Origin of the sequence: Micromonospora sp. NPDC002296 (assembly GCF_040296145.1) — a bacterium.
In the GTDB taxonomy this organism is placed as follows: Bacteria; Actinomycetota; Actinomycetes; order Mycobacteriales; family Micromonosporaceae; genus Micromonospora.
In genome coordinates this window covers 114763-159131 of the sequence record NZ_JBEOWQ010000013.1, presented here as the reverse complement: position 1 = coordinate 159131, position 44369 = coordinate 114763, and the positions used below count along the sequence as shown (strand labels likewise).

General features: G+C 72.7%; 36 protein-coding genes and 1 pseudogene (1 of these 37 running past the window's edge). 14 read left to right on the top strand and 23 right to left on the bottom strand.

The genetic code is table 11. From position 1 onward, the window contains the following. Positions 1-113 precede the first annotated feature (113 nt). From ABT023_RS13785 to rsgA, 3 genes are all read right to left on the bottom strand, one after another. The gene (locus ABT023_RS13785; protein WP_350885133.1) at positions 114-602 is read right to left on the bottom strand and encodes a Rieske (2Fe-2S) protein; all 489 of its coding nucleotides are present in this window, start codon (positions 600-602) and stop codon (positions 114-116) included. A gap of 221 nt (positions 603-823) precedes the next feature. Beyond that, a complete protein-coding gene (gene uvrA, locus ABT023_RS13780) occupies positions 824-3769 on the bottom strand; it encodes an excinuclease ABC subunit UvrA (protein ID WP_350885131.1) in 2946 nt (981 codons plus the stop codon). Positions 3770-4107: 338 nt separating this feature from the next. Further along, positions 4108-5160 carry a ribosome small subunit-dependent GTPase A gene (gene rsgA, locus ABT023_RS13775; protein WP_350885129.1) on the bottom strand — a complete coding sequence of 351 codons (1053 nt, stop codon included), beginning with the start codon at positions 5158-5160 and terminating at the stop codon, positions 4108-4110. Between the two features lie 178 nt (positions 5161-5338). Here rsgA and ABT023_RS13770 point away from each other — a divergent pair, with 178 nt between their 5' ends. Continuing rightward, positions 5339-6055: a maleylpyruvate isomerase family mycothiol-dependent enzyme gene (locus tag ABT023_RS13770; protein WP_350885127.1), complete on the top strand. Its 717-nt coding sequence runs from the start codon at positions 5339-5341 to the stop codon at positions 6053-6055. Positions 6056-6060: 5 nt separating this feature from the next. Then, the gene (locus tag ABT023_RS13765; protein WP_350885126.1) at positions 6061-6714 is read left to right on the top strand and encodes an MBL fold metallo-hydrolase; all 654 of its coding nucleotides are present in this window, start codon (positions 6061-6063) and stop codon (positions 6712-6714) included. Between the two features lie 88 nt (positions 6715-6802). Here ABT023_RS13765 and ABT023_RS13760 read toward each other — a convergent pair whose 3' ends face one another. After that, positions 6803-7486, bottom strand: coding sequence for a class I SAM-dependent methyltransferase (locus ABT023_RS13760; protein WP_350885124.1), 684 nt, complete (start codon positions 7484-7486; stop codon positions 6803-6805). Between the two features lie 192 nt (positions 7487-7678). Between ABT023_RS13760 and ABT023_RS13755 the strand changes: the two genes are divergently transcribed. Beyond that, complete coding sequence (locus tag ABT023_RS13755; protein WP_161690055.1) at positions 7679-7882, top strand: cold-shock protein; 204 nt, start codon at positions 7679-7681, stop codon at positions 7880-7882. An 88-nt stretch (positions 7883-7970) separates the two neighbouring features. Here the strand turns inward: ABT023_RS13755 and ABT023_RS13750 are convergent, their stop codons facing one another. Further along, a complete protein-coding gene (locus tag ABT023_RS13750; protein ID WP_350885122.1) occupies positions 7971-8840 on the bottom strand; it encodes a hypothetical protein in 870 nt (289 codons plus the stop codon). Between the two features lie 274 nt (positions 8841-9114). Next, positions 9115-9630 (bottom strand): MarR family winged helix-turn-helix transcriptional regulator, encoded by a 516-nt coding sequence (locus tag ABT023_RS13745; protein ID WP_350885153.1) that lies wholly within the window; start codon positions 9628-9630, stop codon positions 9115-9117. Between the two features lie 173 nt (positions 9631-9803). On the opposite strand from ABT023_RS13745, the gene ABT023_RS13740 reads away from it, so the two are divergent. After that, positions 9804-11942: an MMPL family transporter gene (locus ABT023_RS13740; protein ID WP_350885120.1), complete on the top strand. Its 2139-nt coding sequence runs from the start codon at positions 9804-9806 to the stop codon at positions 11940-11942. Between the two features lie 24 nt (positions 11943-11966). On the opposite strand, the gene ABT023_RS13735 is transcribed toward ABT023_RS13740, so the two are convergent. Further along, positions 11967-13427, bottom strand: coding sequence for a DedA family protein (locus tag ABT023_RS13735; protein WP_350885118.1), 1461 nt, complete (start codon positions 13425-13427; stop codon positions 11967-11969). A 134-nt stretch (positions 13428-13561) separates the two neighbouring features. On the opposite strand from ABT023_RS13735, the gene typA reads away from it, so the two are divergent. Then, complete coding sequence (typA, locus tag ABT023_RS13730; RefSeq protein ID WP_350885116.1) at positions 13562-15430, top strand: translational GTPase TypA; 1869 nt, start codon at positions 13562-13564, stop codon at positions 15428-15430. Between the two features lie 109 nt (positions 15431-15539). Next, entirely contained in the window at positions 15540-16412 is an 873-nt protein-coding gene (locus ABT023_RS13725) for a serine hydrolase (protein WP_350885115.1), read from the top strand. A gap of 149 nt (positions 16413-16561) precedes the next feature. Here ABT023_RS13725 and ABT023_RS13720 read toward each other — a convergent pair whose 3' ends face one another. After that, positions 16562-17359, bottom strand: a complete 798-nt coding sequence (locus ABT023_RS13720; protein ID WP_350885113.1) for a tyrosine-protein phosphatase — start codon at positions 17357-17359, stop codon at positions 16562-16564. Between the two features lie 44 nt (positions 17360-17403). Between ABT023_RS13720 and ABT023_RS13715 the strand changes: the two genes are divergently transcribed. Both ABT023_RS13715 and ABT023_RS13710 read left to right on the top strand, forming a co-directional pair. Continuing rightward, complete coding sequence (locus tag ABT023_RS13715; protein WP_350885111.1) at positions 17404-18501, top strand: mandelate racemase/muconate lactonizing enzyme family protein; 1098 nt, start codon at positions 17404-17406, stop codon at positions 18499-18501. 56 nt (positions 18502-18557) lie between these two features. Continuing rightward, positions 18558-19484, top strand: a complete 927-nt coding sequence (locus ABT023_RS13710; protein WP_350885110.1) for a C40 family peptidase — start codon at positions 18558-18560, stop codon at positions 19482-19484. A 244-nt stretch (positions 19485-19728) separates the two neighbouring features. Here ABT023_RS13710 and ABT023_RS13705 read toward each other — a convergent pair whose 3' ends face one another. Next, positions 19729-20727 (bottom strand): TerC family protein, encoded by a 999-nt coding sequence (locus ABT023_RS13705; protein ID WP_350885108.1) that lies wholly within the window; start codon positions 20725-20727, stop codon positions 19729-19731. A gap of 590 nt (positions 20728-21317) precedes the next feature. On the opposite strand from ABT023_RS13705, the gene ABT023_RS13700 reads away from it, so the two are divergent. Further along, a complete protein-coding gene (locus ABT023_RS13700) occupies positions 21318-21611 on the top strand; it encodes an antibiotic biosynthesis monooxygenase family protein (RefSeq protein ID WP_350885106.1) in 294 nt (97 codons plus the stop codon). Positions 21612-21783: 172 nt separating this feature from the next. On the opposite strand, the gene ABT023_RS13695 is transcribed toward ABT023_RS13700, so the two are convergent. After that, a complete protein-coding gene (locus ABT023_RS13695; protein ID WP_350885104.1) occupies positions 21784-22743 on the bottom strand; it encodes a helix-turn-helix domain-containing protein in 960 nt (319 codons plus the stop codon). Positions 22744-22847: 104 nt separating this feature from the next. Next, positions 22848-24956: an excinuclease ABC subunit UvrB gene (uvrB, locus tag ABT023_RS13690; protein WP_350885102.1), complete on the bottom strand. Its 2109-nt coding sequence runs from the start codon at positions 24954-24956 to the stop codon at positions 22848-22850. A gap of 313 nt (positions 24957-25269) precedes the next feature. Between uvrB and ABT023_RS13685 the strand changes: the two genes are divergently transcribed. Next, entirely contained in the window at positions 25270-26982 is a 1713-nt protein-coding gene (locus ABT023_RS13685) for a hypothetical protein (protein ID WP_350885100.1), read from the top strand. 45 nt (positions 26983-27027) lie between these two features. Here ABT023_RS13685 and coaE read toward each other — a convergent pair whose 3' ends face one another. Both coaE and rpsA read right to left on the bottom strand, forming a co-directional pair. After that, positions 27028-28206, bottom strand: coding sequence for a dephospho-CoA kinase (coaE, locus tag ABT023_RS13680; RefSeq protein WP_350885098.1), 1179 nt, complete (start codon positions 28204-28206; stop codon positions 27028-27030). A gap of 247 nt (positions 28207-28453) precedes the next feature. Further along, on the bottom strand, positions 28454-29950 hold the full coding sequence (rpsA, locus tag ABT023_RS13675) for a 30S ribosomal protein S1 (RefSeq protein ID WP_350885097.1): 1497 nt from the start codon (positions 29948-29950) through the stop codon (positions 28454-28456). Between the two features lie 373 nt (positions 29951-30323). Here rpsA and ABT023_RS13670 point away from each other — a divergent pair, with 373 nt between their 5' ends. The 4 genes and pseudogenes from ABT023_RS13670 to ABT023_RS13655 form a co-directional block, all read left to right on the top strand. Further along, the gene (locus tag ABT023_RS13670) at positions 30324-31160 is read left to right on the top strand and encodes a class I SAM-dependent methyltransferase (protein ID WP_350885095.1); all 837 of its coding nucleotides are present in this window, start codon (positions 30324-30326) and stop codon (positions 31158-31160) included. A gap of 57 nt (positions 31161-31217) precedes the next feature. After that, a complete protein-coding gene (locus ABT023_RS13665) occupies positions 31218-31820 on the top strand; it encodes a Uma2 family endonuclease (RefSeq protein WP_350885093.1) in 603 nt (200 codons plus the stop codon). Positions 31821-31861: 41 nt separating this feature from the next. After that, a complete protein-coding gene (locus ABT023_RS13660; RefSeq protein WP_350885091.1) occupies positions 31862-32080 on the top strand; it encodes a hypervirulence associated TUDOR domain-containing protein in 219 nt (72 codons plus the stop codon). Next, positions 32067-32411 (top strand): annotated as a pseudogene (locus tag ABT023_RS13655) (DUF3140 domain-containing protein); the annotation flags it as partial. The gene ABT023_RS13660 and the pseudogene ABT023_RS13655, both read left to right, overlap by 14 nt. Positions 32412-32485: 74 nt before the next feature. On the opposite strand, the gene polA reads toward ABT023_RS13655, so the two are convergent. The 10 genes from polA to ABT023_RS13605 form a co-directional block, all read right to left on the bottom strand. Then, positions 32486-35194: a DNA polymerase I gene (gene polA / locus ABT023_RS13650; RefSeq protein WP_350885089.1), complete on the bottom strand. Its 2709-nt coding sequence runs from the start codon at positions 35192-35194 to the stop codon at positions 32486-32488. Positions 35195-35278: 84 nt separating this feature from the next. Then, positions 35279-36031, bottom strand: coding sequence for an amino acid ABC transporter ATP-binding protein (locus ABT023_RS13645; protein ID WP_350885151.1), 753 nt, complete (start codon positions 36029-36031; stop codon positions 35279-35281). A gap of 53 nt (positions 36032-36084) precedes the next feature. Beyond that, the gene (locus ABT023_RS13640) at positions 36085-37065 is read right to left on the bottom strand and encodes an amino acid ABC transporter permease (protein WP_350885087.1); all 981 of its coding nucleotides are present in this window, start codon (positions 37063-37065) and stop codon (positions 36085-36087) included. A gap of 6 nt (positions 37066-37071) precedes the next feature. Further along, positions 37072-37977: an ABC transporter substrate-binding protein gene (locus ABT023_RS13635; RefSeq protein ID WP_350885085.1), complete on the bottom strand. Its 906-nt coding sequence runs from the start codon at positions 37975-37977 to the stop codon at positions 37072-37074. Between the two features lie 33 nt (positions 37978-38010). Beyond that, complete coding sequence (locus ABT023_RS13630) at positions 38011-38721, bottom strand: ABC transporter ATP-binding protein (RefSeq protein ID WP_350885083.1); 711 nt, start codon at positions 38719-38721, stop codon at positions 38011-38013. Continuing rightward, positions 38711-39556: an ABC transporter ATP-binding protein gene (locus ABT023_RS13625; RefSeq protein WP_502890665.1), complete on the bottom strand. Its 846-nt coding sequence runs from the start codon at positions 39554-39556 to the stop codon at positions 38711-38713. The genes ABT023_RS13630 and ABT023_RS13625 overlap by 11 nt, the downstream gene beginning before the upstream one ends. Continuing rightward, positions 39549-40658, bottom strand: a complete 1110-nt coding sequence (locus ABT023_RS13620) for a branched-chain amino acid ABC transporter permease (RefSeq protein ID WP_350885081.1) — start codon at positions 40656-40658, stop codon at positions 39549-39551. The genes ABT023_RS13625 and ABT023_RS13620 overlap by 8 nt, the downstream gene beginning before the upstream one ends. Continuing rightward, a complete protein-coding gene (locus tag ABT023_RS13615) occupies positions 40655-41605 on the bottom strand; it encodes a branched-chain amino acid ABC transporter permease (protein WP_350885079.1) in 951 nt (316 codons plus the stop codon). The genes ABT023_RS13620 and ABT023_RS13615 overlap by 4 nt, the downstream gene beginning before the upstream one ends. Before the next feature lie 105 nt (positions 41606-41710). Further along, entirely contained in the window at positions 41711-42871 is a 1161-nt protein-coding gene (locus ABT023_RS13610) for a branched-chain amino acid ABC transporter substrate-binding protein (RefSeq protein WP_350885077.1), read from the bottom strand. A 259-nt stretch (positions 42872-43130) separates the two neighbouring features. Beyond that, positions 43131-44369: the 3' portion of a hypothetical protein gene (locus tag ABT023_RS13605; RefSeq protein ID WP_350885075.1), read on the bottom strand. It continues 24 nt past the right edge of the window; 1239 of the gene's 1263 nt are visible here — the last part of the coding sequence; its start codon lies beyond the right edge, outside the window; the stop codon is at positions 43131-43133.

Sequence of the window (44369 nt, the reverse complement as noted above, 5' to 3'; positions counted from 1 at the left end):
TGCGGCCCCCCCGGGGCCCCCGTGTCGGTCGGCGGGGGGGGGTTTTTGGGGGTCCCCCCCCCCCCCCCCCCGGGGGGGCGCCCGCCCCGAAAAACCGGGCCCCCCCGCCGCCGTCAGGCGAGGGTGATCTGGTCGCCGTCGACCTTGATCTCCTTGGCCGCCAGCGGCTTCGTCGCCGGGCCCTGCTTCACCGAGCCGTCGGTGATGGAGAACTTGCTGTTGTGACAGGTGCAGTTGATGGTGCCGCCGTCGACGTTCGACACCGGGCAGCCCTGGTGGGTGCAGATCGGGTCGAAGCCCTTGAACGTGCCGGCCTCGGGCTGGGTGATCACCACGCCCTTGCTGGCGTACACCGCGCCGCCGCCGACCGGGATGTCGGCGGTGCGGGCCAGCGGCGCGGACGTGTCCCGGTTGCCGCCCTCGGCGTCGCCCGCGCCGGTCGCGCCCGGGCCGCCGCTGGTCGGGGCGGAGCCGCCGGCGGTGTCATCGTCGTCGCTCCCGCAGGCCGACAGGACGACCGCCGCGCCCACCACACCGGCACCGGCGAGGAGGGCGCGGCGTGTCTGCGTGCCCGAAGGAGTCTGCGCCTGCTCGTCACTCATGTCTGGCCTCTCTCTCGACTGCCGCCGTCACGATCCGCGGCCGTACCCGCTGTCCACGAATCACGGCGCCTGACGGTTCAACGAATCGACCATCGTGATCGCTCCGGGTCGGTGACCGCCGGCGGACCCGACGGGAACGCCGCCGGTCGCGCCCGACCCGGCGACGGCGGTCCCCGCCGCCGGGAGACCGCCGCGTCGCCGGCCCGGAGCCGGTCCAGGGGTCAGCGCGCCCCGGCCGTGGCCTTGCGGCCGGACCGGGCGCGGGTGGTGCCGTTGGCCTTCGCGGCCCGACCCGTGGCCGCCTTGGCGCCCTTGGCCTCGCCGTCGAGCCTGAGCACCTGGCGCAGGAACTGGCCGGTGTGGCTCTCGGGCACCTCGGCGACCTCCTCCGGGGTGCCGGTGGCCAGCACGCTGCCGCCCCGGTGGCCGCCCTCCGGCCCCATGTCGATCAGCCAGTCGGCCGTCTTGATCACGTCGAGGTTGTGCTCGATGGTGATGACGGTGTTGCCCTTCTCGACCAGGCCCTCCAGCACCATCAGCAACTTGCGGATGTCCTCGAAGTGCAGGCCGGTGGTCGGCTCGTCGAGCACGTACACCGTCCGGCCGGTGGAGCGTTTCTGCAGCTCGGAGGCGAGCTTGACCCGCTGCGCCTCGCCGCCGGACAGCGTCGGCGCGGGCTGGCCCAGCCGGACGTAGCCCAGGCCCACGTCGACCAGCGTCTTGAGGTGCCGGTGGATGGCCGGGATGGCGGAGAAGAACTCCGCCGCCTCCTCGATCGGCATCTCCAGCACGTCGGAGACGGTCCTGCCCTTGTAGTGCACCTCCAGGGTCTCCCGGTTGTACCGGGCGCCCTTGCAGACCTCGCACGGGACGTACACGTCGGGCAGGAAGTTCATCTCGATCTTGATCGTGCCGTCACCGGAGCACGCCTCGCACCGGCCGCCCTTGACGTTGAACGAGAACCGGCCCGGCCCGTACCCCCGGACCTTGGCCTCCGTGGTCTCGGCGAACAGCTTGCGGACGTGGTCCCAGACCCCGGTGTAGGTGGCCGGGTTGGAGCGTGGGGTGCGGCCGATCGGCGACTGGTCGACGCCGACGACCTTGTCCACGTGCTCCAGGCCGGTGATCCGGGTGTGCCGGCCCGGCACGTGCCGGGCCCCGTTGATCTGGTTGGCCAGCACGGCGTGCAGGATGTCGTTGACCAGCGTCGACTTGCCCGAGCCGCTGACCCCGGTGACCGCGATGAGCTGGCCCAGCGGGAACGAGACGGTCAGGTTTCGCAGGTTGTGCTCGCGGGCGCCGTGCACCACCAGCTCCCGCTCCGGCGTCTGCGGCCGGCGCCGGCTCGGCGTCGGGATCTCCCGGCGCCCCGACAGGTACGCCCCGGTGACCGACTCCGGGTTCTCCAGCAGGGCGGGCACCGAGCCGGAGTGCACGATCGCGCCGCCGTGCTCGCCCGCGCCCGGGCCGATGTCGACGATCCAGTCGGCGGCGCGGATGGTGTCCTCGTCGTGCTCGACCACGATCAGCGTGTTGCCCAGGCCGCGCAGCCGGATCAGGGTCTCGATCAGCCGGTGGTTGTCCCGCTGGTGCAGGCCGATGGACGGCTCGTCGAGCACGTAGAGCACGCCGACCAGGCCGGAACCGATCTGGGTGGCCAGCCGGATGCGCTGCGCCTCGCCGCCGGAGAGGGTGCCGGCCGGGCGGTCCAGGGAGAGGTAGTCCAGCCCGACGTCGAGCAGGAACTTCAGCCGGGCGTTGATCTCCTTGAGCACCCTTTCGGCGATCATCTTCTGCCGGTCGGTCAGCTCGATGCCGGCCAGCAGCTCGGCGCACTCGCCCACCGACAGGTTGCAGACCTCGGCGATGCTCTTGCCGGCCAGGGTGACCGCGAGCACCTCCGGCTTGAGCCGGGCCCCACCGCAGGCCGCGCAGGGCACGTCGCGCATGTAACCCTCGTACTTCTCCCGCGACCACTCCGACTCGGTGTCGGTGTGCCGGCGCTCGATCCACTGCACCACGCCCTCGAAGCCGGTGTAGTAGGAACGCTCACGGCCGAACTTGTTGCGGTAGCGCACGTGCACCTGGTCGCCGGAGCCGTGCAGGATGGTCTTCTGCGCCCGCGCCGGCAGGGCCCGCCACGGCGTGTCGACGTCGAAGTGCTCGGCCTCGCCGAGGGCCTCCAGCAGGCGCAGGAAGTACTCCAGGTTGTGCCCGGTGGACCAGGGCTGGATCGCGCCCTCGCGCAGGCTGCGCTCCGGGTCGGGGACGACCAGCTCCGGGTCGATCTCCTTCCTGGTGCCCAGGCCGGTGCACTCGGGGCAGGCGCCGTACGGGGCGTTGAAGGAGAAGACCCGGGGCTCCAGGTCCTCGATCGCCAGGGGGTGGTCGTTGGGGCAGGCCAGGTGCTCGGAGTAGCGGCGCTCGCGGTCGGGGTCGTCCTCGGCGAGGTCGACGAAGTCGAGCAGCACCAGGCCGCCGGAGAGGCCGAGCGCGGCCTCCACCGAGTCGGTCAGCCGCCGCTGGGCGCTGGGCTTGACGGTGAGCCGGTCGATCACCACCTCGATGGTGTGCTTCTCCTGCTTCTTGAGCTTCGGCGGCTCGGTCAGCGGGTGCACCACGCCGTCGATCCGGGCCCGGGCGTACCCCTTGCCCTGGAGCTCGGCGAACAGGTCGACGTACTCGCCCTTGCGGCCCCGCACGACCGGGGCGAGCACCATGAACTTGGTGCCCTCGGCCATCGCGAGCACCCGGTCGACGATCTGCTGCGGGCTCTGCCTGGAGATCCGCTCGCCGCAGACCGGGCAGTGCGGCACGCCGACCCGGGCGAAGAGCAGGCGCAGGTAGTCGTAGACCTCGGTGATGGTGCCGACGGTCGAGCGCGGGTTGCGCGAGGTGGACTTCTGGTCGATGGACACGGCGGGGCTGAGCCCCTCGATGAAGTCGACGTCCGGCTTGTCCATCTGGCCGAGGAACTGCCGGGCGTACGAGGAGAGCGACTCCACGTACCGGCGCTGCCCCTCGGCGAAGATCGTGTCGAAGGCCAGGCTCGACTTGCCGGAGCCGGAGAGCCCGGTGAAGACGATCAGGGCGTCCCGGGGCAGGTCGAGACTGACGTCACGCAGGTTGTGCTCGCGCGCGCCACGGATGATCAGTCGGTCGGCCACGGTCCGTGTACTCCCGGGAGAAGAAGGCGAGGAGGATCTGTCCGCTCCGGGGCGGTCCGGGGGCTTCCGGGACGGCCCTGAGCGGTTGTGCGGGCGCAGAAGAAGCGCCTCGGCAACTCTAGCCCCGAGGTACGACAACTTCCCGCGCCCGCACATTCCCCCAGCTCATGCCGGTCGCGCCGGACCGTCGCCCCGCCCTGCGGGCAGCCACCGGCGGCGGCGTGACCCGGCCACGGCGACGCCCGGGCAGCCCGGCCCACCCGAGCGCGCGGGGCGACGCCACGGCAACCGTGCGTCACGACACCCGCGAGGGAGGAGCGGCGGTGCGGACACCCGCGTCACGGTCGGCCCGTCCGGCGGCGCCCGCCGCGCCAGCCGCCCCGGCGCTCGGCGGCCAGCCGGGTCTCCCGCCGCCGGGTCTCGAAGGCCACCTCCCGTTGCAGCTTGCGCCAGCTGTCGTACCGGCGGGCGGTCAGCTCCCCGGCGGCGAGGGCGTCGCGGACCGCGCAGCCCGGCTCAGCGTCGTGCGCGCAGTCGGCGTACCGGCAGTCGGTGGCCAGCTCGGCGATGTCGGCGAAGGCCCGGTCCAGCCCGACCGCGGCGTCGAGCAGGCCGACCGCCCGCACCCCCGGGGTGTCCAGCACCGCGCCGCCGCCGGGGACCGGGACCAGGGCCCGCCAGGTGGTGGTGTGCCGGCCCTTGCCGTCGACCCGGCGGATCGCCTGGGTCGGCATCACCACCGCCCCGGCCAGGGCGTTGACCAGGCTCGACTTGCCGGCCCCGGACGGCCCGAGCAGGGCCAGGGTGCGGCCCGGGGCCACGTGGGCACGCAGCGGGTCGAGGCCGACGCCCCGCTCGGCGCTGACCGGCAGCACCGGCACCCCGGGCGCCACCCCGGCGAACTGCCGGGCGATCGCCGCCGGGTCGGCGGCGAGGTCGGCCTTGGTGAGCACCACCAGCGGGGTGGCCCCCGAGAGGTGGGCCAGGGCGAGCAGCCGCTCGACGCGGGCGACGTCCGGCTCCGGGTGCACCGGCTCGACGACGGCGGCGGCGTCCAGGTTGGCGGCGAGCACCTGCCCGCTGGCGTCCTTGCCGGCGGTGCGGCGCACCAGCGCGGTGCGCCGGGGCAGCACGGCCTCGATGGTGACCGGCCCGTCCGGCCAGGTGTGCAGGAGCACCCAGTCCCCCGCGCAGGGCAGCCGGGTCAGGTCACGGGCGGCGGCGGCCAGCACCGCCGCGCCCAGGGTGGCGCGGACCGGGCCGTCGGCGCCGAGCACGGTGCACACGCCGCGGTCGACCCGGGCCACCCGGCCCGGCCGCTGGCGGGTGCGATCACGTACGTGGGCCGCCCACTCGGCGTCCCAGCCGAGGGCGATCAGGTCGATGGTCATCGGAACCTCTCCGGTGTCGGGGTGAACAGTGGCGCGACTCGCGTGCTACGACCGGCATGGGCACCACCTCCTCCGACGTCCCGGGTGCCGCGTACGACGCCGACGGTAGGGGGCGGGCCGACGCGCCGAAAGCGATTTCCACGGCGACGCGGGGGGAACCGACCGCTAGGGTCGGGTCGTGACCGCGGATCCGCTGCTGCTGACCGGTGACCTCGACGACGCCACGGCCCGCCTGCTACGCACTGCGGCCGCCCTCGACGACGCAGGCGTCGCCGGGCCGTCCCTGCTGCCCGGTTGGACCCGGGGGCACGTGCTGACCCACCTGGCCCGCAACGCCGACGGGTTCGTCAACCTGCTCACCGCCGCCCGCACCGGCGAGCACATCCCGATGTACGCCAGCACCGCGGCCCGCGCCGCCGACATCTCCGCCGGCGCGTCCCGGCCGCCCACCGCCCACCTGGACGACCTGCGCCGCTCGGCGGAGCGGTTCGACGAGGCGGTCGCGGCCATGCCGGTCGAGGCGTGGGCGGCCACGGTGCAGACGCGACGCGGCCCGTGGCCGGCCGCCATGCTGGTCTGGGGGCGGCTGCGCGAGATCGAGGTGCACCACGTGGACCTGGCCACCGGGTACCGCCCGGCCGACTGGTCGGAGGCGTTCGCCCAGCGGCTGCTGCACGAGGTCGCGACCGGCCTGTCCGGCCGGCCCGACGCGCCGGCGATGGTGCTGCGCCTCGACGGCAGCCACCACGAGCTAACCGTCGGCGACCGGGGGGCGGCGCCCACGATCACCGGCCCCGCCCCCGAGCTCGCCGCCTGGCTGACCGGCCGCGGTGCCGGCGAGACGCTCGCCGTCACCCCCGACGGCCCCCTGCCGAACCCACCGGAATGGATGTAGAAACCATGACCTACAGCGGAGACGTCAGCCCCGGCGGCGCGCCGGCCGTACGCGAACTCGACGGGCTCACCATCACCAAGGTGTCGGTGGGGCCGATGGACAACAACGCCTACCTGCTGCGGTGCACGGGCACCGGCGAGCAGTTGTTGATCGACGCCGCCAACGAGGCCCCCCGGCTGCTGGAGCTGGTCGGCGACGCCGGCCTGGCCACCGTGGTCACCACCCACCAGCACATGGACCACTGGGTGGCCCTGGAGGAGGTGGTCGCCAAGACCGGCGCCCGGCCGCTGGTGCACGCCGACGACGCCGCCGGCCTGCCCATCGAGGCGGACACCCTCGCCGACGGGGACACCGTGACCGTCGGCGACCGCGAGCTGGAGGTCATCCACCTGCGGGGGCACACCCCGGGCTCGATCGCCCTGCTCTACCGCGACCCGGCCGGGACCCCGCACCTGTTCACCGGGGACTCGCTCTTCCCCGGTGGGGTGGGCAACACGGACAAGGACCCGGAGCGCTTCGGTCAGCTCGTCGACGACGTGGAGCACCGCCTGTTCGACCGGCTGCCGGACGAGACGTGGTTCTACCCGGGTCACGGCGGGGACAGCACCCTCGGCGCGGAACGCCCGTCGCTGCCCCAGTGGCGTGCACGCGGCTGGTGACCCCGGCTGCGGCGCGCCGCACCCGCGCCGGCTCGCCGCAGCCCACCGCGTCCTGATCCCTTCTCGGGTGCTCCCCTGAGCCGGGGCGTCAGCGGGGGCGGAGCACCTCGACGCGGCGCACCGGGGTGTCGACGGCTGGTTCGGTGGTGGGCACCTGGTAGCTGGCCACCAGGTCCAGCCGGTCGCGGGGCAGGTGGCCGCGGCCGGGGTCGCCGACCAGCACGTGGCTGCCCCGGGCGGCTGCGCGGCGCAGGAACGGCAGCATCCGCCCGGCCAGTTCCCCGTCGTAGAAGACGTCCCCGGCGACCAGCAGGTCCACGTCGTCGGGGTCGGAACCGAGCAGGTCCTCGCCGGTGGCGGCGACGGTGACCCGGTTGGCCCCCGAGTTGAGCGTGACGGCGGCGACGGCGTACGGGTCGATGTCGTTGGCCACGACCCGGGACGCGCCGGCCAGCGCGGCGGCGATCGCCACCAGGCCCGAGCCGGCGGCCAGGTCCAGCACGCGGCGGCCGGCGACGAGCTCGGGGTGGTCCAGCAGGTGCCGGGCGAGGGCCTGCCCGCCGGCCCAGACCGACGCCCAGTACGGCGCGGGCAGGGCGTGCCCGGAGGCTGCCTCCATCCGGGCCCACCAGACGATGGCGTCCTCGGCGAGGTACAGCCGCACCTCGGGGACGAAGGGGGTGGCGACCAGCCGGAGCCGGTCCAGCCCGTCCCCGGGCGCGCTGACCTCGCGTTCCAGCTCAGACAGCGCGTCGGCTACGGGTCCTTTCACCGGGCAAGCATGCCCGAGCGGCCCGATCTCCGGGCGGCTTTCCCCCCGGCGTGGCCGGTGTGAGTTTTTTTTACCGGCCTTCCTGCGGCACTTCGACCAGCGGATCGGGGTTTTGCCGGTTACTGTCAGGGAGGTACAGGGCGATCATCGGCCGGCGGTCGGTGGTCTCCCGCTTTGAACAGGGAGAAATGCATGGCTACCGGCACGGTCAAGTGGTTCAACTCGGAAAAGGGCTTCGGCTTCATCGAGCAGGACGGCGGGGGTCCGGACGTGTTCGTCCACTACTCGGCCATCGCGTCCAGCGGTTACCGGGAACTCAATGAGGGCCAGAAGGTCGAGTTCGACGTGACCCAGGGGCAGAAGGGCCCGCAGGCGGACAACGTCCGTCCGATCTAGCTTCGTGCCGGTGGCGGCGGTCGGGTGAACCCGGCCGCCGTCACAGCGCGCGCCGGCCCGGGATCGTCCACCCCGCCGCCGGCCAACCTCAGGCCGCCAGCCGCCGGGCGATCTCGTCGGCCACCTGCCGCGCCAGGCTGGGCGGCAGGGCGGCGGCGATCTTCTCCGGGGTCAGCGAGGCCAGGACGCCGGCCACGATCGCGGGTTCGTCCGTGAAGTCCCTGTCGGACAGGACGGCGAGCTGCGCGATCGCCGCGTCGAGGCGGTACATGGTGTAGTCCAGCTTGGCCACGACGCTGTTGGACTCCGTGCCGGGGCCCGGGCCGTCCGGGTCGACCCGGCGTCCCATGCTTGACCCGCCGTTGAACACGGCGTTGAAGATGCTGTTGATCTGGTTCTCGGCCTGTGCGCTCATGTCGTCCTCCTCAAGGAGACCGATGGTGGTCAGGTAGCGACGGAACAGCGGGGTCTGGTCCCGGCCCGCCTTGGTCGAGTCGCGGAAGAAGCTGAGGTGGGTGTGCCACAGGTGGCTCGCATCGCCGGTGCTGCGCCGCCCGAGCCGGTCCCACCGCCGGACCGTGATCCCGTCCGGGGAGTAAATGATCTCGCGGATGTCCCGGGTGTCGTCCGCCCCCGCGACGCACTGCGCGACGCACCAGGCGGAGAAGGAACGCAGGTTGTGGACGTCTCCGCCCGAGGTGACCGAGAATCGACCGATGTCCAGCGCGGAGGCGTCGAGGGTGAGCCCCGCGGCGTCCCGGGGCGACTCGACCACCGAGTAGTCGCCGGCGACGACTCGGTCGGAGCCGCAGTGGTAGCCCCCGACGTGGTCGGCATCGCCGACGATGCCGACCTCGGCCGGCTCCAGGTCCTCGGGTCGTGCGGCGGCGGGGTCGAGGTCGAGATGGGTCAGCAGGAGACTTCGGACTGCCAACAGGTTCGTCGGGGCCCGGGTCATGGCGCCCCCCTTCCAGTAGCGGGGAGGCCGGGCGGTGGTGACCCGTGATCCTGGGTCGAAGCGGAGCCCGGCCGGGGTGCACGGCGTCGGGCAGGTGACTCGAAAGTAGCCGGACCATCTGGCGTTTTGCCAGGTCAGAGGTCTGTTTTTCGAATAGGGCAACGATCCGCCAACCGGGCGGAGATGTCGCGGCGGGGTCGCCCCGGTGGCGACCGGCGCGGCCAACCCGTGCGCGGTCGGTCAGGCGGTGCGCGGTCGGTTAAGCGGTGCGCGGTCAGCCGGCCGGGCCGCGGGGCGGGGCGGGGCGGGCGGCCCGCACGGTGTCGCGGTGCTCCCGCATCGCGGTGACCATCGTCGCCATGAAGCGGTGCACGATCTCCAGCTCGGCGTCGCCGAAGTCGGCCATCACGTGGTCGGTGCGCCGGCCCAGCGGCTGGAAGAACTCCATGGCCAGCGCAGCGCCCCGGTCGGCGTAGTGCAGGAACACCTTGCGCCGGTCGGCGGTGTCCCGGTCCCGGCGGATGTGGCCGGCCCGCTCCAGCCGGTCGACCAGCGCGGTGACCGAGCCGGAGGAGAGGTTGAGCTGCTCACCCAGCCGTCCCGGGGTGATCGGCGTGCCGAGCAGCTCGGCGTCCATGACGGCGATGAGGGCATGCAGGTCGGTGGGGTTGAGCCCGTGCAACCCGGCGAAGGCGTGCCCGATGTGCTGGGCGTCGACGGAGTACCGGCGCAGGTCGTTGGTGATCTCGGCGACGAGCTGGTCGCGCCGGCTGTCGCGCCGCCGATACATGCCGTGCCGTGTCACGCGTCGCTTCCCCTGCCGTTGCGGTCCCGCTTGCAGCATAGATGAGCGGCGGATAATCTCGCCTGTCAAGATACTCGACAGGCGTGCTAAATCGCACGGCCGGGTCGCACCGCACCGCCGTACCCGGGCCCCAGTCCCGGCAACCCAGAGGGAACTCGATGTCTGTGTTCACCCGCGTCGCCCGGGGGCGGCTCGCCGCCTGGCTCACCGTGGCCGTCGCGATCGTCCTCGGCGCGGCCGTCTTCGGGTTCCCGGAGCCGGACAACCCCGCCCCCGTCTCGTCCACCGGGCTGTCGGTGCAGTGGCAGTCGACCCAGGTCGAACGGCTCCAGGAGCAACTGCCCGCCAGCGACGTCGAGCCGGCGATCGTCGTCGTCAGCCGCGCCGACGACGGGCCGCTCACCGAGCCGGACCGCGCCGCGGCCACCGGCATCTCGGGCGAGCTGGGTCGGTTCGCCGTCGGCGGACGGGTCGCCCCGCCCCAGATCTCCCCGGACCGCACCGTGGCGCTCATCGCCGTCCCGCTGTCCACCACCGGCGGCCAGGAGGCCGTCGCCACGACGGTGGCCGACCTCCGCGCGGCCCTCGACGGCCTGCCCGACGGGCTCACCGCCGAGGTGACCGGCGCGCCGGCGTTCTCCGCGGACCTCACGAAGGTCTTCGACGGCGCGGACATCACGCTGCTCGCCGTCACCGCCGGCGTCGTCGCCCTGCTGCTGCTCATCACCTACCGCAGCCCGTTCCTGTGGATCGTGCCGCTCGTCGTCGTGGCGGCCACCGAGCAGCTCACCCTGCGGGCCGTGGACACCATCGTCCCGGCCTTCGGCATCAACCTCCAGGAAGGCCAGGTCACCGGCATCGCCAGCGTCCTGGTCTTCGGCGCCGCCACGGACTACGCCCTGCTGCTCATCGCCCGGTACCGGGAGGAACTGCGCCGCGAGGAGGACCGCTTCGCCGCCATGCGCGCCGCACTGCGACGCACCGCCGAACCCATCCTGGCCAGCGGCGGGACCGTGGTCCTCGGCGTGCTCACCCTGCTGCTGTCGGAGCAGGAGACCAACCGGGCCCTCGCCGTGGCCTGCGCCACCGGTGTGGTGTTCGCCATGCTGTCGGCGCTGTTCCTCCTCCCCGCCGTGCTGGTGATCTTCGGCCGAGGGCTGTTCTGGCCGTTCGTGCCCCGGGTCGGCGGCCCCGCCCGCGAGGGCCGGCTCTGGGGCCGGCTCGGCGCCGCCGTCGTCCGCCGGCCCGTGCCGGTCGCGGCCCTCGCGACGCTGCTGCTCGCCGGCCTCGCCCTCGGCGGGCTCGGCATCCGCACCGGGCTGTCGGAGACCGAGCAGTTCCGGGTCAAGCCCGAGGCGGTGACCGGCGCGGAGACCCTCGCGAAGGCCTTCCCCGCCGGCACGACCCAGCCGGTTGCCGTGCTCACCACCCCCGCCGCCGTGGCGGCCGTCACCGACGCCGCCGCGAGCGTCCCCGGCGTGGCCACGGCCCGGCCGGGGGACGCGGGCACGAGCGTCGCCCAGGTCGACGTGGTGCTGGAGGCCGAGCCGGGCACCGCCGCCTCGGACCGGGTGGTCGAGGCGCTGCGGGACGCCGTCGCCGCGGTCCCCGGCTCCGCGCCGCCGGCCGTCGAGGGCGCCGACCCGTTCAGCGGGGCCGTGGTCGGCGGCACGGTGGCCGCCACCTACGACTCCGACAAGGCCGACGCCAAGGACCTGTGGCTGATCCTGCCGATCATCCTGCTGCTCGTCGGCGCGGTGCTCGTGCTGCTGCTGCGCGGCCTGGTCGCGCCGCTGCTGCTGGTGCTCACCGTCATCGCGTCGTTCTTCGCCAGCCTCGGCGCGGCGTGGCTGCTGTTCGACCACGTCCTCGGCTTCCCCGCGCTGGACAGCGGCGTCCTGCTGCTCGCCTTCGTGTTCCTGGTCGCCCTGGGCGTCGACTACAACATCTTCCTGGTCACCCGGGCCCGCGAGGACGCCCGGCGCACCGGCACCCGGGACGGCATGCTGTCGGCGCTGCGTGTCACCGGCGGCGTGATCACCAGCGCCGGCATCCTGCTCGCCGCGGTCTTCGCCGTCCTCGGCGTCCTACCGCTGATCACGCTGACCCAGATCGGGATCATCGTGTGCATCGGGGTGCTGCTCGACACCCTGCTGGTACGCACGGTGCTGGTCCCGGCGCTCGCGTTCGTACTCGGCGAACGCTTCTGGTGGCCCGGGCGGATCGACCGGACGTCCGAAGACGCCCCGGCGGACCGGGGCCGCGGGCCCGCCGCACCGACCGCCACCCGCGACTGACCGCCCGCACCTCCGGTCCCGGTCCTACCCCGTGCCGGGCCGCTGCACCCTACCGGCGCAGCGGCCCGGCCGCGCCCCGCCGTCGACCGCCGGCGGCGGGCCCTGCGCGGGGATCACCTCGGGCGCTCCCCCGGCGCCACCCGCAGCCCGGTCCCGGGTGGCCCAGGCGACCATGAACAGCGCGGTCCAGGCCGATCCGAGCAGCACCGAGGTGACGGTGCCGCTGGCCGTGCTCAGCCCGAGGTAGAGCCGGGCGCCGCCGATCGCCGACACCCCGGCCGCGGCCACCGTCCAGGCGGCCACCGCCACCGGCCAGCGCGCGCCCCGGGACAGCAGCCAGGCCAGCGTGCACAGGCTCGCCGCGACGACGGCGTTCTGCGTCGGGAACAGCGCGCTCTCCTCCCCCGACACGGCCCGCCCCGGCGCGGTCAGGTCGGTGACCACGGCGAGGACCACCAGCGGCAGGAACGCCCCGACCGAGCCCACCACGCTGAGCAGGTCGGCCCGCCACGGCCGCTGCCGCCAGGCCGACCCGGCGGCCACCACCGCGACCAGCCCGATCAGCACCGAGCCGCGCAACACCCAGACCAGGGAGAACGCGACGTCGGCCGCGCCGGGGGTGCGCCGGTCGGTGAACCAGCCGGCGATCGCGTCGTCGACCGCGGCCAGTCCGCTCCACCGCATCGCCGCCCCGAGCAGCCAGGCGATGGCGAAACCGGCGGCGAACAGGAGCACGAGCCCCGCCAGAAGGTTGATCAACAGTGTCCAGGCCGGGCCGATCCGTACGGCCAGCAGGAAGAACAGCACGCCGTACCGGGCGGAGAGCCAGCGCACCGGCGGCAGCGCCGCCACCCGGGCCAGCAGCGCCCGGGCCGGGTCGGGGTGACGGCCCAACCAGCGGCCGACCAGCAGCACGGCGAGGAGCCCGCCGAGCAGCACCAGCACCGCCCCGGTGGCCCGCCCGAGCAGTCGGGACACCGTCCCGTACGACTCCCCGGCCACGTTGCCCAGCAGCACCGACCCGCCCACCCAGGTCGTCGCCCCGGCGAGGTTCCACGGCGCGAACCGGCGGTACGGCATGCCGGCGGCCCCGGCCAGCCGGGGCGCCAGGGTCCGGGCGAAGGCGATCCAGCGGGCGGCGAGGACCCCCCGCCCGCCGAGCCGCTCCAGCAGTTCGTCCGCCCGCCGCCAGCGGCCGGGTCCCACCCGGGCGCCCAGCCCCGAGGCCCGCAGCCGAGGCCCGTACCGGCGACCCGCACGGAATGCCACCGCGTCGCCGGTCACCGCTGCGACAATCATCACCAGCAGCGCCGGGCCCAACCGGAGGGCACCGGTGTACGTGAGGAAGCCGACCAGCAGCAGGGTCGCCTCCCCGGGCACCAGCAGCCCGACGATCACGGCGGTCTCGCCGGCCACGATCGCCGCGGCGGCCAGGTAGACCAGCAGGGGCGGCAGGTCCCGCACCGAGTTCAACAGATCGTGCACGACAGCCCGGGGGTCACGGCGGCCAGCATGCCAGCCGGGACGAGCAGGGCGACAGCGGTTTCGGCACAGATCGGGGAAGCGCCGGGGTGACCCCGACGCGGCCCCTGATCCGCACAGGCTGGAGGATGGAACCCATGCAGCTTCGCACCGACCTCCGTAACGTCGCCATCATCGCTCACGTCGACCACGGCAAGACCACCCTGGTCGACGCCATGCTGCGGCAGGCCGGCGCCTACGGCGCCCGCGGTGAGACGACCGAGCGGGTGATGGACTCGGGGGACCTGGAACGGGAAAAGGGCATCACCATCCTCGCCAAGAACACCGGCGTGCGGTACCTCCCGGCGGACGGCTCCGACCCGGTCACCATCAACATCATCGACACCCCCGGGCACGCCGACTTCGGCGGGGAGGTGGAGCGGGGCCTCACCATGGTCGACGGCGTGGTGCTGCTCGTCGACGCGAGCGAGGGCCCCCTGCCGCAGACCCGCTTCGTGCTCCGCAAGGCGCTGCGCGCCCGGATGCCGATCATCCTGGTGATCAACAAGGTGGACCGCCCCGACGCCCGGATCAAGGAGGTCGTGGACGACACCTACGAACTCTTCCTCGACCTGGACGCCGACGAGGAGCAGATCGACTTCCCGATCGTCTACGCCTGCGCCCGCGACGGCATCGCCTCGCTCACCCAGCCCGCCGACGGCTCGGTCCCCCAGGACAGCGAGAGCCTGGAGCCGCTGTTCCGCACCCTGCTGGACACCATCCCGCCGCCCGCGTACGAGGAGGGCGCGCCGTTGCAGGCGCACGTGACCAACCTCGACGCCTCGCCGTTCCTCGGCCGGCTGGCCCTGTGCCGGGTCCGACAGGGCACCATCGCCAAGGGCCAGACCGTCGCCTGGTGTCGCACCGACGGCACCAACCAGCGGGTCCGCATCTCCGAGATGCTGATGACCGAGGGCCTGGAGCGCAGGCCGGCCGAGTCGGCCGGACCGGGCGACATCATCGCGGTCGCCGGCATCCCGGAGATCATGATCGGCGAGACCCTCGCCGACGCGGACAACCCGGTCGCGCTGCCGCTGATCACCGTCGACGAGCCGGCCATCTCGATGACCATCGGCACCAACACCTCGCCGCTGGTCGGCCGGGTCAAGGGCGCCAAGGTCACCGCCCGGATGGTCAAGGACCGCCTCGACAAGGAGCTGGTCGGCAACGTCTCGCTGCGGGTGCTGCCCACCGAGCGGCCCGACGCCTGGGAGGTGCAGGGCCGCGGCGAGCTGGCCCTGGCGATCCTGGTCGAGCAGATGCGCCGCGAGTCCTTCGAGCTGACCGTCGGCAAGCCGCAGGTGGTCACCAGGGAGATCGACGGAAAGACCTGTGAGCCGGTGGAGCGGCTGACCATCGACGCGCCGGAGGAGTACCTGGGCGCGATCACCCAGCTCCTCGCGACCCGCAAGGGCCGGATGGAGCAGCTGGTCAACCACGGCACCGGGTGGATCCGGATGGAGTGGCTGGTCCCGGCGCGCGGCCTGATCGGCTTCCGCACCGAGTTCCTGACCGACACCCGGGGCACCGGCATCCTGCACCACGTCTTCGAGTCCTACGAGCCGTGGTTCGGCGAGCTGCGCACCCGCAACAACGGCTCGCTCGTCGCCGACCGGTCCGGCGCGGTCACCTCGTTCGCCATGATCAACCTTCAGGAGCGCGGCCAGCTCTTCGTCGAGCCGACCACCGAGGTGTACGAGGGCATGATCGTCGGGGAGAACTCCCGCTCCGACGACATGGACGTCAACATCACCAAGGAGAAGAAGCTCACCAACATGCGGGCCTCCTCCTCCGACGAGACCGAGAAGCTGATCCCGCCGCGCAAGCTGTCCCTGGAGCAGGCCCTGGAGTTCTGCCGCGAGGACGAGTGCGTCGAGGTGACCCCGGCATCCGTGCGCATCCGCAAGGTCGTCCTCGACCAGACGCAGCGCGCCCGCGCGACCGCCCGCCGCAAGCACACCGGCTGACGGCCGAGCACGACGTACCGAGCGGGCCGGGAGGGACCACCTCCCGGCCCGCTCCGCGTCCGCCCCCTCGCCCGGCCCGCCGGCGGCCGGATCCGCTACGGTCACCGGCATGATCTGGGACGAGCTCGACGCGCATCTGGACACGCTTCCGGGCACCGTGTCGGCGTACCTGGGCCGGCTCGACGCCGCCCCCACCTGGACCCGCCACCCCGACGCCACCCACTACGCGGCCAGCACCATGAAGGTCGCCGTGCTGCTGGCCCTGCACCGGGCGGCCGAGGCCGGCACCCTCGATCTGGCCGCCCCCGTCGACGTACGCAACGAGTTCGACTCCGCCCGGCCCGGCACGCCCCGGTTCTCCTGCGCCCGGCACTACGACAACGACGAGGCCGTCTGGCAGCGGGAGGGCCACGGCGCACCCCTGCGCTGGCTCGCCGAGCGGATGATCGTGCGCTCCAGCAACCTGGCCACCAACGTCTGCCTCGGCCACGTCGGGCGGCCCGCCGTGGCCGACGCCTGGGCGCTCGCCGGCGCCCGGCACAGCGTCACCGGGCGCGGCATCGAGGACTTCGCCGCCCGGGAGGCCGGGATCACCAACCTGGTCACCGCCGCCGACCTGGCGGCCCTGCTCGGTGGGCTGGCCGCCGGGGCGATCCGGCCCGGGCCGCTCGCCTCCCCCGCCGGCTGCGCCGCCATGCTCGATGTCCTGTTCGCCCAGGAGTTCCGCGAGGACCTCGCCGCCGGGCTGCCCGAGGGGGTCCGCATCGCCCACAAGAACGGCTGGGTACGCGGCGTCCGGCACGGCGCCGGGGTGATCTACCCGCCGGACGCCCCGCCGTACGTGCTGGTCGTCTGCACCACCACCGACCTCGCCGACGGGGGTGCCACCGGCGACGAGCCCTCCGACGACGCCTGCCTGGTGCTCGCCGACATCTCCGCCCGGGCCTGGGCCGCCCGCCACGACCTGCGCCCCGCCGGCTAGACCCACCCCCGGCGGGCGCCGCCACCGCGGCCCGCCACGCACCCGGCAGGTACCGCTCGGCCCGGCCACGCGCCCGGCCGGCGCCGCGCCGGCCCGCCACGCCCGGCAGGCCGGCGCGAAGGCGCTTTGATCCCCGCCGCGCGTCGGCCTCAGTCCAGCAGGCTGTCCCGCAGCGCCGCCAGGTGCGCGTCGGTCAGCCCCAACCCGTCGCGCAGGTACCGGTCGAACGAGCCATGCACCCGGTGGACCTCGGCGTACGCGGCGTCCAGGTACTCACCGCGCACCTCCATCAGCGGCCGGATCGCCGCCTCCGCCAGCTCCGGCTGCCGGGCCCGCATCGCGGTGAGGATGACCTCCTTGAGGCTCTCCGTCTGCGCGTTGGTCCGCAGGTAGTCCGCCCGGATCGCCGCCTCGTCCACGCCCAGCGCGGTGAGCAGGACCACCGACAGCCAGCCCGTACGGTCCTTGCCTGCCGAGCAGTGGAACAGCAGCGGCAGGTTCCCCGCGTCGGCCGCCAGCCGGGCCGCCGCGCCGAAGCCCACCCGGGCCGCCTCCCCGGTGACGAACCACCGGTAGATCCCCGCCATCGCCGCCGGGCTGCCCTGCATGGCCAGCGTCGCCTCCGCGCCCAGGTCGTGCCCGAGCAGCACCTCCGCCACCGCCGTGAAGACCGGGTGGGCCTCGTCGTACACCGGCAGTCGAACCACCCGGGGCTCGCCGGCCAGCCGGTTCGGCGGGGCCGCCGCGATCTCCGAGTCGTCGCGCAGGTCCACCACGCAGGCCGGGGCGATTCTCCCCAGCGTCGCCAGGTCGTCGTCGGTCAACCGGCCCAGCGCCGGTGTCCGGATCAACCGGCCCGTCCGCACCCGCCGCCCGTCCGCGGCCACCATGCCGCCGAGGTCACGCGCGTTCGGCGCGCCAACCAGCTCCCAGCCCTGCCCCGTCATCCGGCCTCCCCTGTCGTCGTACGCTGCCGTATAGGGTGCCGCACATGACAATCGCCGCGGTACGCACCCACCGGCTCTCCGCGCCCCTGCACACCCCGTTCGTGACGGCGCTGCGCCGTACCACCACCGTGGAAACCCTGATCGTGGAGCTGGTCGACGACGACCGGCGGTCCGGGTTCGGCGAGGCGCCGCAGGTGTGGCAGGTGACCGGGGCGTCGCTGGTCGGTGCCGAGGCCTGCGTCCGGGAGATGCTCGCACCGGTCCTGGTCGGGCGGGACGCCGACGACCTGGTGGCCCGCTGCGTCGAGGTGCAGCGCGCGGTGGCCGGCAACGAGGCCGCCAAGGCCGCGGTGGACACCGCGCTGCACGACCTGGCCGCGCGCCGGCTCGGCGTACCCCTGGTGCGGTTGCTCGGCGGCACGGCCCTGCGGGTGCCGACGGACGTCACCCTGGCCGCCGGCGACGCCGCCGACCTGGCCGCCGCCGCGCGGCAGCGACGGACCGAGGGATTCGCGGTGCTGAAGCTGAAGGTGGGCACCGACGCGGCGGGCGACCTGGAAAGGGTCCGCGCGGTCCGCGGCGCCGTCGGCCCGGGCGTGCAGATCCGGCTGGACGCAAACCAGGGCTGGACGCCCCGCGAGGCGGTCCGGGTGATCCGCGGCATCGAGGACGCGGGGCTGGACGTGGAGCTGGTGGAGCAGCCGGTGGCCCGCTGGGACCTCGACGGGCTGGCCTGGGTCAGCGACCGGGTCGGCGTGCCGATCCTGGCCGACGAGTCGGTGTTCGGCGTGCGCGACCTGGTCGAGGTCATCCGCCGCCGGGCCGCCGACATGGTCAACGTCAAGCTCGCCAAGTGCGGTGGCCTGCACGCCGCCCGGACCCTGCTCGACCTGGCCGCCGCGCACGGCGTCGGCACCATCGTCGGTTCGATGATGGAGAGCCAGGTCGGGGTGGGGGCCGCGGCCAGCCTGGTCGCCGCGTACCGGACCACCGCCGTCTCCGACCTCGACGCCGCCTGGTGGCTGGCCTGGTCGCCGGTACGCGGCGGCATCCGGTACGACGGGGCGACGGTGCTGCTGCCGGACGCCCCCGGCCTGGGCATCGCCTCCGTGTCTGTAGCAAATATGCAGTCTTCCAGTTGATGCTCGACACTTTCTTTCATAGGGTCACGGCAGGTGACAGAGGAGTGGGAGTGGACGTGGAACTGCAACCGGGCCATGAGGCCGTCGTCCGGGTCGCGGTCGCGACCCTGTGGACCAGCCCCGAAAAGGTACGCCCCGTCGACCGTCCCGCCCTCGACCCGCAAGCCGACGTCGCCGCCTGGATCTCCGGCATGGACCCCGAGCAGCAGGTGGGTGACTGCGTCCTGAGCCAGCTGCTGTTCGGGGAACGGGTGCTGGTCACCGCGCTGCGCCCCGACGGCTGGGCGCACGTGGTGGCCGTCGAGCAGCCGGCGGCCAACCACGACCCGCGCGGCTACCCGGGCTGGCTGCCGGTCGCCCAGCTCGCCGCCGTCGCATCCGACGCCCCGCAGGGACCGGACGCCCCCTGGGTCGTCGACGCGACCGTCACCGCCCTGCGTACGGCCCCGGGCGGCGAGTCGGTCGTCGCCGGCGTCGTCCTCGGCACCCGGTTGGCCCCGGCGGGCCCGCCGGCCGACGGCTGGCGCCCGGTGCACGCCGCCGGGCACGACCGGCCGCTCTGGCTTCCCGACGGCCACCTCGTGCCCCTGCCCACCGAGCCGCCGCCCGCCCGGGACGTGCTGGCCGTCGCCGCCCGGCTGCGCGACGTGGTCTACGTCTGGGGCGGACTGTCGACGTACGGGATCGACTGCTCCGGCCTGGTGCACCTGGCCTGGCGGCGGTTCGGCGTCGTGCTGCCCCGCGACGCCGCCGACCAGGCCCGGGCGACCACCCCGCTGCCGCCGGGCGCCGAACGACCCGGCGACCTGTACTTCTTCGCCCGGCCCGGCCAACAGATCCACCACATCGGCTTCGTCAGCGCCGAGCCGGACGCCGCGGCGAACCGGCGCCTCCTGCACGCCTGTTACCAGCATCGGGGCGTGGTGGAGGAGGCGATGCCGGCCGGCCGGACCGCGACACTGGTCGGCGCGCACCGGGTCTGACCCGTCGCCCACCCCAGCCCAAGCCCAAGCCCGGCTGGCGGGCTGGGGGCCCAGCCGGAGCGGGCCCAGCCCGCCAGCCGGGCGCTGCGGCGCGGCGCGACCCCCGACCGGCGTCCCACGACACTGCGGACCCGGTGCGACCGACCGGGACGTAACGACGCTGCGGCATGGCGCAATCCGCCCGGCACCGACGCCCGAGGGGCGCTCCCGGTGCGGGAGCGCCCCTCGGGCGTCGGGTGGGTTGTCAGCCCCGGGCCGCGGTCAACTCTCGCCGCCGGTCCCGGGCCGACTTGATCAGGCTGGCCACGGTCGCCACCAGCAGGGTGCCGAGGATGACCACCAGGGAGAGCCAGATCGGAATGTGCGGGGCCCAGCCCACCGGCTCCCCGCCGTTGATGAACGGCAGGTTGTTGTCGGCCAGCGCCTCCAGCACCAGCTTGACGCCGATGAAGCCGAGGACCACGGACAACCCGATGCTCAGGTAGATCAACCGGTCCAGCAGCCCGCCCAGCAGGAAGTAGAGCTGGCGCAGCCCCATCAGCGCGAACACGTTCGCGGTGAAGACCAGGTACGGCTCCTGGGTGATGCCGAAGATCGCCGGGATCGAGTCCAGCGCGAAGATCAGGTCGGTGGTGCCGATCGCGATCATGACGACCAGCATCGGGGTGAACAGCCGGCGGCCGCGCTCGTGCGTGGTCATCTTCGCGCCGTCGTAGTCCCGGGAGATCGGCAGCGCCCGCCGGCTCCACCGGATCAGCAGGTTCTCGGAGAAGTCGTCCTCGTTCGGCTCACCCTGCCGGAAGAAGTTGATCGCCGTGTAGATGAGGAACGCGCCGAACAGGTAGAAGACCCAGGAGAACTGCGAGATCAGCGCCGCACCGGCGGCGATGAACCCGCCGCGCATGACCAGCGCCAGCACGATGCCGATGAGCAGCACCTTCTGCTGGTACGGCCGGGGCACCCCGAAGCGGGCCATGATGATCACGAAGACGAAGAGGTTGTCCACCGAGAGGCTGTACTCGGTGAGCCAGCCGGTGTAGAACTCGCCGGCCACGCCGGGGCCGGCTGCGAGCCAGAGCCCCCCGCCGAAGACCAGGGCCAGCCCGACGTAGAAGCCGACCCAGAGACTCGACTCGCGGACGCTCGGCTCGTGCGGCCGGCGACCGATGATCAGCAGGTCGACGACCAGAACCGCTGTCAGTGCGACGAGGGTTACCGTCCACACCAATCCGGACACGTTCAATCCAATCCTCCGGCAGACACGCGGCGTCGGGCACACCGTACGCCCCGTGCGGGCGAGCAGGCTGCGGCAACGCGGACACTGGTGACTGTCGGAGGTCTCTTCCGCCACCGGCCCACATGTGGACCGCTGACCGACGGAGCCGGGTCGCGCCACCGGGGGTCGGTGTTCGACCGTGCTGACGACTCCGTCACGGGGGAATACTCCCCTCCTTCGCCCCCATTCTTCACCATCGAGGCCTCTGGCCGCATCTCCGGGACCGCACATGGACGGGTCCCACCACGTCCGGCGTGACGGAAGTCTCCGCCCGCAGATCTTCCTAGGAGGCCATCCCGGAACCGGCGCGGCCCCGCTCGGCGGTCGACGCCTTCCCGCCACCGCCCCGCACGCCCCGGTTTGTTGCTCGAACACGGAAAGAGTGGCCTCGAATCGCTGCGAGGCCACTCTTTCCGTGTTCGAGCGCGATCGTGCTCGAACGGGCGGGGAGGAAGGGGCGGTGTGGGCGCGGGGTGGGCGGGATCGGAGGGGTCCGATGGGCGGGACGGTCCCCCCGCGTCGTCCATCCCGACCAGGGGCGTGGCAGGCTCAGGAACATGGTGCTTGAGGTCGCGCTCATCGATGTGGTGCCCGGACACGAGGACAGGTTCGCCGCCGCGTACGCGCAGGGTCACGAGATCCTCGCGACGACGCCCGGCTGCCGCTCGGTGCGGATGACCCGCGGCATCGAGTCGCCGTCGCGATTCGTGCTGCTGGTCGAGTGGGACTCCGTCGAGGCGCACGAGGCGAACTTCCGGGGCACCGAGCGGTTCACCCGGTGGCGGGAGCTGATCGGTCCACACTTCGCCGGCCCGCCGCTGGTCGAGCACTTCGTCGACGTCCCGGCCTGAGCCACCCCGACACCGTTGGTACGCCCGCGGCGGCGCTCAACGGATGCGCCCGCCGCAGCGGCCGGCCGCGGAATGTCGTACCCCCCGCCTACGGTGCGCCTGACGCGCCGGCCACCGGTGCCGACGGGCTCGGGGCCGCCGGGCCCGGTGGCGGCGCGGCGACAATCCGGGCTCAGTCCTGCGGCGGGCGGGGCCGGGGCACCGCCGCCACCTCCTCCGGCCGCACGCGGAAGGCCAGTGGATGGCCGCCCGGACCGGTCGGCGACGGCAGCGCCGGATCGTCGGCCAGCCGGGCCAGCAGCGCCGTCGTCTCGGCTGCCGGGAGGGCGGCGTCGAGCATCCGGTCGACCACGGTGTCGTACCAGGCGAGGTCGGCGGCGGAGACCAGGCGGACATCGGTGGTCAACGCCTCAAGCATCACGGTGCGCGGGTCGGCCGGGTCGGGAAAGGAGTACCGGGCGAACGGGGTCAGCGGATGGACGCCGCCGGTCGTGACGCCGGGCGGCACCACCCTGATCGTCACGTTCGGCTTGCGCGACAGGAGGGCCAGGTGGCGGACCTGCTCGCGCCAGACCCCTTCCGGCAACCCACCCGGGCCGCAGGCGGCGAACTCCAGCAACGCCGTGTACTGCGGCGGCTCGGCCCGGTGCAGAACCTCCTGCCGAACCAGCCGGGCCCGTACGTCGGCCTCCACGTCGACGTCGGGGTGCAGCAGCCGGGCGACCCCGAGACGCAGCCGGGCGTACGCCGGGGTCTGCAACAGGCCCGGCACGACCGCCGGCTGGTACTCCACCACGGTCGCCGCCCCGGCCTCCAGCTCGGCGTACGCACGCTGGCGCTCGCCCATCCCGCCGAGGGCCTTCCACCAGCCACGACCGGTGGCCGCGTCCCGGGCGATGACGATCAGCGCGTCGCGTTCGTCGGCGGCGACCCGGTAGACGTCCAGCAGGTCGAGCACGTCGGCGAGATCGGGGCGGCTCTGGCCCAACTCGATGCGGGACAGTTTGGAGGTCGACGCCCAGCCCAGCCGCTCGCAGACCTGCTCAAGGGTGAGCTCCTCCCGCCTGCGTAGCTGGCGCAACTCGGCACCGAGTCGCGCACGTCGAATCACCGGACTCGTTGGCAACGGCATCCCCGCCTCCCAGGACGGAGAGTACGCAGATCGATCACACGCTGCAATACCTCGCTCGCCGTCCGCAACGGGCGCAGGTGGCTTCCCCGGTCAACCGCCCTCGGTCACTTCACGCCGGCCGCGTCCATCCCCCGCAACTCCTTCTTGAGGTCGGAGACCTCGTCGCGGATGCGGGCGGCCAGCTCGAACTGCAACTCCCGGGCGGCGGCCAACATCTGGTCGTTGAGCTCCTGGATGAGCTGGGCCAGGTCGGCCCGGGCCATCCCCTCACGGGACGGGCCCGCCGCGCCGATCCGGCTGCGGCTGCGGGTCTCCTTGACCGGCGCCTTGCCCCGGGAGAGCTGCCGCGCCGCCCCGCCGATCCGGGAGTTCTCGGTGTCCTCCGCCTCCCGGTAGATGTCGTCGAGGATGTCGTGGATCTTCTTGCGCAGCGGCTCGGGGCTGATGCCGTGCGCCTTGTTGTGGGCGATCTGCTTGTCCCGGCGCCGGTTGGTCTCCTCGATCGCCGTCGCCATCGACGGGGTGATCTTGTCCGCGTACATGTGCACCTGGCCGGAGACGTTCCGGGCGGCCCGGCCGATGGTCTGGATCAACGACCGGCCGCTGCGCAGGAAGCCCTCCTTGTCGGCGTCGAGGATCGCCACGAGGGACACCTCGGGCAGGTCGAGGCCCTCCCGGAGCAGGTTGATGCCGACCAGCACGTCGTAGTCGCCCTTGCGCAGCTCGCGCAGCAGCTCCACCCGGCGCAGGGTGTCCACCTCGGAGTGCAGGTAGCGCACCCGGATGCCGTTCTCCAGCAGGTAGTCGGACAGGTCCTCGGCCATCTTCTTGGTCAGCGTGGTGACCAGGACCCGCTCGTCCCGCTCGGTGCGCAGCTTGATCTCGTGCATGAGGTCGTCGATCTGCCCCCGGGTGGGCTTCACCACCACCTCGGGGTCGATCAGGCCGGTCGGGCGGATCACCTGCTCGACGAACTCGCCCTGGGCCCGCTCCAGTTCCCACGGGCCGGGGGTGGCGGAGAGGAAGACCATCTGGCCGACCCGCTCCAGGAACTCGTCGAAACGCAGCGGCCGGTTGTCGCCGGCGCTGGGCAGCCGGAAGCCGTGGTCGACGAGCATCCGCTTGCGGGACGCGTCGCCCTCGTACATGCCGCCGATCTGGGGGATCGTCACGTGCGACTCGTCGACGACGGTGAGGAAGTCGTCCGGGAAGTAGTCGAGCAGGCAGTGCGGCGGGCTGCCGGGCTGCCTGCCGTCGATGTGCATGGAGTAGTTCTCGATGCCGGAGCAGAAGCCGACCTGACGCATCATCTCCAGGTCGTAGGTGGTGCGCATCCGCAGCCGCTGCGCCTCCAGCAGCTTGCCCTGCCGCTCCAGCTCGGCGAGCCGCTCGGCCAGCTCGGCCTCGATGTCGCGGGTGGCCCGCTCCATCCGCTCCGGGCCGGCGGCGTAGTGCGTGGCCGGGAAGATCATCAGAGCGTCGACCTCGCGGACCACGTCACCGGTCAGCGGGTTGAGGTAGTAGAGCTTCTCCACCTCGTCGCCGAACAGCTCGACCCGGACGGCCAGCTCCTCGTACGCCGGGATGATCTCCAGCGTGTCGCCGCGCACCCGGAACGTGCCCCGCTGGAAGGACATGTCGTTGCGGGTGTACTGGATGTCGACGAGGCGACGTAGCAGCTGTTCGCGGTCGAGCTCCTGCCCGACGGCGACCCGGACGGCCCGGTCGAGGTACTCCTCCGGGGTGCCCAGGCCGTAGATCGCCGAGACCGTGGCCACCACGACCACGTCGCGGCGGGTGAGCAGCGACATGGTCGTCGAGTGCCGCAACCGCTCGACCTCCTCGTTGACCGAGGAGTCCTTCTCGATGTAGGTGTCGGTCTGCGGGATGTAGGCCTCGGGCTGGTAGTAGTCGTAGTAGGAGACGAAGTATTCCACCGCGTTGTGCGGCAGCAGCTCGCCGAACTCCTTCGCCAGCTGGGCGCAGAGCGTCTTGTTGGGGGCGAGCACCAGGGTGGGGCGCTGCAACCGCTCGACGAGCCAGGCCGTGGTGGCACTCTTTCCCGTGCCGGTCGCGCCGAGCAGGACCGTGTTGCGATCTCCGCGCCGCACCCGACGCTCCAGGTCGTCGATGGCTGCCGGCTGGTCGCCGGCCGGCTGGAAATCGCTGACCACCTGGAATCGGCCGTCGAGCCGGGGAATGTCGAGCGCCATGACCCCAACCGTACGCCGGGGGCCCGACACAACGCGGCGACCACCGTCAGTCAGTGATCGGCTTCAATATTCGCATTGTGTGGCACATCTCACCGCGCTAGGGTATGGGCCGTAGGCCGCTCGCGGCGGCCGTCCGGGCCGGCGGCCTGGCCTCAACGGCCGGCGCCCCCGGCACAGGGGGTCGCAGCACCCGGACACCACCGGCGTGCGCACCCCCGGTGGTCGCGCCACGCGCAGACCGGCCGCCGCGAGCGCCCCCACCAGGGGGCGATTCGTGCGTCACCTGTCACGCGCGCCAGAAGTTCATCCTGCCGTGGACAACTCCCCCGACCCGACGCCCCGACCCGACCGGGACCGCCGCCCACCGGGCGCCTGCGGCGCCGAATCCGACCGGGACCCGCGTGGGCCGGGCGCCGACGCCGTACCCGACCGGAACCGTCACCTTTCGGCAACCGACGGCGCGAGCGACCGGTACGACAGCCGGCGTCGGCGTACCACCGTGGTCGCCCTCGGGGTGATCGCCGTCGCCTCCGCCGTGGGCCTGGCCGCCGGTCTGCTGAGCTGGGCGCCGGCGGCCCCGGAGCCGGCCCGGCCGCTGACCCCCGCCGAGGCGGAGCGGCTCGCCGCCGTCCGGGTCACCAACCACCGGGACGTCCGGTCCGGCCTGCGGATCACGATCGGCACCGCCGCCGCCCGCACCGACGTGGTGGGCTGGGTCGACTGGTCCCGGCCGCTGGCCTACCTGGACGTCGGCGGCCCGGGGGCCGGACGGGGTCGGGGCCTGATCCAGGCCACCCCCGGGCTGCTGATGGCCCGGCCCGACCCCACGGCGGTGCCGGCCCCGGCATCCCCGCCCATGGTGCCCCCGGTCGACGGGTGGCGGGTCGCCGACGGGTCCGCCGCCCGCCCCCTGCGCCCCACCCTCGACCTGCTCTTCGCGCTCGCCGCGCCCCGGACCGAGCCGGCCGGGGCGATCCCTGCCGGCACCGCCCGGTGGCTGGCCCGCGCCGAGGCCGGCAGGCAGCCCGTGGACGTCCTGCAGGCCCCGCTGCCCGCCGATGCCCGCCGGCAAGGATCACCGGACGCCCCGGAAGCCGGTCGACCCGCCACGTCGACCCCCCGCACCGCTTCCCATCCATCCGGCTCCACGGGCCCGCCCACAGCATCCCCACCGCGATCCGGCACCGCAGGTCGGCCCGCGGGCTGGCCCGGCCCGGCGGTGAGCCTGCCGGCCGCAGCCGCCAGGCCCGCCGGGACCGCTCTCCTCGACGGGGCCGCACGATGGTGGATCGATCGGGACGCCCGGTTGCACCGGTTGGAGGGGCGTCTCCCCGGCGGCGTGCCGGTGACGGTGGAACTGCAACGGGCCAACCGGCCGGTGCTGTGGCCGGTGGCGGCGCTGGGCGGCCGGGCGGGGCTGCCCAGAGCGCTCACCGGGCCCGAGGAGGACCGGCTCGCGCGGGCGGCCGCCCGGATGCGCGCCGAGGGTGGCGCGGCTGCGACCCTCACCGCGCCCGTCGCCCCAGGCGTCACCCTGCGCGGCACGGGCTGGGTGAGCTGGACCGAGCGGGCCGCGTACCTGTCGGTCGGCACCCGCGACGCACCCGCCGGACGGACCCTGCGCCGTTACGACGCCGCCGGGGTCTGGTCGGCGCCGTACGCCGGGGACGCGCTCGGCGCGCCGCCGCTGCCGCCCCCACGCACCGGACACACCTGGGAACGCGACGGGCCCGGTGCCGACGACGTCGACGCGCTGCTGGCCGCCGCGCTGCGGGTGGGCTCGGCGACCGGGCCGCCCCGGCCGGCCACCCGGATCCGTGGGGACCGCCTCGCCGACCGGACCGTCGACGTCATCGAGGTGGACGCCCGGCACGGCCGGCTGCGCTACTGGATCGACAGGACCGGCCTGCTCCGCCGGCTGGAGCTGCGTACCCGGCTCGGCACGTACGCCCAGCTCGACCTCGTGCCGGGGCGGGCGCCGGCGCTGCCCTCGCCCGTCCCGCCCGCCCGCGGGCCGGGGCGCTGACGCCCGGCCACCGCCCCGGCCCGGGGCGCAGGACGGATACGAGGGTCAGGGCCGCCAGCCGCTCCGTTCGGCCCACTCCTCGGCGAGGTGGTGCTCCTCGGCGAACCACGGATCCTTGGCGGTGTACGTCACGGTGTCCGGCGCGCTGGCCGCCAGTTCCCGCTTGAGCGCCAGGTACGCCGCCCGCTGGTCCGGGTCCGCGCGCAGGTGGTCCCGCATCAGCAGGGCGTAGCGCCAGCCGGGCGAGCCAGCCGGACGCAGGTGCAGGTTCACCGGCCGGTCGGGGTCGGCGCTGCCGTGCAGACGCTTCTCCCACCGGTCGCGGCCCTCCGGCCGGGGGTTGTCCCACCACTGGCCGGGCAGCCGGGGAAACCCCGCGGCGGCGAGTCGGTCCGCCAGCGGACCGTCCGCCTCGGCCAGGCTCGGCACCGCGAGCTGGATGTCGATGACGTCCTTGGCCGCCAGGCCGGACACGGCGGTCGACCCGATGTGGTCGATCCGCAGGTCGGCGGGGGCGATCGCGTGCCGGATCCGGGCCGCCAGCCGGGCGTACTGCTGGGGCCAGGTGGGGTCGGGCTCGGCCAGCCTCACCCGCTCGGCGCGCACCGCGCGCCGGTCTCGCACGTTCGCCTCGTACGGCAGCAGCCTGTCCCGCCACAGCCGGTCCACCGCGGCGTGCAACTCGTCGAGGGTGCCGTCGTTGGACAGCACCACGTCGGCCGCCGCCCGGCGGCGGGCGTCGTCGGCCTGCGCGGCGATCCGCCGCTCGGCATCCGCCCGGCCCATGCCCCGGTCGCGCTCCAGCCTGGCCAGCCGGGTCGCCACCTCCGCCCGCACGACGACCACCAGGTGGTACGTCGGGGCGAGCCCGACCTCGACCAGCAGCGGCACGTCGTTGACGACGACCGCGTCCGGGGCCGCCGCCGCGACGAGTTCGGCGCTGCGGGCCCGGACCCGGGGATGGGTGATCGCCTCCAGCCGACGGCGGGCCGCCTCGTCGGCGAAGACGACCGCGCCCAGCGCGGCCCGGTCCAGTGCGCCGTCGGGGCCGAGCACCCGGTCGGAGAAGGCGGCGACGACCTCCGCCAGTCCCTCGCTGCCCGGGGTGACCACCTCCCGGGCGATCCGGTCGGAGTCGATCAACACCGCGCCGAGCGCGGCCAGCCGCGCCGCGACAGCACTCTTGCCGGACGCGATCCCGCCGGTCAGTCCCACCTTCAACACCGGACCAGTCAACCGGATCCCGTGCGCCGAGCCAAACCGGCCCCACGGCCGGTGCCGGGTGCCGCTGGTGGCCCACGGTCAGGCTCGATCATGGGGGCCGAGCAGAAGCACGGACCGGCACGACGCGGGACGGGCCCGACACCCTGCAGGCGCCGGGCATCCCGCAGGGCCGGGCACGGCGAGGGCCCCGCCCCCGGCGACCCGGTGAAACCGGATCGCGGGGACGGGGCCCGTCGTCGTCAGCGGGTCACTTGCCGCCGGCGAGCTTCTCCCGCAGAGCGGCGAGCGCCTCGTCGGTGGCCAGGGTGCCGGCCGGCTCCTCGGCCTGCCGGCTCGGGGCCGAGCTGGTCGAGGTGGTGGTGGTGCCACCGGTGGACACCGCCGGAGCCGGGTTGGCAGCGGCCTCGGCGTCGGCGGCCCGGGAGGTCTGCACCTGCTTGGTGTGGGCCTCCCAGCGCTGACGCGCCTCGGCGTACTGGTTCTCCCAGGTCTCGCGCTGCTTGTCGTACCCCTCGAGCCACTCGCCCGTCTCCGGGTCGAAGCCGTCCGGGTAGATGTAGTTGCCCTCGGTGTCGTAGGTCGCGGCCATGCCGTAGAGGGTCGGGTCGAAGTGCTCCTCGCCCTCGACGAAGCCCTCGTTGGCCTGCTTGAGCGACAGCGAGATCCGACGACGCTCCAGGTCGATGTCGATGACCTTGACCATGACCTCGGAGCCGACCTGGACGACCTGCTCCGGGATCTCCACGTGGCGCTCGGCCAGCTCGGAGATGTGGACCAGGCCCTCGATGCCGTCGTCCACCCGGACGAAGGCGCCGAACGGCACCAGCTTGGTGACCTTACCCGGCACGATCTGCTGGATCGCGTGGGTGCGGGCGAACTGCCGCCACGGGTCCTCCTGGGTCGCCTTCAGCGACAGCGAGACCCGCTCGCGGTCCAGGTCGACGTCCAGGACCTCGACCTCGACCTCCTGGCCGACCTCGACGACCTCGGACGGGTGGTCGATGTGCTTCCAGGACAGCTCGGAGACGTGCACCAGGCCGTCCACGCCGCCCAGGTCGACGAACGCGCCGAAGTTGACGATCGAGGACACGACGCCCTTGCGGACCTGGCCCTTCTGCAGCTTGTTGAGGAACTCGGTGCGCACCTCGGACTGCGTCTGCTCCAGCCAGGCCCGGCGGGAGAGGACCACGTTGTTGCGGTTCTTGTCCAGCTCGATGATCTTGGCTTCGAGCTCACGGCCGACGTACGGCTGCAGGTCACGCACCCGCCGCATCTCGACCAGGGACGCGGGCAGGAAGCCGCGGAGCCCGATGTCGAGGATGAGACCACCCTTGACGACCTCGATGACCGAGCCGCGGACGACACCGTCCTCGTCCTTGATCTTCTCGATCGTGCCCCAGGCCCGCTCGTACTGCGCCCGCTTCTTGGAGAGGATCAGACGACCCTCCTTGTCCTCCTTCTGGAGGACCAGGGCCTCGATGTGGTCACCGACCGAAACGACCTCGGCCGGGTCCACGTCATGCTTGATCGACAACTCCCGAGAGGGGATGACACCCTCGGTCTTGTAGCCGATGTCGAGCAGGACCTCGTCCCGATCGACCTTGACGACGGTGCCTTCGACAATGTCGCCGTCGTTGAAGTACTTGATGGTCTCGTCGATCGCGGCGAGGAAAGCCTCCTCGGAACCGAGATCGTCGTGGGTGACCCGGGTGGCGCTCGAGGGGGCCTCGATGCTGCTCGTCATGTGGGCGGTTGCTCCGGTCGGATGGGTTTTGGGTTGTCACAGCAGGCTGGTGTCGCGGTGACCTGTTCGCGCCAACGGATCCGTCGCCGGGCACACCGAACGATCGCTGAGTGAGATCCTGATGTGGCTCCGTCGACCGCGCACCTGCTCCCTGCCGAGGCACACGATCCGCGAGCGCATCGTCCAGCCTACCGTGTGCATTACCACAGCGTGCAAGCCCCGGGCATAAGTGATCCAGCCCGCTTTCGCGATGCGCCGCCTCTTACGTCCCGACAGGCGGTGCTTTGCCCCGTCCGGCCGGCGCCGCGCCCGGGCGGCGGGCCGCGTCGGCGCGGAACCGGGGAGCAGGCCGGGTGGCCACTAGACTGCCGCGATGACCGACGACCGGGCGGGTGCCGCCACCCACGCCGACCCGCCGGGCGTGCTGCGGCGCCCGGTCACCGACGCGGAGAGCCGGCGGGCCAACCGTGGCTGGTGGGACGCCGACGCCGACGACTACCAGGCCGAGCACGGCGCGTTCCTCGGCGACGTGGAGTTCGTCTGGTGCCCCGAAGGGCTGCGGGAGTCCGAGGCCCGGCTGCTCGGCGACGTCGCCGGGCGGCGGGTGCTGGAGGTGGGCGCCGGGGCGGCGGCCGCCGCCCGCTGGCTGGCCACGGCGGGGGCGAGACCGGTCGCGCTGGACCTGTCCATCGGCATGCTGCGGCACGCCGCGGCGGCCGCCGACCGCTCGGGTGTACGGGTGCCACTGGTGCAGGCCGACGCGCTCGCGCTGCCCTTCGCGGACGCGGCGTTCGACACCGCGTGCACGGCGTTCGGGGCGATCCCGTTCGTGGCCGACTCGGCGGCGGTGATGCGCGAGGTGTTCCGGGTGCTGCGGCCCGGCGGCCGGTGGGTGTTCTCGGTGACCCACCCGATGCGCTGGGTCTTCCTCGACGACCCGGGCCAGGGCGGCCTGACGGCCGTGCACTCGTACTTCGACCGCTCCCCCTACGTGGAGCAGGACGAGGCGGGCGCGGCGACGTACGTCGAGCAGCACCGCACCCTCGGCGACCGGGTCCGCGAGCTGGTCGGCGCCGGGTTCCGGCTGGTCGACCTGGTGGAGCCGGAGTGGCCGGAGGAGCACGAGGGGATCTGGGGGCAGTGGAGCCCGTTGCGCGGCCGGCTCTTCCCCGGCACCGCCATCTTCGTCGCGGAGAAGCCCGCCGGCTGAGCGGAGTCGCACAGCAGGTGCGACGCCCCGGGCGGGGGCCGGGGTTACGCTGACCGGGTGAGCGCCGAGCCGATCGCGACACCACCTGACCCCTGGTGTCCGGACCCGATCCGGCAGCAGCGTGCCGATTACACGCTGGAAGACCTGCCCGACCTGCCGGACGACGCCCCGCGCGTCGAACTCGTCGACGGAGTCATCCAGGTGACACCCTCCCCCACCCTGGGCCATCAGGACATCGCCAGCCTGCTCTGGCTGTGGCTGCGGTCCCACGCGCCCGACCACCTCCGCGCCACGCAGGCCGTCGGGGTGGCGCTGAACGTGAACACCAGCCGACAGCCGGACGTGCTGCTGCGCCGCGCCGAGGTGCGGTCCGACCGTTCCCTGCTCCTGCCGGAGGACGTCGTCCTCGCGGTGGAGGTGGTGTCCCCCGGCACCCGGCGGGTCGACCGCTTCGCCAAGCCGGGCGAGTACGCCGCCGCCGGCATCCCGTTCTACTGGCGCATCGAGCAGGACCCGGTGCACGTGTACGCGTACCGGCTCAGCGGCCGGCTCAGCCTGAGCGGTGAGCGGCAGTACGAGTTGGTGGCCGACAGCGCGGAGCTGACCGAGCTGACCGAGCCGTTCGAGATCAAGCTGCCGGTCGCCGAGCTCACCGCGTAGCCCCCCCGTTTGGCCGGGGGCACCCCGGGTAGCCAGCCTCCATGGCCGAGAAGAAGTTCCGCAGGGGTGACCACGTCTCCTGGGCCAGCCACAGCGGCCGCGCCCACGGAGTGGTGCGGGAGGAGCTGACCGAGCGAACGCACGTGCGCGGGCACACCGTGAACGCGTCGCAGGACGAGCCGCAGTACCGCATCCGCGTCGACGACTCGGGACGAGACGTCGCCCACCGGCCGGAGGTGCTGCGCCGTGAGCAGGGCTGAGCGGGGACGCGACACCTACCGGGAGTTCGCCGAGGCGGTGAACATGAAGCCGGGCGAGCTGTCGACGTGGCTGGAGACCGACGAGTCGAAGCAGGTCGGCTCGCACAAGGGCGGCCGGGCGGGCGGCGGCGAGTCGGTCGGGCACGAGTCCGGCCGGAAGATCATCAACCTGCTGCGGCGCGGCCGGGACGGGCTCTCCGAGGCCGACTACCAGCACATGCGCAAGGTCGTCGGGTACGTCCGCCGGCACATGGCGCAGCGGCCGTCCGGGAACGTGCGCGACACGAAGTGGCGGTGGTCGCTGATGAACTGGGGCCACGACCCGCTCAAGTGAACGGGCCGCGGCCCCCGGTGCACGTCGACCGGGGCCGCGGCGACCGACCGCCGCGGCGACCCGGTGGAGCGTCAGTGGTCGGCGCTGTTCCAGTCGCGGCCCTCCCCGACGGACACCTCCAGCGGCACCGACAGCGGGTACGCCCCGCCCATCTCCTTGCGGACCAGCGCCTCCAGGGCGTCCCGCTCGCCCGGGGCCACCTCGAAGACCAGCTCGTCGTGCACCTGGAGCAGCATCCGGGACCGCAGGCCGGCGTCGCGCAGCGCCGCGTCGACGTGCAGCATGGCGACCTTGATGATGTCGGCCGCCGAGCCCTGGATCGGGGCGTTCAGGGCCATCCGCTCGGCCATCTCCCGGCGCTGCCGGTTGTCGCTGACCAGGTCGGGGAGGTATCGCCGGCGGCCCAGGAGGGTGGAGGTGTAGCCGTCGTGCCGGGCCCGGGCGACGACCTCGTTGAGGTAGTCGCGGACGCCGCCGAAGCCGGCGAAGTAGTTCTCCATCAGCCCGCGCGCCTCCTCGGCGGTGATCCCGAGCTGCTGGGACAGGCCGAACGCGCTCAGCCCGTACGCCAGGCCGTAGTTCATTGCCTTGATCTTGCGGCGCTGGTCGGCGGTGACCGCCTCCACCGGCACCCCGAACACCGACGACGCGGTGGCGGCGTGGAAGTCGCGGCCGGAGTTGAACGCCTCGATCAGCGCGTCGTCCGACGACAGGTGCGCCATGATCCGCATCTCGATCTGGCTGTAGTCGGCGGTGAGCAGGCAGTCGTACCCCTGTCCCACCACGAAGGCCCGGCGGATCCGCCGGCCCTCCTCTGTGCGGATCGGGATGTTCTGCAGGTTCGGGTCGGTGGAGGAGAGCCGGCCGGTGGCCGCCACCGTCTGCTTGAACGTGGTGTGGATGCGGCCGTCGTCGGAGACCGACTTGAGCAGGCCGTCGACGGTCGACTTGAGCTTGGCCACGTCCCGGTGGCGCAGCAGGTGCTCCAGCACCGGCAGCGGGTTCTGGGCGTAGAGCCACTGGAGGGCGTCGGCGTCCGTGGTGTAGCCAGTCTTGATCTTCTTGGTCTTGGGCAGCCCCAACTCGCCGAAGAGCAGCTCCTGGAGCTGCTTCGGCGAGCCCAGGTTGAACTCCCGCCCCACCGCGGCGTACGCGCCCTGGGCCGCGGCCTTGACCTCGCCCGCGAAGTGCGACTCCAGTTCCTGGAGATAGTCCAGGTCCGCGGCGATGCCGACCTGTTGGATCGTGGCGAGCACCTCCGACAGCGGCAGTTCGACCCCCGCCATCAGCCGGGCGGACTGCTCGCCGTCGCGGGACAGCTCGGCGTCGATCGCGTCGGCCAGGTCGAGGGTGGCCCGGGCCTGGAGCATCAGGTTCTGCTCGGCCTCGCCGTCGTCCCCGAGGCCGTCAAGGGTGAGCTGACCGGTCTCCGGGGCGTCGACCCGCAGCTCCCGGTGCAGGTAGCGCAGCGCCAGGTCGGTCAGGTCGTAGGAGCGCTGGTCGGGGCGGGCCAGGTAGGCGGCCAGTTCGGTGTCGCGGGCCACGCCCGCCAAGTCCCAGCCGCGGGCGGCGAACGCCAGCCGGGCGTGCTTGCTGTCGTGCACCACCTTGGGCCGCTGCTGGTCGGCCAGCCAGCCGGCCAGGGCTCGCTCGTCGCCCTCGGCCAGCTTTGCCGGGTCGAACCAGGCCGCCGGGCCGGCCGCCAGCGCCAGGGCCACGCCGTCGAGCTGCGGCTCGTACCGCTCCCGGGGGGTCGTCGGCTTCGCCGGCGTCTTCACCGCGACGCCGACCTGGACGCCGGCCGGGGCGTGCGCGTCGAGCCAGCCGGCCAGCGCGCCGGGCTCGGTGAGCTTCTCGCCGGTCAGGTCGAACCCGGCCTCGGCCTCCGGCTCCACGGCCTCCAGGTACTGGTAGAGCCGGTCGCGCAGGATGCGGAACTCCAGGGTGTCGAAGACCTGGTGCACCGCCTCCCGGTCCCAGCCGGCCCAGCGGGCGTCCTCGGGGCGGAGCGGCAGCTCCAGGTCGGAGACCAGGCAGTTGATCTCGTAGTTGCGGATCACGTCGGCGAGCCGCTCGCGCAGGCTGTCGCCGGCCTTGCCCTTGATCTCGTCGGCGTGGGCGATGACGCCGTCGACCCCGCCGTACAGGTTGATCCATTTGGCTGCGGTCTTCGGCCCCACCCCGGGGACGCCCGGCAGGTTGTCGCTGGTCTCGCCGACCAGGGCGGCCAGGTCGCGGTAGCGCTGCGGGCCGACGCCGTACTTCGCCTCGATCGCCGCGGCGTCCATCCGGGCCAGGTCGGAGACGCCCTTGCGCGGGTAGAGCACCGTGATGTTGTCGTCGATGAGCTGGAAGGCGTCCCGGTCGCCGCTGGAGATCAGCACCGTCATGCCCTGGTCCCGGGCCTGGCAGGCGAGGGTGGCGATGACGTCGTCGGCCTCGTAGCCCTCCATCTCCACCACCGGGATCTGGAGCGCGTCCAGCACCTCCTTGACCAGGCTGACCTGGCCCTTGAAGTCCGTCGGGGTCTCGCTGCGGCCCGCCTTGTACTCCGCGTACTTCTCCGTGCGGAAGGAGCGGCGGGACACGTCGAAGGCGACGACGATGTGGGTGGGCTGCTCGTCGCGCAGCACGTTGATCAGCATCGAGGTGAAGCCGTAGACGGCGTTTGTCGGCTGCCCCGTCGTGGTGGAGAAGTTCTCCACCGGCAGGGCGAAGAACGCCCGGTATGCCAGGGAGTGTCCGTCGACGAGAAGCAGGCGCGGCGTCGTAGCTGTCACGCCCGCGACTCTAGCCCGGGGCGGTGACAACCCGGGACACCGGCACGTCCCCGGCGCGGGCGTCCGCCCGCGCCGGGGCGCCGATCAGAGCACCTTCGCCAGGAAGGACCTGGTCCGCTCGTGGCGCGGGTTCGCGATCACCTCACGGGGGTTCCCGGACTCCACCACCACGCCGCCGTCCATGAAGACCAGCGAGTCGCCGACCTCCCGGGCGAAGCCGATCTCGTGGGTCACCACGATCATCGTCATGCCGTCGCGGGCCAGGTCCTTCATCACGTCCAGGACCTCGCCCACCAGCTCCGGGTCCAGCGCGCTGGTCGGCTCGTCGAAGAGCATCAGCTTCGGCTGCATCGCCAGGGCCCGGGCGATCGCCACCCGCTGCTGCTGGCCGCCGGAGAGCTGAGCGGGGTACGCGCCGAGCTTGTCGCCCAGCCCGACCCGCTCCAGCAGTGTCGCCGCACGCTCCCGGGCTGCGGCCCTCTTCTCCTGCCCGAGCAGCACCGGCGCCTCGACGACGTTCTGGAGCACCGTCATGTGCGGGAACAGGTTGAACCGCTGGAACACCATGCCGATGGCGCGGCGCTGCGCGGCCACCTCCCGCTCCCGCAGCTCGTGCAGCTTCCCGCCGTACTCCCGGTAGCCGATCAGCTCGCCGTCGACCCAGATCCGGCCGGCGTCGAGTTTCTCCAGATGGTTGATGCAGCGCAGGAAGGTCGACTTGCCGGACCCGGACGGGCCCAGCAGGCAGCACACCTCCCCGGCGCGGACCTCCAAATCGATGCCCTGGAGCACCTCCAGCGGCCCGAACGACTTGTGCACCTGCTCGGCCCGGACCATCACGTCCGACTCGGCGGCTGGCGCGTCGGCCTGGGCGGGGACCACCAGCTCGGTCACAGCTCCCCCTTCCCCGGGCTCCCGCCGGTCTCCGCGGCCATCCCGCGCAGCCGCAGCCGGGCCCGTCCGGTGCTGCCGTACCCCCTGCCGAAGTGCCGCTCCAGGAAGTACTGGCCGACCAGCAGGAGGCTGGTCAGGAACAGATACCACAGGCACGCCGCGACATACATCGGGAAAATCTGGAACGTCCGCTTGCCGACCGCGTCGAGCTGGAAGAACAGCTCGACGCTCACCGGCACGTACAGCAACAGCGAGGTGTCCTTGAGCATGGCGATCGTCTCGTTGCCGGTCGGTGGGATGATCACCCGCATCGCCTGCGGCAGCACCACCCGGCGCAGCAACTGGCCCCGGCCCATGCCCAGCGCCTGGGCCGCCTCGGTCTGCCCGGGATCCACCGACTGGATGCCGGCCCGGACGATCTCGGCCATGTACGCCGCCTCGGACAGCGCGAGCCCCAGCAGGCCGGCCATGAACCCGGTGAGGATGTCCCGGGAGGAGAAGCCGAACAGCCGCAGTTGCAGGTTGTCGATGCCGAAGAGCTGGCCCAGTTGGGTGTCGAACGGCACCCCGAACTCGATCCGGCTCCACAGGATGCCGATGTTGCCGAAGACCGCAAGCAGCACCAGCCGGGGCACCGCGCGGAAGAACCAGGTGTAGAGCCACCCGACCCCACGCAGGATCGGGTTGTCGGACAGTCGCATCACCGCGATGACCACGCCCAGCACGACGCCGATCAGCATCGCGCACACCGTCATCAGCACGGTGCCGCGCAGCAGGCCCTCGATGATCGGCGGGCGGAACATCTTGTCCACCATGAACGACCAGTTGAAGGCCTCGTTGGTGACCAGCACGTGGACGAACATCGCGGTGAGCACGGCCAGCACGGCCACCGTGACCCAGCGCCCCGGATGCCGCACGGGCACGGCGCGGATCGGCTCCGGCCGTGCCCGTGCGGTTGTCGCTTCGTCGGTCGTCATGTCGGGTTACGGGTTGACCGCGGGGTCGGTGATGGCACCGTCGGCCACCTTCCACTTGTCCAGCACCGTCTTGTACGACCCGTCGGCGATCAACGCCTTCGTGGCGTCGCGGACGGCCTCGGCGAACGCCGCCTGGTCCTTGCTCACCACGTAGCCGTACGGCGCGGCCTCGTACTGCTTGTCGAGCAGGTCGAGGGCACCGTTGGACTGGGTGACCGCGTACACCCCGACCGGGTAGTCGGCGAGCATGGCGTCGTCCTTGCCGGACACCACCGCGGCCGTCGCGGCGTCCTGGCCCGGGAACTGCTCCACCGTGATCGCCGGCTTGCCGGCGTCGGTGCACGCCTTCGACCGCTTCTGGACGTCCTCAACCTGGACGGTGTCCTTCTGCACGGCGATCTTCTTGCCGCAGGCGTTGTCGAGGGTGACGCCCGCCGGGTTGCCCTTCTTGGCCACCCACTGGGTGCCGACCTGGAAGTAGCTGACCATGTTGGCCTGCTGCTTGCGCTCCGGGTTGACGGTGAACGAGGAGACGCCGACCTCGTACTTGCCGGTGTTGACGCCGTTGATGATGTCGCCGAAGGGAGCCGAGACGAACTCCGCCTTCAGGCCGAGCTTCTGGGCCACCGCCGAGAACAGCTCCACGTCGAAGCCGATCACCGTCTTGCCGTCCGAGTCGAGGAACTCCGCCGGGGCGTACGTCGAGTCGGTGCCCACGACGATCTTGCCGTCGGCCTTGATCGCGGCCGGCACCTTGTCGGCCAGGGACGAGTCGGCGGAGGCGCTGACCGAGGGGCCGGCGCCGGGCTGTTGGGTGCTCTCCTCCTCACCGCACGCGGCGAGGGAGAGCAGGAGCACTGCCGCGCCGGCGGCACCGAACGCCGCCCGCCGACCACCGTTGAGCTGGAACATGAGGGGACACTCCTTACTGAGGGGGCCGGCCGGTCAGGCCACGCCGAGGTACGCCTCTTTGACCGACGGGTCGTGCAACAACTCGGCGCCCGTACCGGACTTGACGATCCGGCCGGTCTCCAGCACGTACGCCCGGTGGGCGCGGGCCAGCGCCTGCTGGGCGTTCTGCTCCACCAGCAAAATCGTGGTGCCCTGCTGGTTGATCTCGGTGATGATGGTGAAGATCTGCTGGATCAGCATCGGCGCCAGCCCCATCGAGGGCTCGTCGAGCAGCAGCAGCTTCGGCCGGCTCATCAGCGCCCGGCCGACCGCGAGCATCTGCTGCTCGCCGCCGGAGAGGGTGCCGCCGGCCTGCTTGCGCCGCTCGGCCAACCGGGGGAACAGCTCCAGCACCCGCTTGAGGTCCTGGGCGACGCCGGCCCGGTCCCGCCGGGTGTACGCCCCCATGTCGAGGTTCTCCAGCACCGTCATGCCGGGGAAGATGCCCCGGCCCTCGGGCGCCTGGCACAGCCCGCGCCGGACCCGCAGGTCCGCGCGGAGCTTGGAGATGTCCTCGCCGTTGAACCGGATGGCGCCGGTGGCGATCGGCCGGATGCCGGAGATCGCCCGCATGGTGGTCGACTTGCCGGCGCCGTTCGCGCCGATCAGGGCGACGATCTCGCCCTCGTCCACGGTCAGGCTGATGCCGTGCAGCGCCTGGATCCGCCCGTAGAGCAGGCTCACGTCCTCGATCTCAAGCAGCATCGTCCGGCACCCCCAGGTACGCCGCGATCACCTTCGGGTTGTCCCGCACCTCGGCGGGCAGCCCTTCGGCGATCTTCTTCCCGAACTCCAGCACCACGATCCGGTCGGTCACGCCCATCACCAGCCGCATGTCGTGCTCGATCAGCAGCACGGTGACGCCGGTGTCGCGGATCTGCCGGATGAGCTGGAGCAGTTCTTCCTTCTCCGCCGGGTTGAAGCCGGCGGCGGGCTCGTCCAGGCACAGCAGCATCGGATCGGTCGCCAGCGCGCGGGCGATCTCCAGGCGGCGCTGCTCGCCGTACGAGAGGTTGCGGGCGAACTCGTGCATCCGGTGCCGGATGCCGACGAACTCCAGCAGGCGCTCGGCCTTCTCCCGGCCCTCGCGCTCCTCCCTCCAGTACCGCGGCAGCCGGAACAGCGCGGCGACCACGCTGGTCTTGTGGTGCGCGTCCGCGCCGACCTGGACGTTCTCCAGCGCGGTCATCTCCGGGAAGAGGCGGATGTTCTGGAACGTCCGCGCCATGCCCATCTTGGTGATCTGGTGACGCTTCTTGCCGCTGATCTTCTGGCCACGGAACCGGATCTGCCCCTCGGTGGGCTGGTAGATCCCGGTCATCGCGTTGAAGCAGGTGGTCTTGCCGGCACCGTTCGGCCCGATCAGGCCGAGGATCTCCCCCTTGTAGAGGGTGAAGTCCACGTCGTTCAGCGCCACGACGCCGCCGAAGCGCAGCGTCACGTGGTCGACCTCCAGCAGCGGCTCGCGCCGCGACACCGCCTCGACGGCGGGCGCACCCGCCTGGGCCGGAACGGCCGGGGTCTGTTCGGTGTCACTCACCGACGATCACCTCCTTGCGACGGTCCTTGAACTCCGCCGCCCGTCGTCGGTTCGGGATGAGGCCCTGCGGCCGGAAGATCATCATCACCACGAGGACCAGGCCGAAGAAGAGGAACCGGTACTCGTAGAGCTCGACGCCGAACAACTCGATGCCGCGGAACCGCTCGATCATGTACGCCACCAGGCCGCCGCCGACGATCGCGCCGACGATGTTGCCCGATCCGCCGAAGATCACCGCGGCGAGAATGATGATCGAGTTGAGCAGCTCGAAGTTCTGCGAGTTCACGAAGTTCTGCTTGCCCGCGAAGAGCGCGCCGGCCAGGCCGGCGATCGCCGCGCCCGCGGCGAACGCCCACAGCTTGAACTTGAACGTCGGCACGCCCATGAGCTGGGCCGCGTCCTCGTCCTCCCGGATCGAGATCCAGGCCCGGCCCACCCGGCTGTGGGTCAGGTTCCGCACCCCGATCACCACCAGGATGATCAGCGTGAGCACCAGCCAGTAGTACGGCCGGGCGTCGAGCACGCCGAAGTACGGCTTGCCGTCGGCGTACTTGCCGGGCGGGTGCGGGATCTGGTTGAAGCCCCGCTGCCCCTTGAGGAACGCCGAGCTGGTCGCCGCGATGCGGATCATCTCGGCGAAGCCGAGGGTCACCAGCGCCAGGTAGTCGCCACGCAGCCGCAGGGTCGGCGTGCCGAGCATGACACCGGAGACCATGGTCAGGGCGATCGCGATCGGCACCACCAGCAGCCACGGCCACAGTGTCTTGAGGTTGCTGCTCGGCGAGGTCAGCACCGCCACGGTGTACGCCCCGACGGCGAAGAAGCCGAAGTAGCCCAGGTCGAGCAGGCCGGCGAAGCCGACCACGATGTTCAGCCCGACCGCCAGCAACACGTAGATCGAGACGGTGAACAGGACCTGGGTGAAGTTCGAGCCCGGGGTCGGAATCGGCCCCAGGTACTGGTAGAACTCTCTGTTCGGCAGCGCGTAGAAGAACACGATCACCGCGGCCAGCAGCACCCAGCGCACCCAGCGTGGGGCACCGTGCCAGCGCTCGCCGACCGCCTCGCGGCCGGAGCGCACCTTCTCCAGGACCGTCGTCATGCCCGTGCCCTCCCCAGCGATTCACCCAGCAGGCCGGTCGGCCGGAACATCAGCAGCACCACCAGGACGGCGAAGGCGGCGAAGTCCTTCCACTGGCTCCCGAACAGGCCCGAGGCGTAGTTCTCCACCACGCCCAGCAGCAGGCCGCCCACCAGCGCGCCGCGAAGGTTGCCGATGCCGCCGAGCACCGCGGCGGTGAACGCCTTGAGCCCCAGCAGGAAGCCCACGCTGTAGGTCAGGGTCTGGATCCGCACGTCGTAGAGCAGGCCCGCCACGCCGGCCATGCTGCCGCCGGCGATGAAGACCATGAGGATCACCCGGTCCTTGTTCACGCCCATCAGCGCGGCGGTGTTGGCGTCCTGGGCCACCGCCCGGATACCCCGGCCGGTCCGGCTGCGGTTGATGAACAGGTCGAGGGCGATCATCATCGCCAGCGCGGCGCCGACGGTGAGCAGCTGCACCCCGTCGATCGGCACTCCGAACAGGTGGAACAACGGCTTTGGGCTGACCAACGTGGGGGCGCCCTGCGGCAGGCGGCGGGTGTAGACGCCGAACGCCTCGGAGATCGCGATCGAGGCGCCGATCGCGGTGATCAGGAAGGCCAGCGGCGGCGCGTTGCGCTTGCGCAGCGGCCGGTACGCCACCCGCTCGATCACCGTCGCGGTGCCCGCCGATGCGATCGCCGCGGCGATCATGGCCACCAGCAGATAGAAAAGGATCGACCCGAGCCCGCTCACTGACGAGTCCTGGTCAAGACCGAACCCGTTCCAGGTCCAGATCGCGGCGAACGCGCCCGCGATGAAGACCTCGGAGTGAGCGAAGTTGATGAGTCTGAGCACGCCGTAGACCAGCGTGTAGCCGAGCGCCACCAGGGCGTAGATCGCGCCCTGCGTCAGGCCGGTCGTGGTCAGGGTGCCGATGTTGGAAAAGAGTCCGTCGAAGTCCAAGGGAGGGACGCTCCGTCAGGTGTGGAGAAAAAGAGGGTGCGGCCGGGAGCGAGCTCCCGGCCGCACCCGCGATCACTACTCAATCGCTTGTCGCAGCGACCGGCTTCAGGACTTGGGGATCTCCTGGTCCGGAACGACCTTGCCGCCCGTCACCTTGAACGCCCAGACCTTGACCTGCGCCGGGTCCAGCTCGCCGCCCTCGACGAACTTGTAGCTGGCGGCGACGCCCTCGCCGCTGTAGCCCTTCACGAACTCCAGCAGCCCCTCGCGGGTGGTCTTACCGGCCTTGATGCCGGCGAGCAGGATGTTCGCCGCGTCGTAGGCGGTGTCGCTGTAGGTGCCCGGGTCCGTGCCGTTCAGGGCCTTGTAGTCCGCGGCGAAGGTGCCCCGGGCCTCGGTGGACGGCTGGCACGGGCAGGTCAGGATGGTGCCCTCGGCGGCGGCCTGGCCGGCGGAGGTGATGTACGCACCGTCGTTGACGCCGTCGCCGGCGATCAGCGGCGCGGTGACCCCGGCAGCGGTGAGCTGCTTGCGGATCAGACCGGCCTCCTGGTAGTAGCCACCGTAGAAGACGGCCTTCACGTTGGCGGCCTTCACCTTGGTGACCACGGCGGAGAAGTCGGTCTGCTTGCCCTCGCCCTGGACCTTGTCCGAGCCGGCGACCGCCGGGCCGAGAACCTTCTTGACCTCGTCGGCCAGGCCCGCGCCGTACGCCGACTGGTCGTCGATGACGTACGCCTTGTCGGCCTTGAGGACGTTCTTGATGTAGTTGCCGGCCGCCGGGCCCTGGCTCAGGTCGTTGCCGACCGCCCGGAAGAAGGTCTTCCACTTCTGCTGGGCCAGCTTCGGGTTGGTCGCGGAGGCGGTGATGGTGACCAGACCGGCCTCGTTGAACAGCGGACCGGCGGCCTCGGACTCACCCGAGTAGGCCGGGCCGACGACGCCGAGGATCTTGGTGTCGTCGATCGCCTTCTGGGCCAGCCCCGGGGCCTGGTCCGGGCTGCCCTGCGAGTCCAGTTCGGTGAGCTCGACCTTGCAGTCCGCGTTCTCCTTGTTGTACTTGTCGACCGCGAGCTTGACGCCGTTCTTCTCGTTGATGCCCAGCGCGGCCGAGCTGCCGGTCAGGGCGCCGAAGAACGCGATCTTGCTGCCGCAGGCGCTGCCTCCGGCCTCCTCCTCGTCGCTGCCGCTGGAGCAAGCGGTGCCACCGGCGACGAGCGCCAGCATGGCGACGCCACCGATCACGCGTGCGAGCTTCTGCCTCAAGGCCCGAACCCTCCTCCGTCCCATGGCCCGAACCACCCGCTGCCCATTGGCTCTTGCGGGGGCGGACGAACCAGACCGTCGTCGCCGGTCTGGGGCGGGACGTTATCCCACCAGGAAGCTGTGACGTAAGCCCCAGGCAGCGGGGTTGACCGAACCGTTACACGCCGTGGCGAAGCGGAGACGATCGCTGTAAGAAATTTCTATCCTGAAATGTCCTCACCTGCGCTGCATCGGTAACGGGCATCAGCCGGACCACCCGCTACCGGTCGATCCACGGCGGCACCGCCCACCAGGCACGGGACGATCCACCGTCGTCCGCCAGCAACAACAGTCGCTCTTCCCCACCGGCCACCGCCACCGCCGTGTCCCCGCTGTCCGGCACCGCCGCCGGTCCCGGCACCGTCACCGCCCGCCACGACACGCCACCATCCGCCGAGGCCCACAACCGCCGGCCGGCCCCGTCGCCGGTCACCGCCACCAATCGGCGCCCCACCACCGCCAGGCCGACCACCGACAGCACCCCCGGACCGGCCGCCCCGAACCCGCCGACCCGCCGCCACTGCGCCGCCCGGCCCGGTTCCGTGGGCGGTCCCGACGGGCTGAGCTCCCCCACCGACTCGGCCGCCGCCGGCCGCCATGCCGCGAAGCCGTCCCGCACCGGACCCACCGCCACCGGCTCGCCGTCGAGCAGGACCACCCGCTGCGCCCGGCCCCGCCCGTCCGGGGTGGGCAACTCGGCCCGCCGCCAGGCCTGCCCGTCCGCCGATGTCCACGCCAACGGGGCCAGCGCCGCGCCACCGGCCGGCAGCAGCGAGCCCACCACCAGCCATCCGGACGACCCGGCCACCGCGTCGTACGCCGCCGTGCGACCCCGACCGTCGCCCGCCAACTCCGGTGCGCCCTCCAGGATCGCGAACCTGGACGCGTCCGGCGACGTCCACACCGCCGCCCCGTCCACCCGGGCGCCGGCGATCAACCAGCCGCCCGGCCCCGCCGCCAGCCGGCCCGCCGCCACGGCCCGCTGCCCGCCGAACAGCTCGAACCCCGCCAGCACCTCGCGCACCGACCCGTCCGGCCGCTGCACCCAGGTGCCCGTACGCGGGTTGCCGTGCACCCCGCCGTTCTTCGCCCCCAGCGCCGCGATCCGGCCGTCCCGGCAGGCGACCGCGTACAGCACGTGCTGGCGGCCGTAGAACGACTCGCCCCGCACCGGCAGCGCCGACCAGGAAACCCCGTCCGTGCTGGACCACGCCGCCGGCCGGGTCGCGCCCGCCGCGTCCGCGACCGCGCCCACCACGAACCAGCGCCCACCGCAGGCCGCCGCGTCGCGCAGCAGCAACCGCCCCGGAGCGCCCGGCGGCGTCGGCAGGGTCACCGCCCGCCAGTCGGGACGCAGCGGGGTCGGCTCCGGCGCGGGACGCGGGGCCGACCAGCACCCGGCCAGCAGCACCGCGCACGCGGCCAGCAGCGCCGCACACGCGGCCGCCACGCCAGGCAT

Bases quoted from the DNA above. Each gene is read 5' to 3' on its own strand.
- ABT023_RS13765 (WP_350885126.1), top strand. From the start codon at position 6,061: ATGACCTACAGCGGAGACGTCAGCCCCGGCGGCGCGCCGGCCGTACGC.
- ABT023_RS13620 (WP_350885081.1), bottom strand. From the start codon at position 40,658: ATGACGACGGTCCTGGAGAAGGTGCGCTCCGGCCGCGAGGCGGTCGGC.
- ABT023_RS13635 (WP_350885085.1), bottom strand. From the start codon at position 37,977: ATGTTCCAGCTCAACGGTGGTCGGCGGGCGGCGTTCGGTGCCGCCGGC.
- ABT023_RS13785 (WP_350885133.1), bottom strand. From the start codon at position 602: ATGAGTGACGAGCAGGCGCAGACTCCTTCGGGCACGCAGACACGCCGC.
- ABT023_RS13720 (WP_350885113.1), bottom strand. From the start codon at position 17,359: ATGACGGGGCAGGGCTGGGAGCTGGTTGGCGCGCCGAACGCGCGTGAC.
- ABT023_RS13745 (WP_350885153.1), bottom strand. From the start codon at position 9,630: ATGTATCGGCGGCGCGACAGCCGGCGCGACCAGCTCGTCGCCGAGATC.
- ABT023_RS13660 (WP_350885091.1), top strand. From the start codon at position 31,862: ATGGCCGAGAAGAAGTTCCGCAGGGGTGACCACGTCTCCTGGGCCAGC.
- ABT023_RS13755 (WP_161690055.1), top strand. From the start codon at position 7,679: ATGGCTACCGGCACGGTCAAGTGGTTCAACTCGGAAAAGGGCTTCGGC.
- ABT023_RS13645 (WP_350885151.1), bottom strand. From the start codon at position 36,031: ATGGTCCGGGCCGAGCAGGTGCACAAGTCGTTCGGGCCGCTGGAGGTG.
- ABT023_RS13750 (WP_350885122.1), bottom strand. From the start codon at position 8,840: ATGACCCGGGCCCCGACGAACCTGTTGGCAGTCCGAAGTCTCCTGCTG.
- rsgA (WP_350885129.1), bottom strand. From the start codon at position 5,160: ATGACCATCGACCTGATCGCCCTCGGCTGGGACGCCGAGTGGGCGGCC.
- ABT023_RS13700 (WP_350885106.1), top strand. From the start codon at position 21,318: ATGGTGCTTGAGGTCGCGCTCATCGATGTGGTGCCCGGACACGAGGAC.
- ABT023_RS13640 (WP_350885087.1), bottom strand. From the start codon at position 37,065: ATGACGACCGACGAAGCGACAACCGCACGGGCACGGCCGGAGCCGATC.
- ABT023_RS13630 (WP_350885083.1), bottom strand. From the start codon at position 38,721: ATGCTGCTTGAGATCGAGGACGTGAGCCTGCTCTACGGGCGGATCCAG.
- ABT023_RS13715 (WP_350885111.1), top strand. From the start codon at position 17,404: ATGACAATCGCCGCGGTACGCACCCACCGGCTCTCCGCGCCCCTGCAC.
- ABT023_RS13740 (WP_350885120.1), top strand. From the start codon at position 9,804: ATGTCTGTGTTCACCCGCGTCGCCCGGGGGCGGCTCGCCGCCTGGCTC.
- rpsA (WP_350885097.1), bottom strand. From the start codon at position 29,950: ATGACGAGCAGCATCGAGGCCCCCTCGAGCGCCACCCGGGTCACCCAC.
- ABT023_RS13670 (WP_350885095.1), top strand. From the start codon at position 30,324: ATGACCGACGACCGGGCGGGTGCCGCCACCCACGCCGACCCGCCGGGC.
- ABT023_RS13695 (WP_350885104.1), bottom strand. From the start codon at position 22,743: ATGCCGTTGCCAACGAGTCCGGTGATTCGACGTGCGCGACTCGGTGCC.
- ABT023_RS13725 (WP_350885115.1), top strand. From the start codon at position 15,540: ATGATCTGGGACGAGCTCGACGCGCATCTGGACACGCTTCCGGGCACC.
- uvrB (WP_350885102.1), bottom strand. From the start codon at position 24,956: ATGGCGCTCGACATTCCCCGGCTCGACGGCCGATTCCAGGTGGTCAGC.
- typA (WP_350885116.1), top strand. From the start codon at position 13,562: ATGCAGCTTCGCACCGACCTCCGTAACGTCGCCATCATCGCTCACGTC.